Source organism: Acidovorax sp. FJL06 (genome assembly GCF_003852545.1).
Lineage (GTDB): Bacteria > Pseudomonadota > Gammaproteobacteria > Burkholderiales > Burkholderiaceae_C > Acidovorax.
This window is the reverse complement of sequence record NZ_QAJR01000005.1, coordinates 1-56,337: the sequence shown is the minus strand read 5'-3', so window position 1 is coordinate 56,337 and position 56,337 is coordinate 1. Positions and strand designations below refer to the sequence as shown.

Here is a 56,337-nt window from a genome sequence, read left to right as displayed (position 1 = left end):
TCGGCAATGCCAACCGCATGCCCACCTCGCTGTTTTCGCCAGGCACCTCCATCGCTTCGACACTGGCCAACGAGTTTGGCGAAGCGGCGGACTTCCACCTGTCCACCTTGTTTGCCCTGGGCTTCCTGCTCTTCGTGATCACCTTCGTGGTGCTGTCGGCCGCCAAGATCATGCTGCTGCGCGCCGAGAAGGCCAAGGGCCTGTGACCCCATCCACCATGAACCGCCTCTATTGAGATCTGCTCCATGGAATTCAACCAACAACTCTACAAAAAGCGCCAGCGCTCCAACGCCATCGGCCTGACCCTGTCCCTGGGCGCCATGGTGCTGGGGCTGTTCGTGCTGCTCTGGATCCTGAGCGTGTTGCTGTCCAACGGCTTTGCCGCGCTGGACTGGAACATGTTCACCCAATCTACCCCGGCACCGGGCTCGGAAGGCGGTGGCCTGGCCAACGCCATCGTGGGCAGCCTGATGATGGTGGGCTTCACCGTGCTGGTGTCCACCCCCATCGGCGTGCTGGCGGGCGTGTACCTGGCCGAGTACAGCGGCCAGAGCAAGACCGCCGAGCTGACCCGCTTCGTGACCGACATCATGCTGTCGGCACCCTCCATCGTGCTGGGGCTGTTCGTCTATGCGATTGCCGTGGCCACGGTGGGCAACTTCTCCGGCTGGGCCGGTAGCCTGGCGCTGTCGCTGATCGCCGTGCCTGTGGTCGTGCGCACCACGGAGAACATGCTGCGCCTGGTGCCCGGCAGCCTGCGTGAAGCGGCCTTCGCTTTAGGCGCGCCGCGCTGGAAGGTGTCCACCATGGTCACCCTGCGCGCGGCCCGCAGCGGCGTGATGACCGGCCTGCTGCTGGCCGTGGCCCGCATCAGCGGCGAGACGGCGCCCCTGCTGTTCACGGCGCTGAACAACCAGTTCTTCAGCACCAACATGAACGCCCCCATGGCCAACTTGCCCGTGGTGATTTTCCAGTTTGCGCTCAGCCCCTACGAAAACTGGGTGCGCCTGGCCTGGGGCGGTGCACTGCTCATCACGCTGTCGGTGCTGATCCTCAACGTCGTGGCACGGGTGTTCCTGCGCGAGAAAAACCGCGTCTGACCCAGCCCGCCGCCCCCACTGCAGACACTGACAAGACCGCCTCCATTTTCAGGATTTGACAATGAACGCCACCGCTACCGCCACTGCCAGCAAGAATGCGCTGGAGCTGCGCAACCTGAGCTTTTTCTACGGCAAATTCCAGGGCCTGCGCAACGTGAGCCTGGACATCGCCGAGCACAAGGTGACGGCCTTCATCGGCCCCTCCGGCTGCGGCAAGTCCACGCTGCTGCGCACGCTCAACCGCATGTACAGCCTGTATCCCGGCCAGCGCGCCGAGGGTTCCATCAGTTTCTACGGCCAGGACATCCTGGACGCCAAGCAGGACATCAACCTGCTGCGCGCCCGCATCGGCATGGTGTTCCAGAAGCCCACGCCGTTTCCCATGTCCATCTACGACAACATCGCGTTTGGCGTGAAGTTGTATGAAACGCTGAGCAAGAGCGAGATGGACGACCGCGTGGAATGGGCGCTGTCCAAGGCCGCGCTGTGGGCCGAAGTGAAGGACAAGCTGCACCAGAGCGGCCTGTCGCTGTCGGGCGGCCAGCAGCAGCGCCTGTGCATTGCGCGCAGCGTGGCCGTCAAGCCTTCGGTGCTGCTGCTCGACGAGCCCACCTCGGCGCTGGACCCGCTGTCCACCGCCAAGATCGAGGAGCTGATCGACGAGCTCAAGCACGACTACACGATTGCCATCGTGACCCACAACATGCAGCAGGCTGCGCGCTGCAGCGACTACACCGCCTACATGTACCTGGGCGAGATGATCGAGTTCGGTGCCACCGAGCAGATCTTCTTCAAGCCCGAGCGCAAGGAAACCGAAGACTACATCACCGGCCGTTTCGGCTAAGGAGACAACGAGATGCCCGATAAACATCTTTCCTCGCAGTTCGACAGCGAGCTCAACAGCGTCTCCGCCCGCGTCATGGAGATGGGCGGCCTGGTGGAGTCGCAAATCCGCCAGGCGGTGTATGCGCTCTCTCAGTTCAGCCTGGAGGCCGTGGACACCGTGGCCTCGATGGAGGCCCGTGTCAATGCGATGGAGGTCGAGATCGACCAGGAGCTGTCCTCCATCATCGCCCGCCGCCAGCCCACTGCGCGCGATTTGCGCCTGCTGCTGGCCTTCTCCAAGGCCACGGCCAACCTGGAACGCATGGGCGATGAGGCCAACAAGATGGCCCGCATGGTGCGCTCCATCATCGAAAGCGGCGCCCCGCGCTCGCTGCCGTCCAGCGACCTGCGCACGGCGGCCGAGCTGGCCTCGGGCCTGCTGCGCAAGACGCTGGATGCGTTTGCGCGCATGGATGTCAAGGCCGCCGTGGCCATCCTCAAGGAGGACGACCTCATCGACAAGGAGTTCGATGGCTTCGTGCGCAAGCTCGTCACCTACATGATGGAAGACCCCCGCACCATCTCGCCCAGCCTGGACCTGTTGTTCCTGGCCAAGGCGATCGAGCGCATCGGAGACCATTCCAAGAATGTGGCCGAGCTGATCATCTATCTGGTCAAGGGCAAGGATGTGCGCCACACTGCCCTCGACGAGATCGAGTCGACCGTGCTGTAAGAAAGGGCTTTGGCAAATTTATGAGAAAGCTCCCACGCGTCCTCATCGTGGAGGACGAACCCGCCATCGCCGAGCTGATTGCCGTCAATCTGCGCCACAACGGATTCCAGCCCTTTTGGGCGGAAGACGGCGACTCTGCCCAGCGCGAGCTGGATGCCGTGCTGCCGGATGTCATCCTGCTCGACTGGATGCTGCCCGGGCAAAGCGGCCTGTCGCTGGCGCGCAAGTGGCGCGCCGACAGCCGCACCAAGCCCATCCCCATCCTCATGCTCACTGCGCGTGGCGACGAGCCGGACAAGGTCGCGGGCCTGGACGCCGGTGCCGACGACTACATCACCAAGCCGTTCTCCACGCAGGAGCTGCTGGCCCGCATCCGCGCCGTGCTGCGCCGCCGTGCGCCCGAGCAGGTGAGTGACAGCGTGACGATTGGCGAGCTGGTGCTGGATGCCGGCACCTACCGCGTGTCCTTCCAGGCGCAGCCCCTCAAGGTGGGGCCCACCGAATTCAAGCTGTTGCATTTCTTGATGAAGCATGCCGAGCGCGTGCACAGCCGCTCGCAGCTGCTCGACAAGGTGTGGGGCGACCATGTCTTCATCGAGGAGCGCACGGTGGACGTGCATGTGAAACGCTTGCGCGAAGCACTGGGCGCGGCTTCTGTGATGGTGGAGACCGTGCGTGGCGCGGGCTACCGGCTCACGGCGCAGCCCCAGGTGCAGCTCCAGGCGTGAGGGCTGGGCCCGCAAGCCCGGTGTTTTGAATGTTGGATGGGGCGCACAGGTTGCGCCCCTGGTTTTTTTTGAGAAGGCTTGGCTGAGCGCATGCTGTGGCGAATAACGTATTTCCTGCTCTGGCAGATCGGGGGCGGAGGGTTGGGCTGGTGGGAGGGCGGCCCCTGGGGCGCGGCCCTGGGGGCTGCGCTGGCGGGCTGGGCCTGGTTTGTCTGGGACCTGTTGCGTGGCGTGCGTGTGCTGCGCTGGCTGCGCACGGGCGATCTGGCGGATGTGCCCGTGATGCGTGGCATCTGGGGCGAGGCGGCGGACCGGGCCCGGCGCCTGCTGCGCCGGCAGGAGGCCCTGGTCCGTGACAGCCAGGACCGGCTGCAGGAGATCCTGGCGGCGCTGCAGGCTTCGCCCAATGGCGTGGTGCTGCTCGATACGCAGGGCCGCATCGAGTGGTGCAACCAGATGGCGGCGAGCCAGTTTGGCTTTGATGCCCAGCGCGATGTGATGCAGTCCATCGGCAACCTGCTGCGCAACCCCGAGTTCACGGCCTACTTTGCGGCCAAGGATTTTTCCAGCGACGTGGTGCTGGAGGGGCGCCTGAGCACGCCCTCGCGCCCGGTGCGCATCTCGGTGCACCTGCACCCGTATGGCGATGGGCGCACCTTGCTGCTGTCGCGCGATGTCACGGCGCTGGAGCAGGCCGATGCCATGCGGCGCGACTTCGTGGCCAATGTGTCGCACGAGATCCGCACACCCCTCACCGTGCTGACGGGTTTTGTCGAAACCTTGCAGACCCTGCCCTTGAGTGCCGACGAACGCTCCCGCTACCTGGGCATGATGGCGCAGCAGGCCCAGCGCATGCAAAGCGTGGTGCAGGATCTGCTCACGCTGTCGCGCCTGGAGGGCAGCCCGCTGCCCGGCATGGCCGAGTGGACGCCCGTGCAATCGCTGATGCAACGCTGCGAAGAGGAGGGCCGGGCCCTGTCGGCGCTGCTCACGCAGAACCAGCAGCGCACGCACGAGATCCGATTCCCGGTGGCCGAGGCCCTGCGCAGCGAAGGCGACATTGCGGGTGTGCCTGCCGAGCTGCAGAGCGCCTTGTCCAACCTGGTCAACAACGCCGTGCGCTACACGCCCGCAGGCGGCTCCATCGCCGTGCGGTGGGAGCGCAAGGACGATGGTCGCGCCGTTTTCTCGGTGCAGGACACGGGCCCCGGCATTGCGCCCGAACACATTCCGCGCCTGACGGAGCGCTTTTACCGCGTGGACCGCAGCCGCTCGCGCGAAACCGGCGGCACGGGCCTGGGGCTGGCCATCGTCAAGCATGTGCTGCAGCGCCATGGCGCCACGCTCGATATCTCCAGCACCCTGGGCAAGGGCTCGGTGTTTGCGGTCACCTTCCCAGCGAACCGGCTGCGCGGCTTTGTGCTGCCGGGCTGATGGCCCGCCAGAGCATGGCCACAAACAGCGCGGCCGTGACTGCCAGGGCGGTGGCGCTGGCGGCCCAGAACGGGGTGGGCGACGGCACCCCGGCCCAGGGGCCGCTGCCCGCGTAGGCCAGCCAATAGCCGCCACCCAGGCCCGCACCCCACAGCAGGGTGCAGTACACGGCCAGCGGGGCCAGGGTGATGCGGTAGCAGCGCAGCACAAACACGCACAGGGTTTGCAGCGCATCGGCCGCGTGGTACGCCGCCACCCACACCAGCACGCCCCCGGTCATGGCCACCACGCTGGCATGGGTCGAATACACACTGCCGATATGATTTTTCGCTATCAATAATGTAGCTGCTAGCGCAATGCCTGCAAGCGCAGAGAGCCTGAAACCTATAAAGACCACCTTGCGGGCCTGCGCGGGGTTGCCCGCACCCAGCCAGTAGCTTACCCGTGCGCTGGTGGCAATCGCCAGCGACAGCGGCACCATGTAGAGCACGGCGGCCAGGTTGGCTGCAATCTGGTGGGCTGCCGATGCCGTGGTGCCCTGGCGCGCAATGAACAGCGCCATCAGCGTGAACGAGGTCACCTCGACCATCACGGCCAGGCCCGCAGGAATGCCCAGCCGTGCAAAGCCGGCGATGGTGGGCCAGTGCGGCGGTTCCATGCGGCGCCACAGGCCCAGGGGTTCGTAGAGATCCTGGGTGCGCAGCAGCCAGATGGCCAGCACCAGCATGCTGCAGTTGACGGCCAGCGTGGCCCAGGCGCAGCCCACCACGCCCTGCGCGGGCAGGCCGGCGCCGCCAAACGTGAACCACACCGACAGCGGCAGCTTGATGAACAGCGAGCCCACCTGCAGCCAGGTCACCAGCTGGGGCCGGCCCAGGGCCTGGTTCAGCGTGCTGTAGATGCGGAACAGCAGGGCCGGGGGCAGCGCCAGCGCCAGCACGGCCAGGTAGCTCTCCACATCGGACTGCAGGGCGGCGGGCACTTCGGTCCAGCGCAGGATGGGCCCCGGCGAGAGCAGGATCGCCATGCCCGCCAGCGCGGCCGCGCCGCACAGGTACAGGGCCTGCCGCAGCGAGCGGCCAACACCGTCGGTCTCGCGTGCGCCGCGCTGCTCTGCCCACACGGGCAGCAAGGCCTGCAGCACGCCAATCAGCGCCACATAGACGCTGATGAAAATCGCCGACCCCACGGACAGCGCGGCGAGCGAGGCCTCGCTGTAGCGGCCGGCAACGATGGTGTCCGTCACGCCAAAGGCCATGACCGCCAGTTGCCCGGCCAGCACCGTGAGGGCGTGGCGGGTGATGGTGGAGCGCTCGGACATCAGCGCGCCGGGCCCTTGCGGCGCAGCAGCAGAAGGTGGTCGTTCTTGTCCGTCGGACGGGGCAGGGTGGCCTTGGGCTCCCACAGGGCCGCGTTGACCATGCGCTCGGACGCGGGCCACGAGGCAATGTCTGCCAGCAGCCACTGGCATTCATCCTGCAGGCCCGCCCGCTGCAGCGAGAGCTGGCCGTGGTACTGCAGCGCGGCCACCTGGGCACGGCTCAGCCCCACCGTCTGGATGCAGCCGGGCTCGGGCCCCAGGGCCGCCACCACGTTGCGCACCTGGGGGCCGTAGCTGCGTGCGTAGTCCAGCAGCGGCAGCCACAGCGTCATCAGCAGCACCCAGCCCAGGGCGGCGCCCCCGGCGGGCAGCACCAGGCTCTTCCAGATGGGCGCACGGTCGCGGGAGGCGCGCCACCAGACCAGGCCACACCAGCCAACGGTGGCGGCCAGGGCCACCACCAGGGCCAGCGCCGAGAACTGTGGCACAAACCCCGGCGCCAGCTTGGCCACATTGGCCGCCGGCTTGGCGGGCACGCCGGTTTGCATGGCAATCCAGATCACCCAGATCGCCAGCGCGGACACGGTGAAGAACAGCAGCGTGAACCAGTCGATCAGCGCCCCCACGCTGCGGCGCAGCGTGGGCAGCGCAAATGCGGCCAGTGCAGCCATGGCGGGCAGGCCCAGCAGCAGGGCCCGGTCTGCGGGCTGGGTGGTGATGGTGGCGGCAATGGACACGGCCGAGAACCCCAGGGGCAGCAGCAGATGCCGGTGCCCTTGGCGGCTCACGATCTGCTTGCGCCAGCGCCACAGCGTCCACAGCGCCAGCGGCCAGGCGGGCCAGCCAAACCACAGCAGCAGGCGCGCCAGGCTGCCACCTCCATTGGTGCCCACGATGCGCCAGCGCCACAGGTCCAGCGCCCAGGCGGCCCAGGCAGCCGCCAGCGTGGCGGCCAGCAGGCCCAGCGCCCAGGGCCAGCGGCGGTCGGTGTGGCTGCCAGGGGCCAGCACCACCAGCGCTGCGCTGCCCACGCCCAGCATCGCGGCCAGTGCGGGGGCGCCTGCCAGCGTCAGCCCGAGCATGCCGACCACCAAGGCCACGGCAGGCGCCACGGTGCGGTGCGGCAGGGCGGCCACGGCAAAAAAGAGCAGCGCCGTACAGCAGAGCTGCACGAGATAGCTCGTGATTTCGTGCGACAGCTGGGCCAGCCCCAGGCAGGCGATCAGGGCCAGCAGTGCGCCGTCGGCCATCGCGCGGGCGTAGTCCAGGGGCGGGGCCTCGCCGCCAAACGCAAACGCCACGGGCTGGGCGCCGGGGCTGCGGGCCAGGTAGTACACGCCGTACCAGGTGGCAATGAGTGTGAGGGCCAGCAGCCCGGCAAACGGAATGCGCACCGCCATCTCGGCCGACAACAGCCAGGAGGGTGCGATCTGCATGGCCCAGGCCCCCAGCCAGTAGGGCAGCAGCCCTTCGGTCTCGGGCGGCATGCCGCCGAGCAGGGGGGCAAGCCACGGGGTGCGGCCCTGGGCCAGCTCCAGCATGTAGCCAAAGGCTGTGACGTCGGCATTTTTCCAGGGGTCACGCCCGACAAAGCCCGGCACCACATAGGCAATGCACAGCAACAACAGCGCCCAGCGTGGAAGCGGGCTCACGGCATTTTGGGTAACGATGGCGGGGGTGGGTGGGGTCACGCGTCAGTGGGCAGCAAGGCGAAGGAGGGCGGGCGGGAGAGAGCCACCGAGAATAAGGGCAAAAGCAAAGAAAAAGGCAGCACGGTTGCCCGGGCTGCCTTTTTGGCGGGAACGCAGGAGGCGAATTACTTCGCTGCGGTCTTGCCGAAACGGTTGCGGAAGCGCTCCACGCGGCCACCCATGTTGTCCACGGACTTTTGCGTGCCGGTGTAGAAGGGGTGCGATTCAGAGGAGGTGTCCAGCTTGAACAGCGGGTATTCCTTGCCTTCGAAGGTTTCCATTTCCTTCGTGTTCACGCACGAACGGGTCACGAACTTGAAACCGTTGGACAGGTCCACGAACAGGACTTCGCGGTAGTTGGGGTGAATGCCTTCTTTCATGATCAATCCTTGTCAAGTGCGGGAGCCGTGCGGGACCCGGAGCAACCTTTGCGCCGTGGAACATCCAGCGTACTTTCCGCAGAAAAAGCCCTCTATTATGGCATAGGCTGAGGATCAGCCCCCGCGCCTCATCATGTCGAAGAAGTCCACATTGGTCTTGGTGGCCTTCATGTTCTTGATCATGAGCTCCATGGACTCGATCTCGTCCATGTTGTACATGAACTGGCGCAGGATGCGGGTCTTTTGCAGGATCTCGGGCGCCAGCAGCAGCTCTTCGCGGCGCGTGCCGCTCTTGTTGAGCTCGATGGCGGGGAACACGCGCTTTTCGTACAGGCGGCGGTTCAGGTGGATTTCGCAGTTGCCCGTGCCCTTGAATTCTTCAAAGATCACTTCGTCCATGCGGCTGCCGGTGTCCACCAGCGCGGTGGCGATGATGGTCAGCGAACCACCTTCCTCGACCTTGCGCGCGGCGCCGAAGAAGCGCTTGGGGCGCTGCAGCGCGGCGGCGTCCACACCGCCGGACAGCACCTTGCCGCTCGACGGCACGACGTTGTTGTAGGCGCGGGCCAGGCGGGTGATGGAGTCCAGCAGGATCACCACGTCTTTCTTCAGTTCGACCAGGCGCTTGGCGCGCTCGATCACCATCTCGGCCACGTGCACGTGGCGGGCGGCGGGCTCGTCGAAGGTGGAGGCGATGATTTCGCCCTTCACCGTGCGCTGCATTTCGGTCACTTCTTCAGGGCGCTCGTCCACCAGCAGCACCATCAGGTGCACGTCAGGGTTGTTGGCCGTGATGGCGTGGGCGATGTGCTGCATCATCACCGTCTTGCCGCTCTTGGGCGGGGCGACGATCAGCGCACGCTGGCCGCGGCCGATGGGCGCGATGATGTCGATGATGCGGCCGGTGATGTTCTCTTCGCCCTTGATCTCGCGTTCCAGGCGCATCTGCTCCTTGGGGAACAGGGGCGTCAGGTTCTCGAACATCACCTTGTGCTTGTTCTGCTCCGGCGGGCCGCCGTTGACGGCGTCGAGCTTGGTCAGGGCAAAGTAGCGCTCGCCATCCTTGGGGGTGCGCACTTCGCCTTCGATCATGTCGCCGGTGTGCAGGTTGAAGCGGCGCACCTGGCTGGGGCTGATGTAGATGTCGTCCGTGCTCGCCGTGAAGCTGGTGTCGGGGCTGCGCAAAAAGCCAAAGCCGTCGGGCAGGATTTCCAGCACGCCATCCGCAAACACCTGCTCGCCGGCCTTGGCGCGCTTCTTGATGATGGCAAACATCAGCTCCTGTTTGCGCATCCGGCCCGTGTTTTCGATTTCGAGTTCTTCGGCCTGCTTCAGGACTTCAGACACGTGCAGTGCCTTGAGTTCGTTTAAGTGCATGGAATGACTCCTTGGCGGAGCTGGTAAGAATCTTGGGGGAGAGGGGCTGGGGCCGGATGGGCTGCTGTTTGCAGGCCCGGCTCGCCGGGGATCTTGGTCCGGCTGCCAATGCGTGCAGGCCGGTGATCGGGAAGAATTATGACAGGAAAAAAAGCAGGTGCTTCAGGCGCGCGCCATGGGGGCGGTCACGGCATCGGCACCCTGGCGCCGGGTACGTGCCGAATGCATCCCAAAAAATGCCCCGCAGGCGGCACACCAGCGGGGCTTTTTGGGGGGTCAGGCCAGTTGCTGATCGATGAAGGCGGTCAGTTGCGCCTTGCTCATCGCGCCCACCTTGGTGGCGGCCAGCTGGCCATCCTTGAACAGCATCAGGGTGGGGATGCCGCGGATGCCGAACTTGGCGGGGATCTCGCGGTTTTCGTCCACGTTCATCTTGGCGATCTGCAGCTTGCCTTGGTAGGTGCCTGCGACTTCGTCCAGGATGGGGGCAATCATCTTGCAGGGGCCGCACCATTCGGCCCAGTAGTCCACCAGCACGGCGGAGCCGGGTTGGAGCACGTCGGCTTCAAAGCTGGCGTCAGAGACATGTTTGATGAGTTCGCTGGCCATGGCGGATTCCTTGTTTTTGAGCGGATTGGGACCGGTGTACGTTTAAAGTCTGGGCATTGTGACAGAAACCAATCCCCCATTCACCGGTATGGCCGGGGCTTGCGACGCTATGACTGTCATAGCGAAAAGCGATCAGCGCACGGGCCTGGGCGCGGCCCTGTGGCAGCGTGCACTGGCCCAGGTGGCCGCGCACGCCCAGGCCCGGGGCGCCCATCTGGCCCGCACCGTGGTGCTGGTGCCTTACGCCCAGCTCATGCCCTGGGCCCAGCGCCACTGGGCGCTGCAGTTTCCGCAAGGGTTTGCTCCGCGTTTTGAAACCACCCGCAACTGGGCGCGCCAGTTGCAGGTGTTTGAGCCTTCGGCCGACGATTTTGCGGGCGACGTGGCGCGCGACACCCTCACGGCGCGCGCCTTGCTCGACCGTGTGGGACAGGGCGCCCAGCGCGAGATGCTGGCCACGCCATTGCAAGAAGCCGCCGCCCAACTGGCCCCCGCCGTGGCCGCCGTGCCCCCTGCGCAGCGCGCGGCCTGGGGCGATGCGGCCCGCAAACTGCTGGCCACCGCCGACGAGGGCAGCAGCCTGCACTACGAAGCCCTGGTGGCGCGCCTGGCGCTGGAATGGGTGCTGGCCTCGCGCCACGCCACCGATGTGTTGTTCGAGCCCGGTGTGCGCGCGGCCGTGGATGCCTTGGTGGAGCTGGAGGGCTTTCAGTCCGATGTGCTGCCCCAGGCCCTGCTGGCCCATTGGGGTGAGCGGGGCGCCTGCATTGCGCTGCCTGCCCTGGTCGATGACGCCCCCGCACCGCCGCAACGGGCCTTGCACGCCGCCACCGATGCCGAAGACGAAGCCCACCGCGCCGCCGCCTGCGTGCTGGCCCATGTGCGCGATGGCCGCGTGCCCGTGGCGCTGGCCGCCACCGACCGCGCTTTGATCCGCCGCGTGCTCGCCCACCTGGACAGCAGCGGCGTGCTGGTGCGCGATGAAAGCGGCTGGATTCTTTCCACCACACGCGCCGCTTCACGGGTCATGGCCGCGCTGCAGGCGGCGGCGTGGAACGCCTCTTCCAACACGGTGCTGGACTGGATCAAGCACACCCCTGCGCTGATGCCGGGCGAGGTCAACCGCCTGGAGCGATGGCTGCGCAAGGGCGTGGTGCAGCACTGGAGCGCTGCCGCCGCACGGGATTTGAACGCGCAACCCCACCTGGCCCGCACCGTGGCCACCGTGGAGGCCTGGCGCGACACCCTGCGCACCGCCCGCCCGCTGGCGCAGTGGCTGCCCGCCCTGCGTGCCGTGCTGGAGCAGGCCGGCCAGTGGCAAGGCCTCTCGGCCGATCCGGCCGGCATGCGCGTGCTGGCCGCCCTGCGCCTGCAAGACGGCCAGCAGGCCGAGCTGGACGGCTGGGGCGACAGCGCAGGCCGCCGCATGGCGCTGGCCGAATTCACCCGCTGGGCCAAAGACGTGCTCGAAGCCGGGCGCTATGTGGCCACGCAGGCGGCCGATGCCCCCGTGGTCGTGCTGCCGCTGCCCCAGCTGCTGGCCCGCCCCTTTGCCGCTGCCGTGCTGCCGGGCTGCGATGAAAAACGCCTGCAAGCCGCGCCTGAACCCGCTGGCGACTGGTCGCAGGCCCAGCGCGAGGCCTGGGGCCTGCCCACACGCCCATCGCTAGAAGCCGCCCAGCGTGCCGCCTGGGCCCACGCCCTGCGCACGCCCGTGGTGGATGTGCTGTGGCGCACCGGCGACGAGGGCGGTGAGCCCCTGTTGGCCAGCGCCCTGGTGCTGGCCCTGCAACTGGATGGCGCCGCTACATCCGGCACGGACGACCGTGCGGCCCGCGCAGTGGCTGCCACCCCCACGCTGCGCCCCCAGCCCGTGGGCCAGGCGCTGCCGGTGGCACACCTGTCGTCCACCGCGTATTCCGACCTGCGCCACTGCCCGTACCGCTTCTTTGCCCAGCGCCAGCTGGGCCTGCGCGAGGCCGACGAGCTGGACGCCGAGGTGGACAAGCGCGACTTTGGCACCTGGCTGCACGCCGTGCTGCAGCAGTTTCATGAAGCCTTGCTGGCCGACCCGACCGACCACGCGGAGGAGCGCCGCGCCCGCATGGACGCCGCCGCCGAGGCCGTCACCCGCGAGCAGTGTTTGCAAGACGGCGACTTTTTGCCCTTTGCCGCAGGCTGGGCGCAGCTGCGCGATGGCTACCTGCAATGGCTGGCCGGGCATGAGCAACAGGGCGCCAGCTTCCGCCAGGCCGAGGTCAAGGCGCGCCAGCCGCTGGGCGACCTGGAGCTGGTCGGCACCCTTGACCGCATCGACGGCGTCTCGTCCACGGGCGAGCCCACGGTGCTGGTGATCGACTACAAAACCGAAAGCGACAGCGTGACTCGCCAGCGCATCAAGTCCGGGGCGGAGGACACGCAACTGGCCTTCTACGCCGCCTTGCTGAGCCACGACACGCTGCGTGCCGCCTACGTCAACGTGGGCGAGCGCGGCGAAACCCAAATGCATGAACAGGACGAGGTGGTGCATCTGCGCGACGTGCTGGTCGAAGGCATCCAGCACGACATGGCCCGCATCGCCGCCGGTGCGCCGCTTCCTGCATTGGGCGAGGGCTCGGTGTGTGACTACTGCGCCGTGCGCGGCCTGTGTCGAAAGGACTTTTGGGAATGAATAGAGCCCCCACGCTCCCTCACTTCGTGTGGTCGCTGCCCCCCAAGGGGGGCGCATTTCATCTTGGGGCGGCCCGGCGATGAAACAGGCCGCTTACGAACACAACGGCCGCCCCGTCTCGCGCGAGGCCTTCTACGCCATTGCCTGCGACCCTGCCCGCAGCGTGGCGGTGGAGGCCTGCGCGGGTGCGGGCAAGACCTGGATGCTGGTCTCGCGCATGCTGCGCGCGCTGCTCGATGGCTGTGCGCCGCACGAGATCCTGGCCATCACCTTCACCAAGAAGGCGGCCGGTGAAATGCGCCAGCGTTTGCAGGAGTGGCTGGAGCAATTCAGCCACAAGCCGCTGGAGGAGCTCACCGCCGAGCTGATTGCAAGGGGAATCAGCCCCCAGGGCGCGCTGGACAAGCGCGAGGCGCTGCAAAATTTATACCGCCAGCTGCTCACTGCGGGCCGCCCGGTGCAGATCCGCACCTTCCACAGCTGGTTTGCCGCGCTGCTGGGCACGGCGCCGCTGGCGCTGTTGCAGCAGCAGGGCCTGCCCGCGCACTTTGAGCTGCTCGAAGACGATGCCGAGGCGGTGCGTGAGGTCTGGCCCCCGTTCTTGCAGACCGTGGCCGACAGCGCCAGCCTGCGCGCCGACTACGAAGCCGTGGTGGCCCGCCACGGCCGCTCGCAAACGCACAAGGCCCTGGCAGCGGCGCTGGCCAAGCGGGTGGAGTTCGATCTGGCGGACGAGGCGGGCGTGGTGGATGCCTCGGTGCCGCCGTTCCAGCAGGCCTACCCCGAACTGGCCGCGTTGGCGGAGCCCGCCGATGCTTTGCAGACCGAAGCTGTTCTTCAGCGCTGGCGCAGCCGTGCCAGCGTGCTGGGCGCCGAGGCCAACAAGACCCCCCAAAAGGCGGCCGACGCCATCATCGACGCGCTGGGCTGCACCGACCTGAACCAGCGCCTGGACCAATTGCGCCGTGCGATGTTCGTGGCCAAGGAAGACCGCCTCTCCAAGAACCTCGAGAAGTTCCCCACCGCGCAAGAAGCCGAGCCCGAGCTGCAGCGCCTGCTCACCGCACGCCGCCAGCACGAGGCTTGGCAGCACCAGCAGCGCATGGCCCGGCTGGCGCGTTGCCTGATTGCGCAGTTTGTGGCCGTCAAGCAGCAGCACGGCTGGGTGGACATGAACGATGTGGAGCGCACCGCCCTGGTCATGCTGGCCGACCCGGTGCTCTCCGGCTGGGTGCAAGAGCGGCTCGATGCCCGCATTCGCCACCTGCTGGTCGATGAGTTCCAGGACACCAACCCGCTGCAGTGGCAGGCGCTGCACGCGTGGCTGTCGGGCTACGCGGGCTCGGGTGGCGGTTCGGCCGCGCCCAGCGTGTTCATCGTGGGCGACCCCAAGCAGAGCATCTACCGCTTCCGCCGCGCCGAGCCGCAGGTGTTCATCGCCGCGCAGGCTTTTGTGCGCGATGGGCTGGGCGGTGATCTCTTGAGCTGCGACCACACACGCCGCAATGCGCAGGGCGTGATCGGCGCCGTCAACGCCGTGATGGGCCAGGCCCAGGCGCAGCACGAGACCAGCGGATTCCGCGACCACACCACCGAATCCAAACACCCAGGCCAGTTGCTGCGCCTGCCCGCCATCACCGATGCGGACGACAACAGCCTGGGTGCAGGCCGCGACCCCCTGGCCTGGCGCGACAGCCTGACCGAACCCCGCCACGAGGCCGAAGAAACCCAGCGCATGCGCGAATGCACGCAGGCCGCCGCCTGGGTGGCCGCGCAGATTGCCAGCGGCACGCCGCCCAAAGAGGTGCTGGTGCTGGCCCGCAAGCGCGACCGCCTGGCCAGCATGCAGGACGCCCTGCGCGCCCTGCACCTGCCCTGTGTGCAGCCCGAAAAGGCCGACCTGTTCGACGCGCCCGAGGTGCAGGACATGGTGGCGCTGCTGGATGTGCTGGTCTCGCCCACGCACGACCTGCCTTTGGCCCGCGCGCTCAAGTCGCCGTTGTTTGGCCTGGGCGACGACGCTTTGGTGGCCCTGGCCGTGCTGCGCCGCCAGCCTGAACATGCGGGCAGTAGCTGGTTTGATTTGCTATTGAAAAGTGAGCTGCTACCGCTTGATATGCAAGCGCTGGGGCCTGTTTTGATTCAATACCAGGCCTGGGTAGGCAGCCTGCCGCCGCACGACGCGCTGCATGCCATCTACGAGCATGGCGACGTGCTGGCCCGTTTTGCCGCCGCCGCACCCCCCACCCAGCGCCTGTCGGTGCAGGCCAACCTGCGCGCCCTGCTGGCCGCAGCGCTGCAGCACGACGGGGGCCGTTACCTCACGCCCTATGCCTTGGTGCGGGCCATGAAGAAGGGCGGCGTGCGCGCCCCCGGCCGTGCCGACGCGCAGGCCATCCGCCTGCTGACGGTGCACGGCGCCAAGGGGCTGGAGGCCGACTGCGTGCTGCTGCTCGATACCGACACCCGTCCACAAAAGGCCGAGACCATGGGCGTGCTGGTGGACTGGCCCGGCGAGCAGACCGTGCCCTCGGCCTTCGTCTTTTTGGCCAGCGAATCGAATCCGCCGCCCAGCGCGGTGGACGCACTCGCCGCCGAGCAGCAGGCCCGCAGCCGCGAGGAGCTGAACATGCTCTACGTGGCCATGACGCGCGCCAAGCACTGCCTGGCGCTGTCGTCCGTGCAGCCCAGCAATTCGGCGCCGGGCAGCTGGTGGAACCGGCTGACACCCTTGGCTCCGTTGGTGCCCGAGGTGGATGTGGGTACTGCCCCGGCACCCGCCGCCGGGGCCGGGGCAACCCCCGATACCTTCACCATCGCCGCGCTGCAACCCCTGCCCGAGGCCCTGCAAAGCGCCCGCACCAAACCGGGTGCAGCAGCCGCCGACCCCAGTGGCGCCACGCCCGTGGCCATGCCCGGCGATGGCGACTCCACGCCGTTGTCCCGCCAAGGCGATGCCATGCACCAGCTGCTGGAGCAGGCCGGTGTGGCCGGTGCCCCGTTGGCCGACTTGCGCGCCCACGGCTGGCCTGCGGCGCGCATCGCCCGGCTGGCCAGCGACCACGACATTGTCCCGGCTGCCGCCGAACTGGCCGCCCGCATGGCACAGGGCATTCTGGCGGGCGAGGGCGCCTGGGCCTGGGACCCGTCCCAGGTGCAGACCGCCATCAACGAGGCCCCGCTGCACTACCAGGGCCAAAGCCTGCGCATCGACCGGCTGGTACAGCGCCGTGCGTCGCCCGCAGATGACGCCGTGGCAGGCTGGTGGGTGCTGGACTACAAAAGCGCCGCCCAGCCCCAGCGCCAGCAGGCGCTGGTGGCGCAACTGCAGCGCTACCGTGAGGCCGTGTCGGCGCTGATGCCGGGCGAGGCCGTGTACGCCGCCTTCCTCACGGGTGATGGGCGCTTGGTGCTGGTGGGCGAAGTGCCCGGTGCGGTAGGGGCATCGGCCGCCCAGGCGCCAGCGGTGGGGCATACTCTCGCCCCCGCTGCGCCGGTTGTCCCCGCAAAGCTCGGGCGCGCCCGTGCCGCGCCGGGGCCTGCGGACTCTCCGCAAGGCTCCTTGTTTTGACCGGTCCTTCCGGTCCCCACGCAGCGCAACGCCCCCTTTTTTAAGCAAGGCCTCCCGTGTCTCACACCCTTCCTTCTTCCGATGCTTCCACCCTGTCTGCGGAGACCTTGCAGTGCGACGTGGCCGTCATCGGTGGTGGCCCGGCGGGCCTGATGGCCGCCGAGGTGCTGGCCCAGGCGGGTGTGGCCGTGCATGTGTTCGATGCCATGCCGTCGGTAGGGCGCAAGTTTTTGCTGGCAGGCAAGGGCGGGCTCAACCTCACGCATTCCGAGCCGCACGAGCCCTTTGTGGGCCGCTATGCCGGGCGTGAGCAGCAGATCGAGCCGCTGTTGCAGGCCTTTGGTGGGCCCGCGCTGCGCGCCTGGGCTGAGGGGCTGGGGGTGGAGACCTTTGTGGGCACCTCGGGCCGTGTGTTCCCCGCTGACATGAAGGCCGCGCCCCTGCTGCGCGCCTGGCTGCAGCGCCTGCGCGGGCAGGGGGTGTTGTTCCACATGCGCCACCGCTGGCTGGGCTGGGCCGAGGAGGGCGCTCTGCGTTTTGCCGCGCCGGCAGGCGAGGTGCCGGTGGCCGCCAAGGCCGTGGTGCTGGCGCTGGGCGGCGGCAGTTGGGCGCGTTTGGGGTCTGACGGTGCCTGGGCGCCGCTGCTGGCGCAGCGCGGTGTGGCCGTGGCGCCGCTGCGCCCCTCCAACTGCGGCTTTGATGTGCTGCGTGCCGATGCGCCGGTGGGCGAGACGCGCCGCGCCTTTCTGCAGGAGCTGCTGGGCCGCACGCCTACGCCCACCGTGGGTTGGACGCCGCATTTTGCCGAGAAGTTTGTGGGCCAGCCCTTCAAGACCGTGGCGCTCAGTTTCACCGACAGCCAGGGCCACAGCTTCAGCCGCCGGGGCGAGTTTGTGGTCACGGCCACGGGGGTGGAGGGCAGCCTGGTCTACGCCGCGTCGCACCTGCTGCGCGACGAGGTGCAAGCCCATGGCCACGCCACATTCCACCTCGACCTGCTGCCCGACCACAGCCCTGAACGTGTGCTGGTGGAAGTGCGCCACCCGCGCGGTTCCCGGTCGCTCTCCAGCCACCTCAAGAGCCGCCTGGGCTTGGATGGCATCAAGGCGGGCATCCTGTACGAACACTTGGGCAAGGATGGTATGAACGACCCCGTGGCCCTGGCCCACGCGATCAAGGCCCTGCCCATCACCGTGGTGGCTGCGCGCCCGCTGGACGAAGCCATCAGCACGGCGGGCGGCGTGGCCTTTGAGGCGCTCGATGCGCACCTCATGGCCACGGCCCTGCCGGGTGTGTTCTGCGCGGGTGAAATGCTGGACTGGGAGGCGCCCACCGGGGGCTATCTGCTCACCGCCAGCATGGCCAGCGGCCGTGTGGCGGGAGAGGGGGCGCTGCGCTGGCTGGAGCAGCCTGCAGAGGTGTGATACCAATCTGCATTCAAAAATACAAAACCGTTTACTGAGCGTAGTCGAAGCGCTGCGCGAGGCTTCGACTGCGCTCAGCGCGAACGGTTTGATGTTGATCTAACGCGAATCTGTATGAGAAGGCGCTTGGGCGCTGGCGCGCACAGGGCTTTGGGCAAGCCGGGCAGTCCTGCCATTGCGCTCTACGAAAAATACAGGGGTGGGGACTTTTGCGCGAGCGCGCAAAAGAAAGAAGAAGTTGACGAGCCTTACCCCCGGCACTGACTCCACAGTTAGGGCTGCTTGGTTCCCCACCTGACCCGGTTGGCCGCTTCACCATGCGAGGAGGCCCGTCACCGCTGATTGTACGTCGGATGAAGGCCCTGATTTTCCAGTGGCTGTTTTGTTTGCCCTGGTGGCGCCGGGGGCGCACGGCCCAGCCCGTAGAATCGCCCGCATGTCCTACCTAGTGCTCGCCCGCAAGTACCGCCCCCGCAATTTCACCGAGATGGTGGGGCAGGAGCATGTGGTCCAGGCCCTGTCGAATGCGCTGACCCAGCAGCGCCTGCACCACGCCTACCTGTTCACGGGCACGCGCGGCGTGGGCAAGACCACGGTGTCGCGCATACTGGCCAAGTCGCTCAACTGCCAGGGGCCTGACGGGCAGGGCGGGATCACCGCCACGCCCTGTGGCGTGTGCCAGGCCTGCACCGACATCGACAGCGGCCGCTTTGTGGACTACACCGAGCTGGACGCGGCCTCCAACCGGGGCGTGGACGAAGTGCAAAGCCTGCTGGAGCAGGCGGTCTACAAGCCGGTGCAGGGGCGCTTCAAGGTCTTCATGATCGACGAAGTGCACATGCTCACGAACACGGCGTTCAACGCCATGCTCAAGACGCTGGAAGAACCGCCCGAATACCTCAAGTTCGTGCTCGCCACGACCGATCCGCAGAAGGTGCCGGTCACCGTCCTCTCACGCTGCCTCCAGTTCAACCTGCGCCCCATGGCGCCCGAAACCGTGCTCTCGCACCTCACGCAGGTGCTGGCGGCCGAGAGCGTGTCGGCCGAGCCCCAGGCGCTGCGCCTGCTGTCGCGGGCCGCGCGCGGTTCGATGCGCGATGCGCTGTCGCTCACCGACCAGGCCATCGCCTTTGGCAGCGGCCAGTTGCAAGAGGCCGGTGTGCGCCAGATGCTGGGTGCGGTGGACCGTTCCTATGTGTTCCGCCTCATCGACGCGCTGGCCCAGGGCGATGGCAAGACGGTGGTGGAAACCTCGGACGCGCTGCGCATGAATGGCCTGTCTGCGGCCTCCACGCTCGAAGAGATGAGTGCCGTGCTGCAGCGCATGGCCGTGTTCCAGGCCGTGCCGCAGATGGCGGGGGCCGTGGATGCCGACGACCCCGAGGCCGCCGAAACTGCCCGCCTGGCGGCGCTGATGCCCGCTGATGAAACCCAGCTGCTCTACAGCCTGTGCCTGCACGGTCGTGGCGAGTTGGGCCTGGCGCCCGACGAATATGCGGCGCTGACCATGGTGCTGCTGCGCCTGCTGGCCTTCAAGCCCGTAAGCGGTGCAGGCGGTGTTGGCGAATCGGCTGAAAAAAAAACTCTGACGCGGCCTGAAACTGCGTCTTCGGGGGCTTCTGCGGCCGCTGCGCCTGCGCCCCTGGCGGCGCCTGCGGCACCGGCTCCGGTTCCCCCTGCTGCACCTCTGGCCGCCGCCGCCCCGGTGGCGCAGCCCGCACCGGCGGTGCCCGTGCCGCCCGCCGTGGCCCCTGTGGTGGCATCCGCCGTGTCGGCCCCTGCGCGCCCAACGGTGGCCGTGCCGGCGCTGGATGACGATGCCCCGGGGGCCGACGATGCCTCTTCTTCTTCCGAGCCCCCGCCCTGGCCCGCGTCGGAGGACGATGCAGGCCCCGCAGCCGGTGCACTTGCGGTGCCAACTGCGTCGGCGGCGCCTGTCGCAGTCACGGTGCTGCCCGCGCGCCATGCGCAAGGGCTTGAAATAATTAATGGCCCTGCGCGCGCTGAACATGCGCAGGGCGCTCCTGAGTTTGTAGCAATCCCCGTGCGTGTGGCCCCCGAGCCGGGTGCGCGTTTGCAGCCCGCACCCCACGCCACCCCCGTGCCCGCATCAGCGCGTTACACCCCCACCGAAGAGGGCGATGTCTGGCATGCCACCGTGCAGCAGATGGTCGCAGCCGAGGCCATCAACGCCCTGGTGCGGGAGCTGGCCCTGCAGTCGCAGCTGGTGGCGCGCGATGGTGGCCACTGGCTGCTGCGCGTGGAGCGCGAATCGCTCAACCAGCCTACCGCCCGCGAGCGCCTGCGCGCGGCGCTGGAGGCTGCGGGCCATGCCACCCAGATCAGCGTGGAGGTGGGCGTGGTCATCGACAGCCCCGCCCGCCGCAATGCCGCTGCGGCCGCTGAGCGCCAGCGCCGCGCCGAGGAAATCGTGCACAACGACCCTTTCGTGCAATCGCTGATGCGCGACTACGGCGCGAGAATCGTGCCGGGCAGCATCAAACCCGCGTGAGATGAAGCTCCCCCTGAGTCGCCTTCGGCGCCTTCCCCCTCTCTCGCTTCGCGGGAGGGGGACGCACTCGGTGGCCTGCCAAAGCCAGCTCCACGAGTGCACTGGATTGGCGTGTGCCAGTTTCGACGGCCACTGACATTGCACAGCACAATACCGTGCATCTCGGATACCGAATCTCTGTCCCTTCGTGGGAATCGATCAACCAGAAAGAAAGCAAAGGAAACCACACCATGTTCAACAAAGGACAACTCGCCGGCCTCATGAAGCAAGCCCAGGCCATGCAGGACAACCTCAAGAAGGCGCAGGATGAACTGGCCTTCATCGAGGTGGAAGGCGAATCGGGCGCGGGCCTGGTGAAGGTGGTGATGACCTGCAAGCACGACGTCAAGCGCATCACCATCGACCCCAGCCTGCTGGCCGAAGACAAGGACATGCTGGAAGACCTGGTGGCGGCCGCGTTCAACGCTGCGGTGCGCAAGGCCGAGGAAACCTCCTCGGAGAAGATGGGCAAGCTCACCCAAGGCATGCCAGGCCTCCCCGGCGGCATGAAATTCCCTTTCTGAGGGTTGGCTACCGAGCGGGCGATCTGCGTCGTTGGGCGGTGCTCGCCATCCTCACGTACTTCAAGTACGTTCCGGTGGCTGTGCTCCGTCCGCCTAGCAGCTCATCCCGCTCGCTACGCCCTTGAGAGCGGGGTGTGAAGGCCGGGGGACACTCCCACATCCGTTCGGGCTGAGCTTGTCGAAGCCTGGCTCCGCCGCTCCGTACAACGCCACCCGTATCGCCTCCTGCCTGTCCATGTCCACCACCAACTCCCTCGACGTTTTGATTCAGGCGCTGCGCCGGCTGCCGGGGGTGGGGGTGAAGTCTGCGCAGCGCATGGCGTTCCACCTGCTGCAGCACGACCGCGAGGGGGCGCTGGCCCTGTCGCGGGCGCTTTCGGAGGCGGTGGGCACGGTGCACCACTGTGCGCGCTGCCATACGTTCACCGAGGCCGAGGTGTGCAGCACCTGCCTGGACCCGGAGCGCGATGCCACGCGGCTGTGTGTGGTCGAGACCCCGGCGGACCAGTCCGCGATGGAGCGCACCGGGGCCTTCAAGGGGCTGTACTTTGTGCTCATGGGGCGGCTCAGCCCGCTGGATGGGGTGGGCCCCAAGGAAATCGGACTGCAGAAACTCATGGAGCGGGCCACCAGCGGCGAGGTGCAGGAGGTGATCCTCGCCACCAATTTCAATGCCGAGGGCGAGGCCACGGCCCATGTGATCAGCGAGGCCCTCAAGAGCCGGGGTGTGCATGTGACGCGGCTCGCGCGCGGGGTGCCCGTGGGCAGCGAGCTGGAGTACGTGGACCTGGGCACCATCGCGCATGCGCTGGTGGACCGCCGGTGACACCCGGCCCGCCGAGGCGCACTAGAATACTCACAATTTAATAGCTGCTCACGCTTGTCCATCAGGCGCTGGCCGCCTAAAAGAGTCTAAAACTATGAATACCACCATGCATGTTGCACGGTTCACCGTGGCCTACTGGTGCGTGCTGATCGCCGCACTGCTGCCCATGGGCTGCGCCTGGCTGGCCAAGAGCGGCAACCTGGGCAAGTCGCGCAAGGACGGCGGTTTTGACAACCATGACCCGCGCGCCTGGATGGCCCGGCAGACCGACTGGCGGGCACGGGCCAACGCGGCCCAGGCCAACAGCTTCGAGGCGTTGCCATTCTTTATCGGCGCGGTGATCATTGCGCACCTGCTGGGCGCCGGGCAGACGCTGCTCGACATGCTGGCGCTGCTGTTCGTCATGCTGCGCATCTTCTACGTGATGATGTATGTCTCCGACATGCCCACGGCCCGCAGCGCCGTGTGGGCGGCGGGTTTCCTGGTCAACGTGGCGATTCTTTTCATCGGCTACCGCTGACCCGGGGCGGGGAGGCGTGGGGCGCACCCGCCTGCTGACGGCCTCCCGGCCGCCTTGGTTTTTCATGCTTACGTAGAAACCCGCAGGGAATCTCCCTGATGCGGCCTGGCCCCTGCTGGGGCACGATTGTTGCAATGCAGCATTGCCTTTTTTCCTGACTCCATGCCCTTGCCTTTGCTCACCCGCCGCGCCTTTGGCGCCGTGACTGCCCTGTCGGCGGCCGCTGTGTGCGCGCCTGCGGTGGTGCGGGCGCAAACCGATGGGGCCATGCTGGGGCGCATCACCGTCGCGGTGGGCGGGCAGGGAGTGCTCTACCACCTGCCGCTGGCGCTGGCGGACGCCCTGGGCTACTTCCGGGCCGAAGGCCTGGAGGTGGTGGTGCGCGATTTCGCGGCCGGTGCGCTGGCGCTGCAGGCCGTGCAGGATGGGGCGGCCGATGTCTGTTCGGGGGCCTTTGAGCATGTGCTGCGCGCGCAGGCGCGGGGCCAGGCCTACCGTTCGCTGGTGCTGCAGGGGCGGGCGCCCCAGCTGGCCCTCGGGGTGTCGCTGCGCTCGCTGCCGGCCTACAAGGACCTGGGCGATCTGGCGGGGCGGCGCATTGGCGTGTCGTCCGTCGGGTCGTCCACCCACCTGGCGGCCAGCCTGATGCTGGTGCGTGCGGGGCTGTTGCCCCGGGATGTGGCCTTTGTGGGTGTGGGCTCGGGCACCAGTGCGATGAATGCGCTGCGCTCGGGACAGGTGCATGCGCTGTGCCATGCCGACCCGATCATGACGCTGCTGGAGCAGAAGGCGGACATGCGCATCGTGGGCGACCTGCGTTCGCTCAAGGCCGCGCAGGAGCTGGTGGGCAAGGGCACCCTGCCGGCGGGCAGCCTGTATGCGCCCCAGGCCTTTGTGCAGAAGCAGCCCGCGCAGGCCCAGGCGCTGGTCAATGGCATCGTGCACGCGCTCAAGTGGCTGCAGACCGCCGCGCCGGCCGACCTCGTCAAGGCGGTGCCTGCCGCATACTTGATGGGCGACCGGGGCCTGTACCTGGCGGCCTTTGGCCGCGTGCGCGAGACCTTCTCGCCCAATGGCCTGATGCCGGACGACGGCCCAGCCACCGCGCTGCGTGTGCTGGCGCGCGTGCAGCCCGAGCTGGCCGAAACCAAGGTGGAACTGGCGCGCACCTACACCAACGACCTAGTGCGCAAGGCGCGCCAGAAGTACAGCGTTTGACCCCTGGACCTTGCGCACGCAACCGCCATGGCGTGGCGTGGGGCGCGGGGGCTTTTGCCGGGGGCGCCAGCCTGGAACAGGGGCGGGTTTGGACTACAGTGCGGGGGCGCCAGCCAAGGTGCCATCCAAGGCGTGATCGCGGCCAGCTGACCTGGCCCTTCTGCCCTTTACCCCGTGATTGATTTTTCCAAGGACTTTCCCATGTCGCTGAGCCTCAGCATCGGCCCGCTTGTTTCCCTGATCGCAGGCATCCTCATCCTGGTCATGCCGCGCCTGCTCAGCACCATCGTGGCGCTGTACCTCATCATCATGGGCATTCTGGGGCTGCTGGGGATGCACACGCTCCGGCTCTGACCTCCGGCCCCCAAGGTTCCTCCAGGGGCTGCGGCATCAGCGGCGCTTGACCTTGGAGGGCGTTCCCCCCTTGCGGGAAGGGGCCCCCGCATTGCGTTTGCTGCCGCTGTTGCCGCCCCCCGCGGCCACGCGGGCGCCGCCACTGCGGGTGCCAGCCTGGGCCTGCTTGAGGGGCAGGTACACCACCACCTGCTGCCCTGCCTTGAAGGCGGCATTGGCGCGCACGTCGTTCCAGTCGGCCACGTTGGCGGCGGTGAGCTTGTAGCGCCGCGCAATGCTGGCCACGGTTTCGCCCTTGCCGGCGCGCACCGTGGTGCGGCGGGTGACGATCTCGGGGGTCAGGGCCACCTGCCCGTTGTCCGCGAGGTGGGAGGACACGTCCTGCCGCGAGGTGGTGGCGCGCGGCACCATCAGGGCCGAGCCCGCCTTGATCAGCATGCGGGGCGGGATGTTGTTCATGCTGCGCAGGTCGCTCTCGCTCATGCCGGCACGCTGCGCGGCCTCGGCCACGCTCATGGTGGTGGGCACGGACCACACGGTCCAGCTGGCGTGCTGGCCTTCGCGGCGGGCGTCGAGGTTGCGCTGGAAGACCTTGGCGTTGTCCCAGGGCAGCAGGATCTGGGGCGTGCCTGCGGCCAGGATCACGGGGCGCTTGTAGGAGGGGTTCAGTGCACGAAAGTCCTCCTCGCGGATGCCTGCGAGGGTGGCCACCAGGGCCACGTCGATGTCGTGCGTGATGTCCACCGTCTGGAAGTACGGATGGTTCTCGATGAGTGGCAGCTCGGTGCGGAAGGCATCGGGGTTGGCCACGATGTTTTTCACGGCCTGCAGCTTGGGCACATACATGCGGGTCTCAGCCGGCATGTTGAGGTCGGTGTAGCTGGTGCCCAGGCCGAGTTTCTGGTTGCGGGCAATGGCCCGGCCCACGCTGCCTTCGCCCCAGTTGTAGGCAGCCAGGGCCAGGTGCCAGTCGCCGAACATGCCGTAGAGCTTTTGCAGGTAGTCGAGCGCGGCGCGGGTGGAGGCCAACACGTCGCGGCGGTCGTCGCGGAAGGCGTTCTGCTTGAGGTCGAAGTAATTGCCCGTGGCGGGCATGAACTGCCACATGCCGGCCGCCTTGGCGCTGGAGATGGCCTGGGGGTTGAACGCGCTCTCGATGTAGGGCAGCAGCGCCAGCTCGGTGGGCATGCCGCGGCGTTCCAGTTCTTCAACGATGTGGAACAGGTATTTGCTGGAGCGCTCGGTCATGCGCTGCATGTAGTCGGGGCGCGTGGCGTACCACTGCTCGCGGTCCTGCACCAGTTCGTGCTGCAGGTCGGGCATGGCAAAGCCGCGCCGGATGCGGTCCCACAGGTCGGCAGGGGCCGACAGCGAGGCCACTTCGCTGCTGCTGGCCTGGGCCGCCGTGATGGGCTTGAGCGGCCCGTTGGGGATCAGGGGGGTATGGGAGGAAGAGCGTGCAGTGCTGGGGATGGCTTTGGTGTCCGTGCCCGCCTGGTCGGGCGAGGGGCCCCCGGTGGTGGCGCAGCCTGTGAGCCAGAGCAGGCCGGCCAGGCAGGCGATGTGCAGAATTTTCATCGGAATTCGTTCTTCCATTGGCGCAGGGCGGCCAGCACCGCCACGGCGTCGTTTTCAGGCACCTGCGCATCGTGGCCCCGGGCGGCGCGGGCCACCGTGGGTTGCCTGACGCGCAGGAAAGGGTTGATGTCCCGCTCCAGGTCTATGCGGGAGGGCAGCGTGGGTTGCTGCTGCGCCCGCAGGGCCTCGCATTGGCTGCTGTAGTGGAGCAGGGCGGCGTTGCCAGGTTCCACGGCCCGCGCAAATTTCAGGTTGGAGAGGGTGTACTCGTGGGTGCAGCACACGCGGGTGTTGCCGGGCAGGGCGGCCAGCTGGTCCAGCGAGTCCAGCATCTGCGCGGGCGTGCCCTCGAACAGGCGGCCACAGCCGCCCGAGAACAGGGTGTCGCCGCAGAACAGCAGCGGCGCGCCATCCATGGCCGCGCAGTAGTAGGCGATGTGGCCTGCGGTGTGGCCGGGCACATCGATCACTGTGAAACGCAGGCCCAGCACATCGGCCCCCTCGACCACATCGCCGTGCGCCAGGCGGACCAGGGGCTCGGGAATGCGCTCGCGGGCCGGGCCATAGACCCGCGCGCCGGTGGCTTCGCGCAAGGCATCTACCCCGCCGACATGATCGGCATGGTGGTGCGTGACTAGAATGGCCTGCAAACCCAGGCCGAGGTCGTCCAGGGCCTGCACCACGGGTGCGGCGTCGCCCGGGTCCACAACGATTGCCTGGCGGCCATCGTGCAGCATCCAGATGTAGTTGTCGGTAAAGGCGGGCAGCGGCAGCAAGTTCATGAGCGATCAAATTATAGGTTTGCACGACTGGTTCGACTCCCCGCCGGGCCGGTACCTGCTGGCATGGCAGCAGGCGCGCTTCGACGAGGCCGTGGCCGACATTTTTGGCTACCACAGCCTGCAGCTGGGCATGCCCCTGCTCGACGGCCTGCGCGCCAACCGCATGCCCTACCAGTGGCTGGCGCTGGGGCAGGAGGCGGCGGCCGGTGCAGCAGGCGGTGCGGCGGTGGGTGGCGCGGGCGACGCTGGCTTGCAATGGCACCCAGCCGACCTGCTGGCCGAGCCCGAGGCCTTGCCGTTTGCCGATGCGAGCCTGGACCTCATCGTGCTGCCCCACACCCTGGAGCTGAGCATCGACCCCCATGCCGCGCTGCGCGAGGTCGAGCGGGTGCTGGTGCCCGAAGGGCGCGTGGTCATCAGCGGGCTCAACCCCACCAGCCTGTGGGGCCTGCGCCAGCGGCGCGCGCGGCTGTACCAGCGCCTGGGGCGGGGCAGCCTGTACCTGCCCGATGTGGGTGAATTCATCGGTTACCGGCGCCTGCGGGACTGGCTCAGGCTTTTGAGCTTCGAGGTCGAATCGGCCCGCTTTGGCTGTTATCGTCCCGCGGTGCGCAGTGCCCAGTGGCTGGAGCGCTTTGGCTGGATGGACCCGTTGGGGGAGCGGTGGTGGCCCATTCTGGGCGCGGCCTACTTCCTGGTGGCGGTCAAGCGGGTGCATGGCATGCGCCTGCTGGAGCCCGCGTGGCGCAACCAGCGCCAGCGTTCAACCGGCACGGTGCCCGTGGCCAACCGCGCGGGCGGTCGGGTGCCCACGGCCCATGCGTCCCCGGTCCGGCGCAAGCCAACATAGACAATCCCCCACCGGCCGCCACAGGGCCCCTTGCCCGGGCCATGGCGGCCAAGAATCCATCACCACAGCAGGAACACAGTTTGAACCAGGTAGAGATATACACAGATGGCGCCTGCAAGGGCAATCCGGGCCCCGGCGGATGGGGCGTGTTGCTGCGCTCCGGGCCGACCGAGAAAGAGCTGTTCGGCGGCGAGCTGGGCACCACCAACAACCGCATGGAGCTGTTGGCGGTGATCGAGGCGCTGTCGGCCCTCAAGCGCCCCTGCGCCGTGACGCTGTTCCTGGACAGCGAATATGTGCGCAAGGGCATCACCGAATGGATCCACGGCTGGAAGGCCAAGGGTTGGCGCACGGCGTCCAAGCAGCCCGTCAAGAACGTCGAGCTGTGGCAGCGGCTGGATGCCCTGGTCAGCACCGGCGGCCACCGCATCGAATGGCGCTGGGTCAAGGGGCACTCGGGCGATCCGGGCAACGAGCGAGCGGATGCGCTGGCCAACCGGGGCGTGGACAAAGCCCTGGGGCGCGCATGAACTGCGGCTTCTGACCCGCGCTGCAGGCTCCGGCAGCAGGCCGCGGTCGCGGCGATCAGCCCCTTCGGGGGCTTTTTTGTGCCTGTCGCGTGTAAAGCCTGCGTAAATCCGCCGCCATTGCCCATGGGGTCTTGCCCACGTTGGCTGCAGCGCAAGACACGCACTGATACATTGTTCGATTGCATTTCCCCACAACACCTGGCTGCACTGACCCATGGCGTCCAAGAACAAATACATCGTTTTCGCTGTCATCGGCATGGCGGCCGCCTCGGGGGCCGCCTGGTGGCTCCAGAAACCCACGCAGCCTGCGCGCAATGATGCAGCCGTGGCCGGGGGCAGCCCCGGTGCGCCAGCCGGCGGCGGTGCCAAGGGGGCCGGCGCTGCGGGCCGCCCCGTGGCGGTGGAGGCCGTGGCCGTCCGGCAGATGGCGCTGCGCGACGACGCCGAGGCCGTGGGCAGCCTGCGGTCGCGCCAGAGCGTGATGCTGCGGCCCGAGGTGGGCGGGCGCATCACGCAGCTCAACTTCCGCGACGGGCAGCGGGTGCGGCGCGGCCAGGTGCTGGTGCAGTTCGACGACCAACTGCCCCGCGCGCAGATCCAGCAAAGCCAGGCCGAGATGTCGATCGCCCAGGCCAACCACAAGCGCAACCAGGAGCTGGTGGCCCAGGGCTTCATCAGCCAGCGTTCGGTGGATGAAAGCGCGGCCAACCTGGAGGTGGCGCAGGCCAAGCTGGCCCTGGCGCAGGCCACGGCCCAGCGCCTCAAGATCGTGGCCCCCTTCGATGGCATTGCCGGTATCCGGGGCGTGAACGTGGGCGACTACCTCAAGGACGGAGCCGACATCGTCAACATCGAAGACCTGGACGCCGTGTTTGTGGACTTTCGCCTGCCCGAGCGCCTGCAGAGCAAGGCGCGCACGGGGCAGACGGCCCAGGTGGTGTTCGATGCGCTGCCCGGCGTGCGCTACGCCGCCGTGGTGCAGGCGATCAGCCCGCAGATCGACGCCGACGGCCGGGCCATTGCGGTGCGTGGCTGCATTGACAACCGCCGCCTGCAGCTGCGCCCGGGCATGTTCGCCCGCGTGACGGCCGTGTTCTCGGAGCGCGCCGATGCGCGCGTGGTGCCTGAAGAAGCCATCGTGCCCGAAGGCAACAGCCCCTATGTGCTGAAGATCGTGGAAGGCAAGGAGTCCGGCACCCGTGTGACCCGCCGCACCCCCGTCAAGCTGGGCGCCCGTGCCCCAGGCCTGGTGGAGGTGGTGGAGGGGCTGAACGCCGGGGACCTGGTGGTCACGGCCGGCCAGCAGCGCATCCGCAAGGACGGCACCGAGGTGCGGGTGGTCGAGCTGGGCAAACAGGGCGGGGGCGGCAAGGACGCGGGCCCTGCGGCGGTGCCCGCGCGCTCTGCGTCGGCTGCCCAAGGGGTGGCCGATGCGCCACCGGCTGCCGGTGCGCCGGGCACGCCAGCGGGTGCAACCGGCGCTGCCCAGGGAGCGCCTGCGGCCCCTGTGGCTGCGACCCCGGTGGTGGCGTCCGCCAGCACCGCCCTGGCCCCGCTGCCCGGCCCCAACCCTTGCCAGCCTGCCGAATCCCCCAGCCGGCCCGCTCCGGCCGGCCACCGCGCGCCCGCCTGAGGGGCTGTGCGCCACCCGCTTGCCGTCGCTTGCCACCTGCTTCTGATGTCCCTGGACTGCCATGCAACTCGCTGAAATCTCCATCCGCCGGCCGGTGTTTGCCACTGTGCTGTCGCTGCTGGTGCTGCTGATCGGTGCGGTGAGCTTCACGCGCCTGTCGGTGCGCGAATACCCCAAGATCGACGAACCCGTGGTCACCGTCAGCGTGCGCTACGCGGGGGCCTCGGCCGAGGTGATCGAGTCGCAGGTGACCAAGCCGCTCGAAGACTCGATTGCCGGGATTGATGCGGTGGACGTGATCACCTCCATCAGCCGTGCCGAGCAAAGCCAGATCAGCGTGCGCTTCCGCCTCGAAAAGGACGCCGACAACGCCGCCGCCGAGGTGCGCGACCGCACGGCGCGCGTGCGCAACCGACTGCCGCTGGCGGTGGACGAGCCGGTGATCGCCAAGGTGGAGGCCGATGCCTCGCCCGTGATGTGGCTGGCCTTCAGCAGCGACACGCGCAGCCCGCTGGAGATCAACGACCTGGTCAACCGCATCGTCAAGCCCCGCCTGCAGACGGTGACCGGCGTGGCCGACGTGCCCATCTACGGCGAGCGCAAATACGCCATGCGCGTGTGGCTGGACCCGGAGCGCATGGCCGGCTACCGGCTCACCACGCAGGACGTGGAAGACGCCATCCGCCGCAACAACCTGGAGCTGCCCGCTGGCCGCATCGAATCGCAGCAGCGCGAGTTCAGCGTCACGTCCCAGACCGACCTGAAGACCCCCGCGCAGTTTTCCAGCATCGTGATCCGCACGGTCAACGGCTTTCCTGTGCGCCTCTCGGACGTGGCGCGGGTGGAGGAGGGCGCGGCCAGCGACCGCAGCCGCGTGCGGCTCAACGGCCGCGATGCGATCTCGGTGGGCGTGATCCGCCAGGCCACCGCCAACCCGCTGGAGCTGGCCAAGGGCGTGCGCGCCATGATGCCCCTGCTCAAGGCCGACCTGCCCGCCGACATCGGCATCGACATCGCCAACGACAACTCGCTGTTCATCGACCGCTCCATCAAGAGCGTTTATTCCACCATCGTCGAGGCCGTGGTGCTGGTGGCGCTGGTCATCTTCGTGTTCCTGCGCACGCTGCGCGCGTCCATCATCCCCATCGTCACCATCCCGGTGAGCCTGGTGGGCAGTTTTGCGCTGATGTCGCTGGCGGGTTTTTCCATCAACACGCTCACGCTGCTGGCGCTGGTGCTGGCCATTGGCCTGGTGGTGGACGATGCCATCGTGATGCTGGAGAACATCTACCGCCACATCGAAGAGGGGCTCGACCCGTTCTCGGCCGCCATCAAGGGCGCGCGCGAGATCGGCTTTGCCATCGTGGCCATGACGCTCACGCTGGTGGCCGTGTATGCGCCGCTGGCCTTCACGCCAGGGCGCACGGGGCGCTTGTTTGTGGAGTTTGCGCTGGCGTTGGCCGGGGCGGTGGTGGTGTCGGGCTTTGTGGCGCTCACGCTCTCGCCCATGATGTGCTCGCTGCTGCTCAAGCACAACCCGAAGCCCAACTGGTTCGACCGTTCGATGGAGCGCTGGCTCACCGCGCTGTCGGATGCCTATGGCCGGCTGCTGCGCTGGGTGGTGACGGCACGCTGGGGGGGCCGGGACGGGGGGCGCGGCGGTGTGCGCGGGGCCATCTTCCAGGCCCGCTGGATTGTGCTGGGTGTCATGGCCCTCAGTGGCGTGGCGCTGGTGCTGGTGTTCCCCACCATGCGGCAGGAACTGTCGCCCCTGGAAGACCGGGGCACCATCCTGGCCAGCGTGACCGCGCCTGATGGTGCCACGCTGGACTACACCAACCGCTATGCGCTGGAGCTGGAAAAGATCGGCACCACCTACCCCGAGTTCGACCGCGTCTTCGCCAACATCGGCAACCCCACGGTGGCGCAGGGCAGCGTCATCTACCGCACGGTGGACTGGGAAAGCCGCAACCGCACCACGCTCGACCTGGCCAAGGAGCTGCAGCCCAAAGTGGCGGGCCTGCCGGGTGTGAACGCCTTCCTCATCACACCGCCGTCCCTTGGGCAGGGCTTTCGCTCGCGGCCGCTCACCTACGTGATCCAGACCTCGGACAGCTACGAAAACCTCAGCAAGGTGGTGGCCGCCTTCATGGCCGAGATTGCGCAGAACCCCGGCATCGTGGGCCCCGACGTGGACCTGCGCCTGAACAAGCCCGAGCTGCGCATCGAGGTCAACCGCGAGCGCGCGGCCGACCTGGGTGTGAGTGTGGAAGTGGTGGCCAAAGCCATTGAGACCATGCTGGGCGGCCGCACCGTGACGCGCTACAAGCGCGATGCCGAGCAGTATGACGTGATCGTGCAGACCGAGGCGCGGGGCCGCACCACGCCCGAGAACATCGACACCATCTACGTGCGCGGCCGCAATGACGCGATGATCCCGCTGTCCAGCCTGGTCAAGGTGCGCGAGAGTGTGAGCCCGCGCGAGCTGAACCACTTCGGCCAGCGCCGCTCGGCCACCATCACGGCCAACCTGTCGTCCGACTATTCGCTGGGCCAGGCGCTGACGTTCATGAACGAGACGGCCGCCAAGGTGCTCAAGCCCGGCTACACCACCGACCTGAACGACACCTCGCGCGAGTTCAAGAACTCGCAGGGCGCGCTGGGCGTGGTGTTTGTGCTGGCGCTGGTGTTCATCTTCCTGGTGCTGGCCGCGCAGTTCGAGAGCTTCATCGACCCGCTGGTGATCATGGTGTCGGTGCCGCTGTCCATGATTGGCGCGCTGCTGGCGCTCAAGTGGAGCGGCGGCTCGCTCAACGTGTATTCGCAGATCGGGCTGATCACGCTGGTGGGCCTGATCACCAAGCACGGCATCCTGATTGTGGAGTTCACCAACCAGCTGCGCGAGCAGGGCATGGAGATGGTGGACGCGCTCGTCAAGGCCTCGGCCCAGCGCCTGCGCCCCATCCTCATGACCACCGGCGCCATGGTGCTGGGCGCCATCCCGCTGGCCTTGGCCAAGGGCGCGGGCGCCGAGACGCGCATGCAGATCGGTTGGGTGATCGTGGGCGGCATGTCGCTGGGCACCTTGCTCACGATTTTTGTGGTGCCCACCATGTACACCTTGTTCGCCCGCAAGGCCGTGCCAGGAGCCAACACGGCGGTGGCCGTGGACGGGCCGGAGCCTGCCGGCGCGGCGCACCACGCGCCCGAATACGTGGCCAAGTAGGCATTGCAGGCGCCCGGCGCGCTGTGCAAGCGCTGGCCCCGCCTTTGCTGTCGCCGGGCGGGGCGGCGACGGCCCTGGCGTGGCCCCGGTGGTCGCGCTGCGGTGTCGCCGCTGCTTCTACATTCCCCATCTTTCCCCCCTTTCTCTCTTCAACGGCCATGACGCCTGGTGCTTCTTCTTTCCTGTACGACTGGTTCGGTGTGAACCTGCAGATGTTCTATTGGCTCAACGGCCTGCACGCCCCTGGCTGGGATGCCGCCATGGTGCTTGGCAGCCGGCTGGGCAGCTTTTTCAACGCCGCGTGGATTTTTGCTGGCCTGCTGGGTGTGCAGGCCTGGCACCGGTGGGCGCCGCAGCGGCACCAGGCGGCCTGGCTGCCCCACCGGCATGCGGTGGGGCGGTGGTTGCTGGTGTTTGGCCTGGCCTATGGCCTGGCGGCGGTGCTGGTGTCGCTGCTCAAATGGGGCTTCGACATGCCCCGGCCTTTCATGGTGCTGCCCGAAGGCAGCGTGCACCGCCTGATGGAGCCGGAATCCCTGCACAGCTTTCCCAGCGGCCATGCCACGTTTGCCATGCTGGTGGCTGTGGTGTTCTGGCCCACGGCGCAGGTGCGCTGGCACGGGGCATGGCGGGCCTTGCTGGTGCTGGGCTTGGCCTGGGTGGGGGTGTCGCGCGTGGGCGTGGGGGTGCACTTTCCGGCCGATGTGCTGGCGGGCTACCTGTGTGGTTTGCTGTGCGGTGGGCTGGCGCGGCATGTGGTGCCCGCACCGCCGGCGACGGATGGCCTGGCGCGGTGGGCACCCTCCGCCCCCGCCGAGCGGCACTACCGGCGGCTTCGCTGACGGCGCGGTGCAGCCGCAGTGCCGTCGCCAGGCGGCGATCAGGCGCCGGGCAACTGCTGCAGGGCTTGTTCCAATTCGCCGCTGCCTTGCGGGCGCACCAGCCGTGCCATCTCCTGCCCATCCTTCAGGAACACCAGGGTCGGCCAGAGCTTCACGCCAAAGCTGCGGCCCAGGCGCTGGCCGGGGCCATCCTCGACCTTGACATGGGCCACCCCGGCACGGTCTTTCAAGACGGCCTCGATCAGGGGCTGGGCGCGCTGGCAGTGCCCGCACCAAGGCGTGCCGAATTCAATGACGGTGGCGCCAGGCAGGCGGTCCACGTCAGCGCGGGTGGGGGCGGCGGCGAGGTGTTGGGCTGCGTAGGGCATGGGTCAGATCACACCGTCGAAGACCATCACATCCACCATGTCGCCCACGGCCACGTTGCCCTGGCCATGGTGCAGCACGATGAGGCCGTTGGCCTGCACCATGGAGCTGAGCACGCCCGAGCCCTGGTTGCCGGTGGTGCGCACTTGCAGCGTGCCGTCTGCGGCGGTGGTGACCAGGCCGCGCTGGTATTCGGTGCGGCCGGGCTTCTTGCGCAGGGGCTCGGTGCACCGGGCGCGCAGCAGCGGGGGCGCGGCGCGGCGGCTGCCCATCATGCGCAGCAGCGCAGGGTGCACGAAGGCCAGGAAGGTCACCATCACCGCCACGGGGTTGCCGGGCAGGCCGAACAGCACGGCGCCACTGCGCGCTGACGGTGCTGGATCAATATCATTTTGATAGCTGCTGGCGCTTTCTGGATAAGCGCTAGAGCCTGTTTTTTCTTGTGATTCTGTGGCCGCGATGCGCCCCACAGCCATGGGGCGGCCCGGGCGCATGGCAATGCGCCAGAAGGCCACGTCGCCCAGCTTCTTCATCATGGTGCGGGTGTGGTCGGCCTCGCCCACGCTCACGCCGCCGCTGGTGATGATGGCGTCGGCCTGCTGCGCCGCCTGGCGAAAGGCGGCTTCGAGCAGTGCGGGCTCGTCGCGCACCACGCCCAGGTCGATCACCTCCACGCCCAGGCGCGTGAGCAGGCCAAACACGGTGTAGCGGTTGCTGTCGTACACGGCGCCTTCGCGGGGCGCCTCGCCCAGGCTCAGGATCTCGTCGCCGGTCGAGAAATACGCCACGCGCAGGCGGCGCGCCACGGTCACGGTGGGCAGGCCCAGGCTGGCCACCAGGCCCAGTGCGGCGGGGGTCAGCAGTTCGCCGCGCGCCAGGGCCACGCCGCCCTGCATCAGGTCTTCGCCCTTGAAGCGGCGGTTGTCGCCCGGCTGCAGCACATCGGCCGCGATGGTGATGTGCTCACCGTCGCCTGCGGTGGTGAACTCTTGCGGCACCACGGTGTCGAGGCCCGTGGGCATGATGGCGCCGGTCATGATCTTCACGCACTCGCCCGCTGCCACGCGGCCCACCCAGGCCTTGCCGGCCAGCGCCGTGCCCACCACGCGCAGCGTGAGGGGCTGGCCCTTGGCCAGTTGTGCGCCCGCGAACGCATAGCCGTCCATGGCCGAGTTGTCGTGCGGCGGCACGCTGAGGGGCGAGACCACATCGCGGGCCAGCACGCGGCCCAGGGCGCCGAAGAGGGGCAGTTCTTCGGTCTCGGCCACGGGCTCGACCAGGCGGTCCAGGAACGCGTTGACGTCGGCGGCTTTCAGGGCCTGGGGGTCGTAGCCCTGCAGTTCAGCGGCGATCTGGGCAATGGTCTTCATGGGGGGCAACAACAGTCAGGTTTGCCGCGCAGCAAGTGCTTTGTCAGTCACTTGGAGCGGCAGGCAGGAAAAGGGTCGGGGGTGAGCACAAGCAGCATGTGCAGCTTGTCATAGGCCACGTTGTCCACCACCACCGCGCGTGGCAGCAGGCCCCAGGCGCTGAAGCCGGCCTGCTCGTACAGCCGCACCACATGGGTGTTGGAGGCCGTCACCGTGAGCACCAATTGCGTGAGGCCCGGCACGTTGCGCGCTGCCTGCACGCAGGCGGCCACCAGCTGTTGGCCGATGCCCCGGCGCTGCGCGGTGGGCGCCACCATCATGCCCACCACGGTGGCGCAGTGGCGCTGCTTGGTGCGCTGCTCGCGTTCACAGCCCACGCAGCCCAGCAGCTGGCCGGCGGCATTGAAGGCGCCCAGAAAGAACACGCCCGACTCCAGCGGGCCGAAGCGCACCGCGTATTCCTTGGCCGGGCGGCCCACCGACGCGGCGTAGTCCGAGGTGAACGCGTCCGGCGCGGTGCGCAGTGCCTCGTCGCGCAGGGCCTTGTAGGCCACGGCATCGGCGGCCACCAGGGGACGGATATGGATGGCGTTGGCGGCGGCCGCAGCGGCTGCAAAGGCGGTGGCGGGCGGCAGGGGCTCTGTCATGGAGGTGGGTGCGGGCCAGCGGCGGTCAGGGCTGGGGTGGGTTGGCGCTTTCCAGCGCATGCAGCTCGGCCAGCGTGTTGGCATTGAAGAAGGCCTCGCGCTCGTCGCCCGGCTGGTCGAACGGCACGATGGCGCAGCGGTGCTGTGCCGTCCAGGCGTCGATCTTGCGACCCCCGGCCTGGGTGAAGGCGACCAGGCTTTCGAGCAGCTCCACGCGCAGCAGGCAGAACACGGGCTGCGGGCGCACCTGGGTGCGGCCCTCGCCATCCTGCTCGGGCGCCGCCGCCATGGCGATCTCGGCGCCTTGTGCATCGGCTGCAGCGGCCAGGCGCGCGGCCAGGTCCAGCGGGAAGAGCGGGGTGTCGCAGGGCACCGTCAGCAGCCAGGGCGTTTCGCAGCGCTCCAGCCCGGTCAGAAAGCCCGCCAGCGGGCCTGCGTAGTCGGCCAGCACATCGGGCCACACCGGCGCGCCAAAGGCCTCGTAGGCGGCCAGGTTGCGGTTGGCGTTGAGCATCACGTTGCCGGTCTGCATCTGCAGCCGCATCAGCGTGTGCAGCGCCAGCGGCAGGCCGCGAAAATTCTGCAGGCCTTTGTCGACCCCGCCCATGCGGGAGCCCCGGCCACCGGCGAGGACCAGGCCGGTGATGTCTTGGGTTTCAATCATTTGTGGTCTTTAACGGAACGCCGACTGGCGCTTCCTGTGGTCTTGGAGCCGACGCGGCCAAGGCCAGTGCACCCGTGGAACTGGCTTTGCCAGGCCACTGGGTGCGTTCCCCTCCCGCGCAGCGAGAGAGGGGGAAGGCGCCGCAGGCGACTCAGGGGGTGCTTCATCTCATCCGCCGATGTAGCTCATCTCCACCCGGCGTGCTCCGCGTGATGAGTCTGCCGGCAGGCTGCTGCGCAGCTCGGAATAGCGGTCGCTGCGTTGCTGCCAGATGGGCGCGATGGCCGAGGCCATGGCTTCGTCGCTGGCGCCCCCGCGCAGCAGGGTGCGCAGGTCGTAGCCCTGGGTGGCAAACAGGCACAGGTAGAGCTTGCCTTCGGTGGACAGGCGGGCGCGGTTGCAGTCGTGGCAGAAGGCCTGGGTCACGCTGCTGATCACGCCCACTTCGCCCAGGGCGGGGTCGTATTGGCCTTGAGCATTGGCATAGCCCCAGCGCTCGGCGGTCTCGCCGGGGCTGCTCGGGTCGAGCTGCACCAGGGGCAGCTCGGCGCGCAGGCGCTCGATGAGTTCGGCCGAGGGCAGCACCTCGTCCATGCGCCAGCCATTGGTGGCGCCCACGTCCATGTATTCGATGAAGCGCAGCGTGGTGCCCGTGCCGCGAAAGTGGCGCGCCATGGGCAAAATTTCGTGGTCGTTGGTGCCGCGCTTGACCACCATGTTGACCTTGATCTGCGACAGCCCGGCCGTGTGCGCCGCCTCGATGCCGGCCAGCACATCGGCCACCGGAAAGTCCACATCGTTCATGCGGCGGAAGACGGCGTCGTCCAGGCCGTCCAGGCTCACGGTCACGCGGTTCAGGCCCGCGTCCTTCAGGGCCCGGGCCTTGCGCGCAAGCAGCGAACCGTTGGTGGTGAGCGTGAGGTCGGGCGGGAGGCCGTCCACCGTGCGCAGCGCGGCCAGTTGCGCCACGAGTTCTTCCAGGTTCTTGCGCAGCAGGGGCTCGCCGCCCGTGAGGCGGATCTTGCGCACGCCGTGGGCCAGAAAGAGCCGCGCCAGCCGCGTGATTTCTTCAAAACTCAGCAGCGCGCCGTGGGGCAGGTAGGGGTAGTCCTTGTCGAAGACTTCCTTGGGCATGCAGTAGTTGCAGCGGAAGTTGCAGCGGTCCGTCACGCTGATGCGCAAATCGCGCAGCGGGCGGCCCAGGGTGTCGGTGAGCAGGCCCGTGGGGGCCGCGGCATGCGCGGGCACCCGCGCCGCCAGTGCAGCGATGCGTTGGTCCACCAGAGGAATCACACGTTCGGCCATGGCGTGATTTTGCCGCATGCCCCCCGCCAAAGGGGCCATGCCCTTGAAAGCGGAGTTGATCGCGGTCAAGTTTTACCGGGGCGGCAGGCCCTGTGACAGACCTTTGATATGGCGCAGGGTGCCTGAATGCTGCATTGCAACAATGCGGGACCTGATCTATTTGATCTGTCTCACAGTGAGGGGATTTCCATGTTGACGCGCGAATTTGTAGCCGATGCCATGCCATGCCAGCGCCGGGCGGCTGTGCAGTGGGTGGCGGCGGGGGTGCTGTTGCCCACCTGGGCCACGTGGGCGACCGGGGCCCAGGCGCAGATGGGGCTGTCGGGCGCCATCAACTATGCGGGCTGGTTCCGGGCGCTGTCGCAGCGCATGGCCAAGGCCTATTGCCAGCAGTACCTGCAGGTGCTGCCCGGCGCGGCGGTGGATGTGCTGGGGCTGGCGCGCAAGATGGTGCAGTCCGGCAACAGCGAGCTGGCCCGGGGCCTGCAGTCGGGGCGCTGGCCGGCCGATGTGGGGCGGCAACTTGAAGAAGTGCAAAAGCAGTTTGCCCTGCTCAACCAGCTGACCGCAGCGCCGGCCACCCAGACCGCGCTGGTGGTGGCGGCCTCGGAGCAGGCCGACCGCACCTTGCTGGTCGCCCAGGCCGTGACCGAGTCCATCGAGAAGCTGGCGCAGGCGCCCAGCGCACGCCTGGTGAACCTGGCCGGCCGCCAGCGCATGCTGTCGCAGCGCCTGGCCAAGAACTATTTCTTGAACGCGGCCAAGGTGGAATCCAGGGTGGTGCAGGCGCAGCTGGCGTCCGACGCCGCCGACTTCCGCCAGGCGCTGCAGACGCTCAAGGCCGCGCCAGTGTCCACCTCCGCCATCCGCAACGAGCTGGAGCTGGCCGATTCGCAGTGGCTGTTCTTTGAATCGGCGCTGCGCCGCCCGGCCGATGATGCGGGGCTCAACGCCGTGGCAACCACCAGCGAACGCTTGCTGGGCGTGATGGACAAGCTCACCCAGCTGTACGAAAGCGCCCTGCGCGACGTGCTGGGCTAAAAGGCCTAGACGCAGCGCGCGCCGTCCACCTCGATGCACACGCCGCTGATGAACGCGCCTTCGTCGCTGGCCAGGTAGAGCGCGGCATTGGCCACATCCAGCGCCGTGGAGAAGCGGCCCAGCGGGATGGTGGCCAAAAACTTGGCGCGGCGGGCTTCGTCCACCGGGCCGCCCGCAAACTCGGCGGCCAGGCCCGTGTCGGGGTTGAACACGGGGTTGATGCAGTTCACGCGGATGTTGTCGGGGCCCAGCTCGGCCGCCATGGACTTGCTGGTGATGATGACGGCACCCTTGGAGCCGTTGTACCAGGTCAGGCCCGGGCGCGGGCGCAGCCCGGCGGTGGAGGCGATGTTGATGATGCTGCCGCCACCGGCCTTGCGCAGCTCGGGCACGGCGTGGATGGCCGACAGGTAAATGCTCTTCATGTTGATGGCATAGACCTTGTCAAAGTCTTCCTCGCTCACCTCCAGCATGGGGCGGTTGCGGTGCGTCCAGCCGGCGTTGTTGACCACCACGTCCAGGCGGCCGTACAGGCGCACCGTTTCGGCGACCAGGGCCTTCACCTCGGCTGAGTTCGTCACGTCGGCCTTCACAAAGGCGGCGGTGCCGCCTGCGGCGGTGATCTCGGCCACCACGCGCTGGCCGCCCGTTTCGTTGATGTCGTTCACGATGACCTTGCCGCCCTCGGCGGCCAGGCGCTTGGCGATGCCCTCGCCAATGCCGTTGCCGGCGCCGGTGACGATGATGGATTTGTTCAGCACGCGCATGGAGGTTCTCCTGTGGATATTCAAAATTGATAGCTGCTAGCGCTTGCCCATCAAGCGCTAGAGGGGGATTTGTCTGAAGTTTCGGTGGCCGGGGTCATCGCGGTAGGCCGTGGTGCAGGCACCCGGCCGTAGAACTGCGGGAAGTACTCCTTCACGCCGTTGCCATTGAAGTCCCAGCCCGTGCACTGGCCCAGGTGGCGCGGCGGCTCGTCGGGGGTGGTGGATGCAAACACCGCAGGCACCGACTGGAACGCGGCGGTGGCCAGGTTGAACAGCAGCTCGCGCAGGTGGGTGCAGCTGGCCACGCCGCCCAGGTGCTTCTGGATGGCCTGGCGCCAGCCGCGCGCCATGCTGCAGCCCACCATCTGCTGCAGTGCGGGCTGGGCCTCCTGGCAGCCCTGGAGCGGGTGGGTGTCCATGGCCACGTCGATGGCCTGCACCACGAGCTGGCGGTCCACCGTCACGCGCAGCCACAGGTGGTGGATGGGCTCGCCCGCGCGGCGCACCGAGGCGCGGTCGCGGAACGCGGGCGCGTCGTAGGCTTTGCTGTCGTGCAGCTCGCCCTCGATGTCCCACAGGCCATCATCGCGTTCAAAGCCCTGGTAGTTCACCCGGCGGACATGCTTGAGGGTGCGGGGGGCGGGAGGGCTCAGGGGCATGGCAAAAAGAAAAGGCGTCGTACAGAAGAGGCGGAGGTTAGCGGGGCCCACCCGCGCCGTCGTGCGCAGGCGGGACACCCTGCGGCGCCTCAACCGTACTTGATGGCCACCGTTTTGAGCGTGGTGAAGCCGTACAGCGCCTCCAAGCCCTTCTCGCGCCCATAGCCGCTGGATTTGACGCCGCCAAACGGCAGCTCCACACCGCCTGCAGCGCCGTAGTTGTTGATGAACACCTGGCCGCTGTGCACCCGCTTGGCCATGCGGAACTGGCGCGCGCCGTCGCGTGTCCAGATGCCGGCCACCAGGCCGAACTGCGTGGCGTTGGCCAGCTCCACGGCGTGGTCTTCGTCCTGAAAGGCCATGGCGCACAGCACGGGCCCAAACACTTCTTCCTGCGCCAGGCGGTGGCCCACCGGCACGTCGCGCAACAGCGTGGGGGCCTGGTAGTAGCCGGTCTCGGGGGCTTCGTCCACCACCACGCCCTGGCCCACCATGGGGATGCCCGCCACCTGGGCGTCCGACAGGAAATCCCACACGCGCTGCTGCTGCGTCTGGCGGATCAGCGGGCCCACGTCCAGGTCCATGGCGGCGGGGCCCACGCGAAGCGCCTCGAAGGCCTTGCCCAGCCGCTCCAGCAAGGGTTCGTAAATCAGCGAGTCGATCAGCACGCGCGAGCCCGCCGAGCAGGTCTGCCCGGCGTTCTGCACGATGGCGTTGATGACCACGGGGATGGCCGCATCCAGGTCGGCGTCGGCAAAGATGATCTGCGGGCTCTTGCCGCCCAGCTCCAGCGTCACGGGGCAGTGGCGCTCGGCGGCCACCTGCTGGATCAGCGTGCCGATCTTGGGGCTGCCGGTGAAGCTGATGTGGTCGATGCCGGGGTGGCGCGCCAGCGCGTCGCCCACCTCATGGCCGTAGCCGGTGACGATGTTGAGCGCACCCGGGGGGAAGCCCACCTCGGCCGCGAGCTGCGCCACGCGGATCAGCGACAGGCAGGCGTCCTCCGCCGGCTTCACAACGCACACGTTGCCCGCCGCCAGCGCGCCGCCCACGCTGCGGCCGAAGATCTGCATGGGGTAGTTCCAGGGGATCACGTGGCCCGTCACGCCGTGCGGCTCGCGCCAGGTGAGCACGCTGTAGCCATCGGGGTAGGGAATGGTCTCGCCGTGGAACTTGTCGCAGGCCCCGGCATAGAACTCGAAGTAGCGCGCCAGCGCAATCGCATCGGCCCGTGCCTGTTTGGTGGGCTTGCCGCAGTCGCGCTGCTCCAGCGCCGTGAGCTCGTCGGAATGCTCCAGGATCTTGGCCGAGAGCTTTTGCAGCAGCCGGCCGCGTTCCACCGGCGCCAGCTTCTGCCACACGGCGTTGTAGCACTGGCGTGCCGCATGCACCGCCGCGTCGATGTCGTCGGCATTGCTGCGCTGGATCTCGTCGAAGGGCTGGCCGTCGGACGGGTCGATCACCGGGATCGTGCGGCCCGAAGCGGACGGAACAGAGGCGTTGGCGATGTAGTTCAGTTGCATGCCCGCCATTTTGCCCGGAAATGGAATGTGTGCTTAGTATTTATGTGAAATGCAACGCCAACGCTTTGCCATTGAGCGCACGCAGCTATATCTTTAGTAGCGGTTTCAGGAGCAGGCCACGCGCAGACCGGCTAGATCCAGGATTTCCACCTCACCGCGCTGCACGCGCACCAGGTGGCGCGCCTCCAGGTCCTTGAGGATCTGGTTGGTGGTCTGGCGCGAGATGGCGAGCATCAGCGACAGCTGCTCCTGCGAGATGCCGATCACGCGGCGCGACTGGCCTTCGGCGTTCCACTGGCCGTAGCCTTCGGCCATGGCGACCAGGCGGCGTGCCAGGCGCTGCGGCGCGGGCAGCAGGGCCAGTTCTTCCATGGCCACAAAGGCGGTGCGCAGCTTGTCGGTGAGCAGCAGGGCCAGCGCATGCCAGTGCCCGGGGTGGGCCTGCAGCCAGGCCTGCAGCCGCTCGTGCGGCACCTGCAGCAGGGTGCTGGCCTCGGCGGCATGGGCGTCGTGCGTGCGGGCCGAGTCGTCGAACACCGAGATCTCGCCAAACCAGTTGGGCGGCTCCAGCCGCGTGAGCAGCGCCGAACGCGCCTCGTGCGCCCGCCCGCCGGTGCCCGAGATGCTGATCGCGCCGCGCACCACCGCATACAGCCCGCAGGGGGCGTCGCCGCGCAGAAAGAGCACTTCGCCCGCCTGCATCTGGCGCAGGTGGGCCATGGCGATCAGGGGCTGGGCGAAGTCGGGGGGCAGGTGGGCAAACCAGCGGCCGGACTGGAGGACGGGCAGAAAGGCGGCGGGGTCGGTCATGCGGTGCGGATAGGGCGCGAGGCGGAGAGGGCGCGAGGCGGAGAGGGCGCGAGGCAGAGGGGGCGCGAGGCAGAGGGGGCGAAGCCGTGGGAGTGTGCCTTTTTGTCGTGTGCACGACAGACGCTGGCGCGACTGCGGGGCGAGTGTTGATGCTGCTCAAAACAATGGCCGGAGACACCCATGAAAACCCTGATCGACCACCTGGCGCAGTACGCCGACTACCACCGCGACCCGCGCAACATCCACACCCATTTTGTGGGCGTGCCGATGATCATGTTCGCGGTGGTCGTGCTGCTGTCGCGCCCCGCCTGGATGGTGGGCGATCTGCCGGTGACGCCCGCGCTGCTGTGCGCGCTGGCCAGTAGCATCTTCTACGTCCGCCTGGACATGCGTTTTGGCCTGGCCATGGCCACGCTGCTGGCTGCCATGCTGGCCCTGGCGCAGTGGGTGGCCGTGCAGAGCCTGGCGGTGTGGCTGGCCACGGGTATCGGGCTGTTCGCGGTGGGCTGGGTGATCCAGTTCGTGGGCCACTACTACGAAGGCCGCAAGCCTGCGTTTGTGGACGACCTCATGGGCCTGATCGTCGGCCCGCTGTTCGTGGTGGCCGAGTGGGCGTTCGCGCTGGGCCTGCGCAAGGAAGTGCAGGCCGCCGTGGAGCAGCGCAGCGGCCCGGTGCGCCTGCGCACGGGGCGGGCGGCAGCCTGACACCTTACGCTTGCCGGGGGCGGGCCTTCCACAACACCGCCGCCGTGCACACGGCGCCCAGGGCCACCAGCGTGCACAGGTAGGGCAACGCTGCCACCAAAGGCGCGCCCAGCTGGTTGAGCCGCAGCGAGGCCTGCACGCCCGAGGTGCTGGGCAGCAGCCAGCGCAGCCATTGCAGCGGTTCGGGCAGGGCCTCCACGGGCCAGGAGAAGCCGGCCACGAAGGCGATGGGCAGCGTGGTGAACAGCAGCACCTGCAGCGCGCGCTCGCGGTTGCCGAACCACAGCCCCAGCAGCGAACCCAGCGCCGCGATGGCGGGCACGTAGCAGGCCAGCAGGGCCAGCGCACCCAGCGGGTTGCCGCCGCGCGGGTAGTCGTGCAGCACAAAGATCCAGCCAAAGTAGAACAGCCCGCTGGCCCAGCCCAGGGTGCACAGCGCGAGCAGGCGGCCCAGCCAGGTGGTGGCGCCGGCGCGGTGCGCGCCGCTTTCCACCCAGGTGCCAGCGAGCAGGGCCGCGCCCATGAGCAGGGTCTGCTGCAGGATCAAAAGCGCCACGGCGGGCACGACGAAGCTGCCGTAGCCTTCGATGGGGTTGAACAGCGCCACCATCTGCAGCTGCACCGGGGCGCGGCTGGCGCGGGCCTGCTGGGCGCTTTGGCCGCTGGCCTGCAGCCTGCGGATCTCGACGCCGGCCGACACTGTGCCCACGGCCTCGGCAAAACCGTACTGCACGGCCTTGTTGAGCAGCGCGTAGGCGCCGTTGGCCTCGATGCTGACCACTGCGTTCTCGCCGCGCACCACGCTGCGCTTGAGGTTGGCGGGGATCACCGCGTAGCCCTCGATCTCGCCGCGCCACAGGGCCTGCTGGGCCTCGCGTTCGCTGCCGGTGACCAGCCGCACCTCGATGCGCGGGTCGGCGTCGGCAAAACGCGTGATCTGGCGCGACAGGCTGGTGTGGTCCATGTCCACCACGGCCACGGGCACGCGGGTGAGCACTTCGTCGGTATAGAACCAGGGGTAGAAAAAGCCGTAGAGCACGGGCGCGCCGATGAGCAGCAGCAGCACGCCCTTGTCGCGCGCCACGGTGGCCAGGGCCAGCAGCCAGGCGTGGAGCAGGTTGCGGGGGGCGGTGTTCATTTGGGTGTCCATGTCAGCGGCCTCCCCAGGTTTCGGGGCGCCGGGCGGCCAGGCGCAGGCCCACGGTGGCCACCAGCCAGAGCACGGCGGTGGCGGCGATCAGGCCCACCATGGTCGGCACGCTGGTGGCCAGCGGCGCGCCCATCTGCAGCTGCTCGATCTGCAGGCGGATGTAGTGCGTGAAGGGCATGGCCTCGGCCCAGGCGCGGGCGCTGCCCGGCATGCCCGACAGCGGGAACGCCACGCCGCTGAACGCAAACGCCGGTGCCGCAAAAAACCCCGCGCCCGACAGCGCCGTGCGCAGCGAGCGCGTGAGGGCCGCCAAGGCCGCGCCCGCCGCGAGCGACACGGCCATCAGCAGCGCCAGAGCGCCCGCCACCCACCACAGGTTGCCCGGCGGGTGCCAGCCCCGGCCCCAGGTGATGCCCACCAGCGCGAGCAGGCCGGTGAGCGTGAGCGTGGCCCAGGGCAGCGCGAGCTTGCCCAGGAGGGCGCCGGCGGTCGAGAGGACGCCGCCCGCGCCCGGCGCGTCTCCGAGCCACTGGCCCAGGCTGCGGTCGCGCAGCTCGCGGCCCACCGTCCAGGCGCCGGCCGTCATGGCCAGGATGTGCAGCAGCGCGGGGATGAGCGCCGCGCCCAGAAACTGCTCGTAGTTGCTCGACACGTTGAACAGCGCCACCATCTGCGTGTGGATGGGCTCCATGCTCACGCGCACCGCCTGGGCGCTTTCTCCGCGTTTGTTGCGCGCGGCCATCTCGATGCCCGCCGACAGTGTGCCCACGGCGGTGCGCACGTCGCGCTGCAGCAGGCCCGAGTGGGTGCCCATCTGCGCGTTGTGCAGCAGCGTGACCTGGGCGGCGCGGCCCTCCTTCACGGTGCGTGCAAAGTCGCGCGGGATGGTGACCACGGCATAGACCTCCACGGCGCGCAGCGCACGCTCGGCCTCGGCGGCATTGGTGTAGTGCTGCGTGATCTGCACGCCTGGCGTGGCGTCCAGCATGCGCACCAGCTGGCGCGACAGGCTGGAGTGGTCTTCGTCGACCACGCCCACGGCCAGGTGGCGCGGCAGGCCGGCCGAGAAGATCCACCACAGCACCAGCGCGCCCAGCACCGGCACCCAGGTGACCATGGCCAGGTCCCAGGGGTCGGCCGCCAGGCGGCGGGCTTCGCGGCGGAAGCTGTTTACTATTGAATTCATAGCTGCTAGCGCTTGATGGGTAAGCGCTGGGGGCACTTTTTATTCAAAATATGGGTTCATTGCACCAGCACGGTCATGCCGGGGCGTGCGCCGTCGATGGGGGCTGCGGGGCGCGCGCGCACCTCGAAGGTGCGGGCGTCGAAGCCCTGGCCCGCGCGCGTGGCGCGCCAGGTGGCGAAGTCGGGCAGAGCGCCGGTGTGGTAGACCTTGAACTTCACCGCCTTGTTGCCCAGGGCCGGCAGCGTGGCGTCGAATTCATTGCCGATGGCAAAACGCTGCAGGCGGTCTTCGCGCACGTTCAGCACCACCCACTGGTCCTTGAGGTCCACCACCGTGACCACGGCCACGCCCTGGGGCGACAGCTCGCCGGTGCGGGCCAGCACCTTGGCCACTTCGCCGGCCACGGGGCTTTTGAGTTCGGTCTCGGCCTGGGCCGCTTGCACCTCGGCCACCACGCCCGCCACCTGGCGCGCCTGGGCCTGGGCGGCCGAGCGGTCTTCGGTGCGCGCACCCGCGCGGGCCAGGTCGTACTGGGCCTTGGCGGCCAGCGCCTGGTCGCGCGATGCCTTGAAATTGGCCTCGGCCTCGTCGCGTTTCTGCGCGGCCACCAGGCCCTCGCGCGCCAGGCCGTCCACGCGCTTGAATGACGCATCGGCCAGGTCGGCGGCGGCCACGGCGCGCTGCCAGTTCAGGCGGGCCATCTCCACCTCTTGCGGGCGGGCGCCACTTTCGGCCTTGGCGGCCACGGCCTGGGCGGCCTCCTGCGCGGCGGTGGCCTGGGCAAGCTTGGCCTTCACCTCGGGGCTGTCCATGCGAATCAGGGGCGCACCCACGGCGATCTGGTCGCCTTCCTTCACCAGGATCTGCGCGATGCGCGCGGTGACTTTGGGCGCGATGTCGGCCTCCTGCGCCTCCATCTGGCCCTGGAAAAGCTCGGGCGCGGGCTGCGAGGCCTTCCACAGGCCGAAGCCCACGAATCCCGCCACGGCCACGAAGGCTGCTGCGGCGATAACGGTTTTGGTTGTCTTGCTGCTCATGGTATTTGTTCTCTCTTCTCAGTCATCTGTGGCTGGGACGCATGCAACTGGCGCGCCCAAAGCGCGGGCAGCCGCGCAAGGGCCGCCCCGCTGCGCTGGCTGCGTCCCCCTGCCCGCATTGCGCAAGCAGTGCGAGAGCGGGGGGAAGCCGCGAAGCGGCTCAGGGGGGTGTTCCAAGTCACTTCACTCCACTTTCATCACGTCGGCGCGCGCCATGTATTTACCGAAATCTTCCGACAGGCCGCAGCTCTCCAGCAGCTCGGCCAGTGCCTTCACGTAGTCGTGCGCGGCCTGGGCGCGTTCGGTCTGGGCCTTGGCCTGGTTCACCTGCGCGTCGATCAGGTCCAGCGTGGTGCTGGTGCCGGCCTTGAGGCCCGAGGTGCGCAGGCGCAGCACCTCGTCGGCCAGCTCCAGGCCGGGCGCGAGCGCCAGGAACTGGCGGCGTGCCTGCTCCACGCCCAGCCAGCGTTTTTCCACGAGCAGGGCGATGTCGTTCTGCGCCTGCGCGCCGGTGCGCTCGGCCTGCTCGATCTGGCGGTTGGACGACTCGGCGAGGGTGTTGCGGTCGATGGAGTCCCACAAGGTCCAGCGCACGCCCACGCCGGCCACCCAGTCGGCGTCCTTGCCGGTCTTGAGCTGGCGCTGGCCGAAGGCGAAGACCTGGGGCTTGCGCAGTGCCTCCTGCGCGGCGTGCAGCTGCGTGGCCTGCTCCTTCTTGGCCGCCACCTTGGACAGGCCCGGATGGCGCGCGAGCGCGGTGTCGATGAACTGGGGCAGGGGGTCGAGCGGCTGGCCCAGCACGAACAGCGGGCTGGTGGGCGTGACACGGTCGCTGGCCTTGAGCGTGCGCGTGAGCGCGGTGCTGGCCAGCTCGGCATCGTCGCGCGCCTTGCGTGCGTTGCGGCGCGCCTCCTCCAGCGCCGAGCGCGCCTGCAGGCGCTCGACGCGGGCGATCACGCCAGCATGAAGCATCTTCTGCGCGGCGGCATCGTGTTGCTCGATGGTGGCCAGCGCGGCCTCGCGCAGCACGGCCGCACGCTCCGCGAGCTGGGCGCCAAAGTAGCGCTGCACCAGCAGCGTGGTGGCCTCGTGGCCCACCTTGGCGGCGTCGGCCTCGGCCTCGTGGGTCATGGCATCCAGCAGGCCCCGCGCGGCGTTGCTGGCGCCCCCCATGTAGAGGGGCCACACGGCCGACACGGAGGAGGTGGTGTCGCTCTTGTTGCGGTTGAGTGTGTAGGAGGACGGCAGGTGCGGCAGCTGTGCCAGCGGCGCGGCGAGCTGCGGCGGCAGCTGCGACAGCACGCCGGGCAACACGCGGTTGAGCGGGTTCAGGTCCACGTCCAGGTTGGCGTTGTAGGCATAGGCCGCGCCGGTGAGGTTGACCACCGGGCCACCCAGGCGCTGCATCGCGTCGCGGCGCAACTGAGCGCTTTCAACGGCGCTCTTGGACGCCGCGAGCTGGTCGGAACGCTGGCCGAGCTGCTGCAGCGCCGCGTCGAACGCCATGGGCTCTGCCTGCGCGGGCAGGGCGGCAAGTGCCAGGGGGGCGGTGGCAATCAGGCACAGCAAAGCTTCGCCTGCCCGGCTCTTGCGCCGGTGCGGTGGGGTGAAGGTCATGGGTTCAGCTCGTTGTTGTCAGCGCCTGCCCCGGGGGCCAAAGGCAGGTTGCGCGGTGCAAGGCAGATGGATGGAGTGGTTGTAGCAGCACGGGGCCGGCGGGTCAAAGGGGTGATGGAGGAATGTGCACGGCGTCAGCGTGCCCCCACGGGGGTGAAGGCGTCGCTGTGTTCGGCCAGCCAGCGCGCCGACAGGTCGCTGCCATGCTGCGTGGGATGGAAATCGCGCCGCAGGTACGCGCGCCAGGGCTTCCAGCTTTCGCGCACCAGGCCCCCTTTGCCCAGCAGCGTGCGGGCGGCGCTGGCCCAGGTGCTCCATTTCCAGAGCATGCCTTCGCGGCGCAGGTTCAGCACCGTCTGGCGCAATGCGTCGCCCAGAAAGACGAGCGTGATGCGCCGGAACCAGGTGATGCGCCAGTCGTGGTTGCCGCCCAGCGCCTGGTAGACATCGAAGGCCGTGCTCTTGTGCTCGGCTTCTTCCGCGCAGTGCCACTGCCACATGGTGGCCAGGCGGGGCTCGGCGCCCTGCACGGCCTCGGGGTGGGCCAGCAGCCATTCGGCCAGCAGGGCGGTGAAGTGTTCGTTGGCGGCCGTCACGGCCAGGGGGTGGCGCGGGTCGGCGTTGGCAAAGAGGGCCATGCGGGCTTGCGCGCGTGGGGCCCACTCGTTGACGAGGCCCTGTTTTTCAAGGTGCCCGTTGAACAGCGCATGGATGCGGCGGTGCGTGGCCTCCTGGCCGATGAAGCCGCGCACCTCGTCGGCAAAGCGGGCCTGCTGCTCGGCGGGCAGCGCCTTGTGGCCATCGCGCACCGCATCGATGAAAAACTGCTCCCCCACCGGAAAACTCATCGACAGCGCATTGAAGAAGGCGGTGCGAAACGCATCGCCACCGCACCACTGGCGCGCAAAAGGCGTTTCCAGATCAATCAGCAATCGGCGGACGACAAGTTCGGTCATGAGAAATCTCCTGGCGCGGGGCTGTGCCCCATCGGCGGTGTGCAGAGAGGGTTGGTACTTTGGAGTACCGATTGGTTTTGCATGATGCAGATCAACTGTGGTACTGTCAAGTACCTTGTTGGAATTTCGAATGTCTGATGCAGGCCCCGGCCCCATGAATGAAGTCTCCGCCCCCGGCACAACCCCCTCCCCAGGCACTGAACACCGCGCCCGATTGCTCGAAGGCATGGCCCGCGCCGTGGCCGCCAAGGGCTATGCCGACACCACGATTGCCGACATCGTGCGCGAGGCCAGCGTGTCGCGCCGCACCTTCTACGAAAATTTTGCCGACAAGGCCGAATGCCTCACGGCGCTGTACGAGGCGGCCAGCGGCAATGCGATTGCCGTGTTGCGCGCCGCCATTGATCCGGCGAGCGAATGGGAGGCCCAGGTGGAGCAGGCCATGGCCGCCTACTTTGGTGTGCTGGCGCGCAACCCGGTGTTGCTGCGCACGCTGTTCGTCGACATCCTGGGCCTGGGATCGCCCGGCCTGGCCGCCCGCCGGCGCGCCAACCAGCAGCTGGCCGACCTGATGCTGGACGTGGTGAACAACCGCCCTGGCGAGCGCCTGCGCAAGACACCGCTGCAGCCCACCATGGCGATGGCGGTGGTGGGTGGCATCAACGAGATGGTGCTGCAGTCCATCGAACAGGAGCGGGCCGGGCAGCTGCAGGAGCTGGTGGAACCGGCGGCCGCGCTGCTGCGGGCGGCGATTTCGGCGGAGTTTTAAAACAGCCTCTAAGTAGAGAAAGCGGCCCTGGTGCCTGTCGTTGAAGCGCTACCTGCTATTTATTTGGGAGCGTTTACATCCGGCTGTCCACACTGTTGCGCATGGCGGCCTGGGCCACGGCGTCCAGGGCGCCCTCCACCACGGTCTGCTGGTTGAGCACCTGCATGGCGCCTTGCTGGATGAGGCGGTCCACCAGCCGCAGCGTCATCGACTGGGTGTGGCCGGAGGCGCTGGTGAAGAGGAACAGGTTGCCGTGCGATCCGATCCAGGACAGCTGGGTGCGTTCCCACTGGCCTGCCACCAGCAGGTTGACCCAGCTGCCGATGGCCAGTTGGGGCGTGGCGTGGGCATCGTTGGCGGCGGGGGCTGGCGCGGGCTCCGGGTGGACGGATTCGGGGGCCTGCGATGACTCCACATAGCCGGACTCCTTGGCTTCGGACGGGGCAACCCAGGGGTCGTCGTCGTCCAGGGGCGCGGGCTGCGGCATCGCCGGTGCCTTGGGCCCGGCGGGGCGGGTGGGGGCGCGCGGGGCGGCGCGGAGGCCGGGTTTGAAGGCCTGCTGGTGCAGTTGCATCAGCAACTCGAAGACGGCTTCGGTGCGGGCGGCGGGATAGTCGATGGATGCCAGGCCTTCGCGCAGCTTGGCCAGCAGCTTGGGCAGCAGGCGCGCGAGCTGCCCCGTGTTCTTGCGGGTCAACTCGGGCTGCGCGCTCCAGATCAGCGCCTCCACCAGTTCCTGGTAGCGGCCGGGGTCTGCACTGCTGGTGGTGTCGGCCAGGCGCGCCTCGGCCATGACCTGGGCCCAGGGGCCAAGCAGGAAGCGCGAGATGGCGTCGGGCATCTTGCCGATGTCTGGCAGCAGCCAGATCTCGCGCGAGATCTGGGCGGCCAGCAGGTGGCGCCGCTCGGCGTGTTCCAGGGCTCCGATGGCGCGCAGGCGCTCCTGTTTGCGCGCCTGCTCCTTCTCTGCCCACTTTGCATGCAGCTGCAGCAGCACCTGCTCGAAATCATCCGCGCCCTCGATGGTGTCCGAGGACAGCGGGCCGGCGATGTTCATCAGCGACCGCATGAAGCTCTGGAACCCGGGGGCTTCGGTGCTGTCGAAGGCCAGGCTGCGGTCGGTGATGTCCTGCAGCAGGCGGCGCGCGGGGTGCTCCTTGTGGCTGAAGAACCGGGGGTCGGTCAGGGCCAGCTGCATCAGCGCGGGCTCCAGGGCCCGGATGAACTGCTGCACGGGCCACAGCAGCCGGCTGTCGCGCGCGATGTTGTCCACCATCAGCGCCACCACCTCCGTGCTCAGGGCCTGCGCCAGCCCGCCGGCATGCTTGCGCGGCGGGGCTGAAAGGCTCCCCTCGGCGCTGCTGCCCAGGCGCTCCATCATCTGGCCGACCTGGTTCATCTCCTGCAGCGCCTCGAAGGCGGCGGGCACGGTCATGGCGAAGTCCGGGGCGGGGGGCTCGATGCGGGGGAGCGGGTGCGGGCTCTCGAACTCGCGCGCGAACCGTTCGGCGAAGGTTTCGCGGGGCGATGGCGCGGGGTCCGGTGCGGCGCTTTCGCCCAGTTCGCCCAGCAGCAGGCGGCGCAGGCGGTCGAGCGTCAGCAGTGGATCGGCGTGGGCTGCGGGCACTGGCGCCGGCGGCGCGGCCTGCGTGGCTGGTGCGGCGGGAGCGACTGGCGCGGTCGGTGTCACTGGCACGGCGTGGTCGGCCTCGAAGCCGAAGCCGGGGGCCATGCCGTCTTCGGTCGGCGCCACGTACACATATTTGCCGTTGGCCTGGCGCAGGGCATAGCCCACCGGCTGCACGCCGCTGCGCTTGAGCTGGTCGATCAGCGTGAGGTAGAGGCTGCGCAGCTCGCCGCCCAGCGCCTGGGCCATGTGCCCGATCCAGTCGTGCCGCACCTGTTCGGTGACCTGCATCTGCGACACCACGGCCTGCAGCGCCTGCAGGAAAACTTCCGGCCGCAGCGGGTTGTGCTCGGGCCGTACCTGCGGCTGCCCCAGGGCCGCGCACACCAGGGCGTCCAGGTCGGCCAGCGGCCCTTCCACGGCCGAGGTCAGCACCTGGCGGGCGCGGGCGCGTTCCACGCTGTCGCTGATCTGCGTTTCGTCCATCAACTCCAGGTCGTCGAAATGGACGGTGAACAGGGAGTGAGTGGGCTTTTCCTCCTTGCGCACGGTTTCCTGCTCCAGCCCCTTGCGCAATGCGTCGGGGTAGCGCTCGCCCATCACCGAGGTGAGCCGCACCAGCTGCTGCCGGGCTTCGAGCATGGCGTGGTGCTCGCCGGGGGTGCGGGCCTGGTCCAGGCGGGCCTGCAGCGACATGCGCGTGGCCTCGACGATGCGCTCCATCAAGCGCCTTGAGTCCGTCAGCACGTCCTGGACGATGCGCTGGTACTGCGTGGTATTGCTTCCGGGGGTCGCGGGGGCAGACGTTGCGGTGTGTTTCAAGGCCATCTTCTTTGAAGGGATACCGGTGCCCGCGATGGTACGCGGCAAAAAGGGGGCCGAGGCCCCCTGGTATTCCTCTATTCGGGGGCTTTACCCGCCGTGGAATTTGACCACCAGCGGCACGATCAGCAGCGCCACGATGTTGATGATCTTGATCAACGGGTTAATGGCGGGGCCCGCCGTGTCCTTGTAGGGGTCGCCCACGGTGTCGCCGGTCACGGCCGCCTTGTGCGCATCGCTGCCCTTGCCGCCGTGGTGGCCGTCTTCGATGTACTTCTTGGCGTTGTCCCAGGCACCGCCGCCGGTGCACATGCTGATGGCCACGAACAGCCCGGTGACGATGGTGCCCATGAGCAGGCCGCCCAGCGCCTTGGGGCCCAGCAGCAGGCCCACCACCAGGGGCGCGATCACGGGCAACAGGCTGGGGACCACCATCTCCTTGATGGCGGCGGTGGTCAGCATGTCCACGGCCTTGCCGTATTCGGGCTTGCCGGTGCCGTCCATGATGCCCTTGATGGTGCTGAACTGGCGGCGCACCTCCACCACCACGGCCCCGGCCGCGCGGCCCACGGCCTCCATCGCCATGGCGCCAAACAGGTAGGGGATCAGGCCGCCGATGAACAGGCCCACGATGACCAGCGGGTCGGACAGGTCAAAGCTGATCGACTTGCCATAGGTTTCGAGCTTGTGCGTGTAGTCGGCAAACAGCACCAGCGAGGCCAGCCCGGCCGAACCGATGGCGTAGCCCTTGGTCACGGCCTTGGTGGTGTTGCCCACAGCGTCCAGCGGGTCGGTGATGTCGCGCACGCTGCTGGGCAGTTCGGCCATCTCGGCAATGCCGCCCGCGTTGTCGGTGATGGGGCCATAGGCATCGAGCGCCACCACAATGCCCGCCATGCTCAGCATGGCCGTGGCCGCCACGGCAATCCCGTACAGGCCCGCCAGGCCATAGGCCACGATGATGGCCGTGCACACAAACACCACGGGCCAGGCCGTGGAACGCATCGATACCCCCAGGCCCGCAATGATGTTGGTGCCATGGCCGGTGGTGGACGCCTGGGCGATGTGCTGCACGGGCGAATACTGCGTGCCGGTATAGAACTCGGTGATCCATACCAGCACGGCGGTGAGCACCAGCCCCGTGGCGCAGGCGCCGAACAGCCGCAGCTGGCTGCCGCTAGCGGCCACCGCGTTGTCGGGCATGATCCACAGCGTGACGAAATAGAAGGCGACGAGCGACAGCCCCCCTGCAATCGCCAGCCCCTTGTACAGCGCAGGCATCACGTTCTTCATGCCCGGAGAGGCCTTCACGAAGAAGCAGCCGATGATGGACGCGATGATGGACACGGCCCCCAGCGCCAGCGGGTACACCACGGCGTTGACCGGGGCGGTGGCCACCAGCAGCGCGCCCAGCACCATGGTGGCGATCAGCGTGACCGCGTAGGTTTCGAACAGGTCGGCCGCCATGCCGGCGCAGTCGCCCACGTTGTCGCCCACGTTGTCTGCGATCACGGCGGGGTTGCGCGGGTCATCCTCGGGGATGCCCGCCTCCACCTTGCCCACCAGGTCGGCGCCCACGTCAGCGCCCTTGGTGAAGATGCCGCCGCCCAGGCGCGCAAAAATGGAGATCAGCGACGAGCCAAACGCAAAGCCGATCAGCGGGTTGAGCAGCGTGGCCAGATTGGCGTTGGGCGTGAGGTTGCCGTTGCCCGCCAGGAACCAGTAGAACGCCGTGACGCCCAAAAGCCCCAGGCCCACCACCAGCATGCCGGTGATGGCCCCGCCCCGGAACGCCACATCGAGCGCGGGGCCGATGCCCTGCGTGGCGGCCTGCGCGGTGCGCACATTGGCGCGCACCGACACGTTCATGCCGATGAAACCGCAGGCGCCGGAAAGCACCGCGCCCACCACAAAGCCCACCGCCGTGGTGCCATCGAGAAAAATGCCAATGAGAACGGCCAGCACCACGCCGACGATGGCGATGGTCTTGTACTGGCGAGCGAGGTAGGCAGCGGCACCGGCCTGAATGGCTGCGGCGATTTCCTGCATGCGGGCATTGCCCGGGTCTTGGGCGAGGATCCATCCCCGCGCCCAGATGCCGTAGGCCACCGCAATCAATCCGCAAACCAGAGCCAGTATCAGGGGGGCAGTCAGCGCTGTAGTTCCAGCCATTCGTCACTCCTTTCAGTGTCCATTCAGTTGCACGGAAGGAAACACAACGCAGGTCGGTGGTGCTTCCGCTGCGTTGCTTCCTCGTGCTCCTGAACCGTTTGAAAGGGGGCGGAGTCGATTGGCCAACAGGCCCAATTTACAGCCAAACCGGGTTTTGCAAGCGGGCAGAAAGGGGCGTGCGCCTAAAATCAGGGTTAATCCCGACGCTTCGTTGCGCTGCATCAGCGCCCGGTGCATCGCGGGTTACCGTTAACAAACCACTATCCAAAGACATGTCCCTCAACAACGTCCCCCCAGGCAAGAACGTTCCCGACAGCTTCAACGTCGTCATCGAAATCCCGATGAACGCCGACCCGATCAAGTACGAAGTGGACAAGGAGTCGGGCGCCATTTTTGTGGACCGTTTCATGACCACGGCCATGCACTACCCCACGAACTACGGCTACGTTCCGCAGACCCTGTCGGGCGACGGCGACCCGGTGGATGTGCTGGTGATCACCCCCTACCCCCTGCACCCCGGTGTGGTCGTGACTTGCCGCCCCCTGGGCATCCTGATGATGGAAGACGAGGCCGGTGTGGATGGCAAGGTGATTGCCGTGCCCACGTCCAAGATCCTGCCCATGTACGACCACTGGAAGTCCATCGACGACGTGAACGCCATGCGCCGCAACGCCATCGCCCACTTCTTCGAGCACTACAAGGACCTGGAAAAGGGCAAGTGGGTCAAGGTGCTGGGTTGGGAAGGCATCGACTCCGCCAAGAAGGAAATCACGGACGGCATCGCGAACTACCAGAAGTCGCAAGCCTGAAAGGGCTGAAAGCGCTTGTGCATGAAGCACAATGCGCTATCAAAATAGAAGTATGCAAAAAGCACGTCGCCCCTCGGGGCGGCGTGCTTTTTTTGTTGTGGGCCGTTGCGTGGATGGGGAAAAGCCCGCATGGCGTGGAGGCCTGCGCTGATAGACTGCATTTGGTTACATGGCGCATGCCGTGTAGGCCGCTGCAATGTACTTCCGGGGGTGATTCATCATGAAAATTTCAGATCTGCGCATCGGTGCCAAGCTGGGGGCGGGCTTTTTGGCCGTGGTGCTGCTGACCGCATTGCTCGGTGTCATCGCACTGGTGCAGATGTCGCGCATCCACGCCAATGCCGAGGAAATCGCCACCAACCTGCTGCCCAGCGTGGCGCAAACCGGCGAGCTGCGGGTGCAGCTCAACCGCATGCGCCGGGCCGAGGCGGGCATGGTCACCGCGCGCAGCGCGGCCGAGGTCAAGGCGTTTACCGAGCAGGTGGCCCTGCGCCACAAGGACCTGGATCGCATCGAAGCCGTGTACGAAAAGCTCATCGACATGCCCAAGGAGCGCGAGGCCTACCAAAACTACCGGCAGCGCAAAGGGGCCTATGTGGCGACCCAGGCCAAGCTGACGGACATTGCCAAGGGGGTGGACTTCAGCACCGCCGAAACGCGCGATGTCACCAGCGATGCGCTGGGCTTGCTGTACGCGGGCGAATCCGAAGCCAATTTCGTCGCCACCGCCGAAACCCTGGGCGAGTTGCAAAAGATCAACGCCGACGCGGCCCTGAAGGCGAACGAAGAAGCACAGCAGGTGTTCACCGCCGCCCGCATCTGGGTGGTGGGCACGCTGGCCCTGTGCGTGGTGCTGGCCGCGCTGCTGGGCGTGGGCATCACCCGCGCCGTAACCCGGCCCGCGCACCATGCGGTGCTGGCGGCCCGCGCGATTGCCGGGGGCGACCTCAGCGCCGACGTGCCGCCCGGCGGCAAGGACGAAATGGGCCAGTTGCTCGCTGCACTGGGCGAAATGCGCCAAAGCCTGGTGAACACGG

At 68.0% G+C, this 56,337-nt stretch carries 48 protein-coding genes and 1 other RNA gene (1 of these 49 only partly in view); 25 read left to right on the top strand and 24 right to left on the bottom strand.

All coding sequences use genetic code 11. The features are described 5' to 3' along the window. From pstC to phoR, 6 genes are all read left to right on the top strand, one after another. On the top strand, window positions 1-206 hold the 3' portion of the coding sequence (pstC, locus tag DBV10_RS03510; protein WP_124510691.1) for a phosphate ABC transporter permease subunit PstC. 814 nt of this gene lie to the left of the window's left edge; only the last 206 of its 1,020 coding nucleotides appear in the window; its start codon lies off the left edge, out of view; the stop codon is at window positions 204-206. Between the two features lie 39 nt (window positions 207-245). Then, window positions 246-1,100 carry a phosphate ABC transporter permease PstA gene (pstA, locus tag DBV10_RS03505; protein WP_082836311.1) on the top strand — a complete coding sequence of 285 codons (855 nt, stop codon included), beginning with the start codon at window positions 246-248 and terminating at the stop codon, window positions 1,098-1,100. Window positions 1,101-1,161: 61 nt separating this feature from the next. Then, entirely contained in the window at window positions 1,162-1,944 is a 783-nt protein-coding gene (pstB, locus tag DBV10_RS03500; protein WP_124510689.1) for a phosphate ABC transporter ATP-binding protein PstB, read from the top strand. Window positions 1,945-1,956: 12 nt separating this feature from the next. Beyond that, the gene (phoU, locus tag DBV10_RS03495) at window positions 1,957-2,658 is read left to right on the top strand and encodes a phosphate signaling complex protein PhoU (RefSeq protein WP_124510687.1); all 702 of its coding nucleotides are present in this window, start codon (window positions 1,957-1,959) and stop codon (window positions 2,656-2,658) included. A 20-nt stretch (window positions 2,659-2,678) separates the two neighbouring features. After that, on the top strand, window positions 2,679-3,386 hold the full coding sequence (phoB, locus tag DBV10_RS03490) for a phosphate regulon transcriptional regulator PhoB (protein ID WP_124510684.1): 708 nt from the start codon (window positions 2,679-2,681) through the stop codon (window positions 3,384-3,386). Window positions 3,387-3,476: 90 nt separating this feature from the next. Next, window positions 3,477-4,820 carry a phosphate regulon sensor histidine kinase PhoR gene (gene phoR / locus DBV10_RS03485; protein WP_124510682.1) on the top strand — a complete coding sequence of 448 codons (1,344 nt, stop codon included), beginning with the start codon at window positions 3,477-3,479 and terminating at the stop codon, window positions 4,818-4,820. On the opposite strand, the gene DBV10_RS03480 is transcribed toward phoR, so the two are convergent. The 5 genes from DBV10_RS03480 to trxA all read right to left on the bottom strand — a co-directional run bounded on the left by DBV10_RS03480 (window position 4,774) and on the right by trxA (window position 10,198). Then, entirely contained in the window at window positions 4,774-6,141 is a 1,368-nt protein-coding gene (locus DBV10_RS03480; protein WP_124510680.1) for an MATE family efflux transporter, read from the bottom strand. The two genes, phoR and DBV10_RS03480, sit on opposite strands and share 47 nt — an antisense overlap. Then, window positions 6,141-7,832 carry a hypothetical protein gene (locus DBV10_RS03475; protein ID WP_124510678.1) on the bottom strand — a complete coding sequence of 564 codons (1,692 nt, stop codon included), beginning with the start codon at window positions 7,830-7,832 and terminating at the stop codon, window positions 6,141-6,143. The genes DBV10_RS03480 and DBV10_RS03475 overlap by 1 nt, the downstream gene beginning before the upstream one ends. Before the next feature lie 125 nt (window positions 7,833-7,957). Then, window positions 7,958-8,212, bottom strand: a complete 255-nt coding sequence (locus tag DBV10_RS03470; protein WP_124510676.1) for a type B 50S ribosomal protein L31 — start codon at window positions 8,210-8,212, stop codon at window positions 7,958-7,960. Between the two features lie 114 nt (window positions 8,213-8,326). Next, window positions 8,327-9,589 carry a transcription termination factor Rho gene (gene rho, locus DBV10_RS03465; protein ID WP_063459546.1) on the bottom strand — a complete coding sequence of 421 codons (1,263 nt, stop codon included), beginning with the start codon at window positions 9,587-9,589 and terminating at the stop codon, window positions 8,327-8,329. Window positions 9,590-9,865: 276 nt separating this feature from the next. Further along, entirely contained in the window at window positions 9,866-10,198 is a 333-nt protein-coding gene (gene trxA / locus DBV10_RS03460) for a thioredoxin TrxA (protein ID WP_008906761.1), read from the bottom strand. 109 nt (window positions 10,199-10,307) lie between these two features. Between trxA and DBV10_RS03455 the strand changes: the two genes are divergently transcribed. From DBV10_RS03455 to DBV10_RS03445, 3 genes are all read left to right on the top strand, one after another. Next, window positions 10,308-12,869, top strand: coding sequence for a PD-(D/E)XK nuclease family protein (locus tag DBV10_RS03455; protein WP_124510674.1), 2,562 nt, complete (start codon window positions 10,308-10,310; stop codon window positions 12,867-12,869). A 79-nt stretch (window positions 12,870-12,948) separates the two neighbouring features. Continuing rightward, complete coding sequence (locus DBV10_RS03450) at window positions 12,949-16,440, top strand: exodeoxyribonuclease V subunit beta (protein ID WP_124510672.1); 3,492 nt, start codon at window positions 12,949-12,951, stop codon at window positions 16,438-16,440. A 56-nt stretch (window positions 16,441-16,496) separates the two neighbouring features. Continuing rightward, window positions 16,497-17,864, top strand: a complete 1,368-nt coding sequence (locus tag DBV10_RS03445; RefSeq protein WP_199740029.1) for a TIGR03862 family flavoprotein — start codon at window positions 16,497-16,499, stop codon at window positions 17,862-17,864. 237 nt (window positions 17,865-18,101) lie between these two features. On the opposite strand, the gene ffs is transcribed toward DBV10_RS03445, so the two are convergent. Further along, window positions 18,102-18,198: signal recognition particle sRNA small type (ffs, locus tag DBV10_RS03440), an RNA gene on the bottom strand. A 102-nt stretch (window positions 18,199-18,300) separates the two neighbouring features. Between ffs and dnaX the strand changes: the two genes are divergently transcribed. The 6 genes from dnaX to DBV10_RS03410 all read left to right on the top strand — a co-directional run bounded on the left by dnaX (window position 18,301) and on the right by DBV10_RS03410 (window position 23,857). Beyond that, window positions 18,301-20,376, top strand: a complete 2,076-nt coding sequence (dnaX, locus tag DBV10_RS03435) for a DNA polymerase III subunit gamma/tau (RefSeq protein ID WP_124510670.1) — start codon at window positions 18,301-18,303, stop codon at window positions 20,374-20,376. A gap of 230 nt (window positions 20,377-20,606) precedes the next feature. Further along, entirely contained in the window at window positions 20,607-20,939 is a 333-nt protein-coding gene (locus DBV10_RS03430) for a YbaB/EbfC family nucleoid-associated protein (RefSeq protein WP_055398201.1), read from the top strand. Between the two features lie 235 nt (window positions 20,940-21,174). Next, window positions 21,175-21,765 carry a recombination mediator RecR gene (recR, locus tag DBV10_RS03425; RefSeq protein ID WP_124510668.1) on the top strand — a complete coding sequence of 197 codons (591 nt, stop codon included), beginning with the start codon at window positions 21,175-21,177 and terminating at the stop codon, window positions 21,763-21,765. A gap of 94 nt (window positions 21,766-21,859) precedes the next feature. Next, on the top strand, window positions 21,860-22,285 hold the full coding sequence (locus tag DBV10_RS03420; protein WP_124510666.1) for an MAPEG family protein: 426 nt from the start codon (window positions 21,860-21,862) through the stop codon (window positions 22,283-22,285). Window positions 22,286-22,447: 162 nt separating this feature from the next. Beyond that, complete coding sequence (locus tag DBV10_RS03415; protein WP_124510664.1) at window positions 22,448-23,503, top strand: ABC transporter substrate-binding protein; 1,056 nt, start codon at window positions 22,448-22,450, stop codon at window positions 23,501-23,503. A 201-nt stretch (window positions 23,504-23,704) separates the two neighbouring features. Continuing rightward, on the top strand, window positions 23,705-23,857 hold the full coding sequence (locus DBV10_RS03410) for a DUF3096 domain-containing protein (RefSeq protein WP_100410799.1): 153 nt from the start codon (window positions 23,705-23,707) through the stop codon (window positions 23,855-23,857). A 36-nt stretch (window positions 23,858-23,893) separates the two neighbouring features. Here the strand turns inward: DBV10_RS03410 and DBV10_RS03405 are convergent, their stop codons facing one another. After that, window positions 23,894-25,435 carry a transglycosylase SLT domain-containing protein gene (locus tag DBV10_RS03405; protein ID WP_124510663.1) on the bottom strand — a complete coding sequence of 514 codons (1,542 nt, stop codon included), beginning with the start codon at window positions 25,433-25,435 and terminating at the stop codon, window positions 23,894-23,896. Beyond that, complete coding sequence (gloB, locus tag DBV10_RS03400; protein ID WP_124510661.1) at window positions 25,432-26,217, bottom strand: hydroxyacylglutathione hydrolase; 786 nt, start codon at window positions 26,215-26,217, stop codon at window positions 25,432-25,434. Before gloB ends, DBV10_RS03405 begins: the two co-directional genes overlap by 4 nt. Between gloB and DBV10_RS03395 the strand changes: the two genes are divergently transcribed. The 5 genes from DBV10_RS03395 to DBV10_RS03375 all read left to right on the top strand — a co-directional run bounded on the left by DBV10_RS03395 (window position 26,216) and on the right by DBV10_RS03375 (window position 33,298). After that, a complete protein-coding gene (locus DBV10_RS03395) occupies window positions 26,216-27,067 on the top strand; it encodes a class I SAM-dependent methyltransferase (protein ID WP_124510659.1) in 852 nt (283 codons plus the stop codon). The genes gloB and DBV10_RS03395 overlap by 2 nt on opposite strands. Before the next feature lie 80 nt (window positions 27,068-27,147). After that, window positions 27,148-27,597 (top strand): ribonuclease HI, encoded by a 450-nt coding sequence (rnhA, locus tag DBV10_RS03390; protein ID WP_124510657.1) that lies wholly within the window; start codon window positions 27,148-27,150, stop codon window positions 27,595-27,597. 214 nt (window positions 27,598-27,811) lie between these two features. Further along, entirely contained in the window at window positions 27,812-29,230 is a 1,419-nt protein-coding gene (locus DBV10_RS03385) for an efflux RND transporter periplasmic adaptor subunit (protein ID WP_124510654.1), read from the top strand. A gap of 61 nt (window positions 29,231-29,291) precedes the next feature. Then, window positions 29,292-32,456, top strand: a complete 3,165-nt coding sequence (locus DBV10_RS03380; protein WP_124510652.1) for an efflux RND transporter permease subunit — start codon at window positions 29,292-29,294, stop codon at window positions 32,454-32,456. Window positions 32,457-32,614: 158 nt separating this feature from the next. Next, window positions 32,615-33,298, top strand: coding sequence for a phosphatase PAP2 family protein (locus DBV10_RS03375; protein WP_124510650.1), 684 nt, complete (start codon window positions 32,615-32,617; stop codon window positions 33,296-33,298). Between the two features lie 38 nt (window positions 33,299-33,336). Here the strand turns inward: DBV10_RS03375 and DBV10_RS03370 are convergent, their stop codons facing one another. From DBV10_RS03370 to moaA, 5 genes are all read right to left on the bottom strand, one after another. Further along, window positions 33,337-33,666 (bottom strand): thioredoxin family protein, encoded by a 330-nt coding sequence (locus tag DBV10_RS03370; protein WP_124510648.1) that lies wholly within the window; start codon window positions 33,664-33,666, stop codon window positions 33,337-33,339. Between the two features lie 3 nt (window positions 33,667-33,669). Further along, complete coding sequence (locus DBV10_RS03365; protein WP_124510646.1) at window positions 33,670-35,034, bottom strand: molybdopterin molybdotransferase MoeA; 1,365 nt, start codon at window positions 35,032-35,034, stop codon at window positions 33,670-33,672. Window positions 35,035-35,081: 47 nt separating this feature from the next. Next, window positions 35,082-35,681, bottom strand: coding sequence for a GNAT family N-acetyltransferase (locus DBV10_RS03360; protein WP_124510644.1), 600 nt, complete (start codon window positions 35,679-35,681; stop codon window positions 35,082-35,084). Between the two features lie 25 nt (window positions 35,682-35,706). Then, a complete protein-coding gene (gene mobA / locus DBV10_RS03355) occupies window positions 35,707-36,345 on the bottom strand; it encodes a molybdenum cofactor guanylyltransferase MobA (RefSeq protein WP_124510642.1) in 639 nt (212 codons plus the stop codon). Window positions 36,346-36,513: 168 nt separating this feature from the next. Next, the gene (gene moaA, locus DBV10_RS03350) at window positions 36,514-37,650 is read right to left on the bottom strand and encodes a GTP 3',8-cyclase MoaA (protein ID WP_124510640.1); all 1,137 of its coding nucleotides are present in this window, start codon (window positions 37,648-37,650) and stop codon (window positions 36,514-36,516) included. Between the two features lie 189 nt (window positions 37,651-37,839). Between moaA and DBV10_RS03345 the strand changes: the two genes are divergently transcribed. Further along, the gene (locus tag DBV10_RS03345) at window positions 37,840-38,691 is read left to right on the top strand and encodes a type IV pili methyl-accepting chemotaxis transducer N-terminal domain-containing protein (RefSeq protein WP_124510638.1); all 852 of its coding nucleotides are present in this window, start codon (window positions 37,840-37,842) and stop codon (window positions 38,689-38,691) included. A gap of 5 nt (window positions 38,692-38,696) precedes the next feature. Here the strand turns inward: DBV10_RS03345 and DBV10_RS03340 are convergent, their stop codons facing one another. The 4 genes from DBV10_RS03340 to DBV10_RS03325 form a co-directional block, all read right to left on the bottom strand. After that, entirely contained in the window at window positions 38,697-39,458 is a 762-nt protein-coding gene (locus DBV10_RS03340) for an SDR family oxidoreductase (protein WP_124510636.1), read from the bottom strand. Window positions 39,459-39,508: 50 nt separating this feature from the next. Beyond that, window positions 39,509-40,117, bottom strand: coding sequence for a DUF2889 domain-containing protein (locus DBV10_RS03335; protein ID WP_124510634.1), 609 nt, complete (start codon window positions 40,115-40,117; stop codon window positions 39,509-39,511). 89 nt (window positions 40,118-40,206) lie between these two features. Then, entirely contained in the window at window positions 40,207-41,640 is a 1,434-nt protein-coding gene (locus DBV10_RS03330; RefSeq protein WP_124510632.1) for an aldehyde dehydrogenase family protein, read from the bottom strand. Between the two features lie 105 nt (window positions 41,641-41,745). Continuing rightward, window positions 41,746-42,450, bottom strand: a complete 705-nt coding sequence (locus DBV10_RS03325) for a Crp/Fnr family transcriptional regulator (RefSeq protein WP_124510630.1) — start codon at window positions 42,448-42,450, stop codon at window positions 41,746-41,748. A 180-nt stretch (window positions 42,451-42,630) separates the two neighbouring features. Here DBV10_RS03325 and DBV10_RS03320 point away from each other — a divergent pair, with 180 nt between their 5' ends. Continuing rightward, complete coding sequence (locus tag DBV10_RS03320; protein ID WP_124510628.1) at window positions 42,631-43,155, top strand: DUF962 domain-containing protein; 525 nt, start codon at window positions 42,631-42,633, stop codon at window positions 43,153-43,155. Window positions 43,156-43,159: 4 nt separating this feature from the next. Here the strand turns inward: DBV10_RS03320 and DBV10_RS03315 are convergent, their stop codons facing one another. The 5 genes from DBV10_RS03315 to DBV10_RS03295 all read right to left on the bottom strand — a co-directional run bounded on the left by DBV10_RS03315 (window position 43,160) and on the right by DBV10_RS03295 (window position 49,101). Then, window positions 43,160-44,293, bottom strand: a complete 1,134-nt coding sequence (locus DBV10_RS03315; protein ID WP_124510626.1) for an ABC transporter permease — start codon at window positions 44,291-44,293, stop codon at window positions 43,160-43,162. A gap of 13 nt (window positions 44,294-44,306) precedes the next feature. Continuing rightward, window positions 44,307-45,491: an ABC transporter permease gene (locus tag DBV10_RS03310; RefSeq protein ID WP_124510624.1), complete on the bottom strand. Its 1,185-nt coding sequence runs from the start codon at window positions 45,489-45,491 to the stop codon at window positions 44,307-44,309. Window positions 45,492-45,547: 56 nt separating this feature from the next. Further along, window positions 45,548-46,528 (bottom strand): HlyD family secretion protein, encoded by a 981-nt coding sequence (locus tag DBV10_RS03305; RefSeq protein WP_124510622.1) that lies wholly within the window; start codon window positions 46,526-46,528, stop codon window positions 45,548-45,550. A 183-nt stretch (window positions 46,529-46,711) separates the two neighbouring features. Beyond that, on the bottom strand, window positions 46,712-48,145 hold the full coding sequence (locus tag DBV10_RS03300) for a TolC family protein (protein ID WP_124510620.1): 1,434 nt from the start codon (window positions 48,143-48,145) through the stop codon (window positions 46,712-46,714). A 134-nt stretch (window positions 48,146-48,279) separates the two neighbouring features. Beyond that, entirely contained in the window at window positions 48,280-49,101 is an 822-nt protein-coding gene (locus DBV10_RS03295; RefSeq protein ID WP_124510618.1) for a metal-dependent hydrolase, read from the bottom strand. Between the two features lie 154 nt (window positions 49,102-49,255). Between DBV10_RS03295 and DBV10_RS03290 the strand changes: the two genes are divergently transcribed. After that, window positions 49,256-49,870 (top strand): TetR/AcrR family transcriptional regulator, encoded by a 615-nt coding sequence (locus DBV10_RS03290; RefSeq protein ID WP_124510616.1) that lies wholly within the window; start codon window positions 49,256-49,258, stop codon window positions 49,868-49,870. Window positions 49,871-49,943: 73 nt separating this feature from the next. Here DBV10_RS03290 and DBV10_RS03285 read toward each other — a convergent pair whose 3' ends face one another. Together DBV10_RS03285 and DBV10_RS03280 are read right to left on the bottom strand one after the other, a co-directional pair. Further along, window positions 49,944-52,325 (bottom strand): DUF1631 family protein, encoded by a 2,382-nt coding sequence (locus DBV10_RS03285; protein WP_124510614.1) that lies wholly within the window; start codon window positions 52,323-52,325, stop codon window positions 49,944-49,946. 84 nt (window positions 52,326-52,409) lie between these two features. Further along, the gene (locus DBV10_RS03280; protein ID WP_124510612.1) at window positions 52,410-54,491 is read right to left on the bottom strand and encodes a sodium-translocating pyrophosphatase; all 2,082 of its coding nucleotides are present in this window, start codon (window positions 54,489-54,491) and stop codon (window positions 52,410-52,412) included. A 272-nt stretch (window positions 54,492-54,763) separates the two neighbouring features. Between DBV10_RS03280 and ppa the strand changes: the two genes are divergently transcribed. Next, the gene (gene ppa / locus DBV10_RS03275) at window positions 54,764-55,300 is read left to right on the top strand and encodes an inorganic diphosphatase (protein WP_124510610.1); all 537 of its coding nucleotides are present in this window, start codon (window positions 54,764-54,766) and stop codon (window positions 55,298-55,300) included. A gap of 220 nt (window positions 55,301-55,520) precedes the next feature. Beyond that, the coding region (locus DBV10_RS03270) for an MCP four helix bundle domain-containing protein (RefSeq protein WP_124510608.1) at window positions 55,521-56,337 on the top strand (817 nt) is incomplete at its 3' end.

What these genes read in the sequence shown, in the direction of transcription:
- rho (WP_063459546.1), bottom strand. Translation starts at nt 9,589, where the DNA reads ATGCACTTAAACGAACTCAAGGCACTGCACGTGTCTGAAGTCCTGAAG.
- DBV10_RS03315 (WP_124510626.1), bottom strand. Translation starts at nt 44,293, where the DNA reads ATGAACACCGCCCCCCGCAACCTGCTCCACGCCTGGCTGCTGGCCCTG.
- DBV10_RS03285 (WP_124510614.1), bottom strand. Translation starts at nt 52,325, where the DNA reads ATGGCCTTGAAACACACCGCAACGTCTGCCCCCGCGACCCCCGGAAGC.
- phoR (WP_124510682.1), top strand. Translation starts at nt 3,477, where the DNA reads ATGCTGTGGCGAATAACGTATTTCCTGCTCTGGCAGATCGGGGGCGGA.
- mobA (WP_124510642.1), bottom strand. Translation starts at nt 36,345, where the DNA reads ATGATTGAAACCCAAGACATCACCGGCCTGGTCCTCGCCGGTGGCCGG.
- DBV10_RS03410 (WP_100410799.1), top strand. Translation starts at nt 23,705, where the DNA reads ATGTCGCTGAGCCTCAGCATCGGCCCGCTTGTTTCCCTGATCGCAGGC.
- dnaX (WP_124510670.1), top strand. Translation starts at nt 18,301, where the DNA reads ATGTCCTACCTAGTGCTCGCCCGCAAGTACCGCCCCCGCAATTTCACC.
- trxA (WP_008906761.1), bottom strand. Translation starts at nt 10,198, where the DNA reads ATGGCCAGCGAACTCATCAAACATGTCTCTGACGCCAGCTTTGAAGCC.
- DBV10_RS03345 (WP_124510638.1), top strand. Translation starts at nt 37,840, where the DNA reads ATGTTGACGCGCGAATTTGTAGCCGATGCCATGCCATGCCAGCGCCGG.
- ppa (WP_124510610.1), top strand. Translation starts at nt 54,764, where the DNA reads ATGTCCCTCAACAACGTCCCCCCAGGCAAGAACGTTCCCGACAGCTTC.
- DBV10_RS03385 (WP_124510654.1), top strand. Translation starts at nt 27,812, where the DNA reads ATGGCGTCCAAGAACAAATACATCGTTTTCGCTGTCATCGGCATGGCG.
- pstB (WP_124510689.1), top strand. Translation starts at nt 1,162, where the DNA reads ATGAACGCCACCGCTACCGCCACTGCCAGCAAGAATGCGCTGGAGCTG.
- DBV10_RS03375 (WP_124510650.1), top strand. Translation starts at nt 32,615, where the DNA reads ATGACGCCTGGTGCTTCTTCTTTCCTGTACGACTGGTTCGGTGTGAAC.
- phoU (WP_124510687.1), top strand. Translation starts at nt 1,957, where the DNA reads ATGCCCGATAAACATCTTTCCTCGCAGTTCGACAGCGAGCTCAACAGC.
- pstA (WP_082836311.1), top strand. Translation starts at nt 246, where the DNA reads ATGGAATTCAACCAACAACTCTACAAAAAGCGCCAGCGCTCCAACGCC.
- DBV10_RS03430 (WP_055398201.1), top strand. Translation starts at nt 20,607, where the DNA reads ATGTTCAACAAAGGACAACTCGCCGGCCTCATGAAGCAAGCCCAGGCC.
- DBV10_RS03380 (WP_124510652.1), top strand. Translation starts at nt 29,292, where the DNA reads ATGCAACTCGCTGAAATCTCCATCCGCCGGCCGGTGTTTGCCACTGTG.
- DBV10_RS03450 (WP_124510672.1), top strand. Translation starts at nt 12,949, where the DNA reads ATGAAACAGGCCGCTTACGAACACAACGGCCGCCCCGTCTCGCGCGAG.
- DBV10_RS03280 (WP_124510612.1), bottom strand. Translation starts at nt 54,491, where the DNA reads ATGGCTGGAACTACAGCGCTGACTGCCCCCCTGATACTGGCTCTGGTT.
- DBV10_RS03290 (WP_124510616.1), top strand. Translation starts at nt 49,256, where the DNA reads ATGAATGAAGTCTCCGCCCCCGGCACAACCCCCTCCCCAGGCACTGAA.
- DBV10_RS03470 (WP_124510676.1), bottom strand. Translation starts at nt 8,212, where the DNA reads ATGAAAGAAGGCATTCACCCCAACTACCGCGAAGTCCTGTTCGTGGAC.
- DBV10_RS03415 (WP_124510664.1), top strand. Translation starts at nt 22,448, where the DNA reads ATGCCCTTGCCTTTGCTCACCCGCCGCGCCTTTGGCGCCGTGACTGCC.
- DBV10_RS03335 (WP_124510634.1), bottom strand. Translation starts at nt 40,117, where the DNA reads ATGCCCCTGAGCCCTCCCGCCCCCCGCACCCTCAAGCATGTCCGCCGG.
- DBV10_RS03305 (WP_124510622.1), bottom strand. Translation starts at nt 46,528, where the DNA reads ATGAGCAGCAAGACAACCAAAACCGTTATCGCCGCAGCAGCCTTCGTG.
- DBV10_RS03320 (WP_124510628.1), top strand. Translation starts at nt 42,631, where the DNA reads ATGAAAACCCTGATCGACCACCTGGCGCAGTACGCCGACTACCACCGC.
- DBV10_RS03455 (WP_124510674.1), top strand. Translation starts at nt 10,308, where the DNA reads ATGACTGTCATAGCGAAAAGCGATCAGCGCACGGGCCTGGGCGCGGCC.
- DBV10_RS03405 (WP_124510663.1), bottom strand. Translation starts at nt 25,435, where the DNA reads ATGAAAATTCTGCACATCGCCTGCCTGGCCGGCCTGCTCTGGCTCACA.
- DBV10_RS03360 (WP_124510644.1), bottom strand. Translation starts at nt 35,681, where the DNA reads ATGACAGAGCCCCTGCCGCCCGCCACCGCCTTTGCAGCCGCTGCGGCC.
- DBV10_RS03395 (WP_124510659.1), top strand. Translation starts at nt 26,216, where the DNA reads ATGAGCGATCAAATTATAGGTTTGCACGACTGGTTCGACTCCCCGCCG.
- DBV10_RS03325 (WP_124510630.1), bottom strand. Translation starts at nt 42,450, where the DNA reads ATGACCGACCCCGCCGCCTTTCTGCCCGTCCTCCAGTCCGGCCGCTGG.
- DBV10_RS03310 (WP_124510624.1), bottom strand. Translation starts at nt 45,491, where the DNA reads ATGAATTCAATAGTAAACAGCTTCCGCCGCGAAGCCCGCCGCCTGGCG.
- DBV10_RS03480 (WP_124510680.1), bottom strand. Translation starts at nt 6,141, where the DNA reads ATGTCCGAGCGCTCCACCATCACCCGCCACGCCCTCACGGTGCTGGCC.
- DBV10_RS03420 (WP_124510666.1), top strand. Translation starts at nt 21,860, where the DNA reads ATGAATACCACCATGCATGTTGCACGGTTCACCGTGGCCTACTGGTGC.
- phoB (WP_124510684.1), top strand. Translation starts at nt 2,679, where the DNA reads ATGAGAAAGCTCCCACGCGTCCTCATCGTGGAGGACGAACCCGCCATC.
- moaA (WP_124510640.1), bottom strand. Translation starts at nt 37,650, where the DNA reads ATGGCCGAACGTGTGATTCCTCTGGTGGACCAACGCATCGCTGCACTG.
- gloB (WP_124510661.1), bottom strand. Translation starts at nt 26,217, where the DNA reads ATGAACTTGCTGCCGCTGCCCGCCTTTACCGACAACTACATCTGGATG.
- recR (WP_124510668.1), top strand. Translation starts at nt 21,175, where the DNA reads ATGTCCACCACCAACTCCCTCGACGTTTTGATTCAGGCGCTGCGCCGG.
- DBV10_RS03330 (WP_124510632.1), bottom strand. Translation starts at nt 41,640, where the DNA reads ATGCAACTGAACTACATCGCCAACGCCTCTGTTCCGTCCGCTTCGGGC.
- DBV10_RS03365 (WP_124510646.1), bottom strand. Translation starts at nt 35,034, where the DNA reads ATGAAGACCATTGCCCAGATCGCCGCTGAACTGCAGGGCTACGACCCC.
- DBV10_RS03370 (WP_124510648.1), bottom strand. Translation starts at nt 33,666, where the DNA reads ATGCCCTACGCAGCCCAACACCTCGCCGCCGCCCCCACCCGCGCTGAC.
- DBV10_RS03295 (WP_124510618.1), bottom strand. Translation starts at nt 49,101, where the DNA reads ATGACCGAACTTGTCGTCCGCCGATTGCTGATTGATCTGGAAACGCCT.
- DBV10_RS03300 (WP_124510620.1), bottom strand. Translation starts at nt 48,145, where the DNA reads ATGACCTTCACCCCACCGCACCGGCGCAAGAGCCGGGCAGGCGAAGCT.
- DBV10_RS03340 (WP_124510636.1), bottom strand. Translation starts at nt 39,458, where the DNA reads ATGCGCGTGCTGAACAAATCCATCATCGTCACCGGCGCCGGCAACGGC.